This window comes from Aetokthonos hydrillicola CCALA 1050 (assembly GCF_017591665.1).
Taxonomy (GTDB): Bacteria; Cyanobacteriota; Cyanobacteriia; order Cyanobacteriales; family Nostocaceae; genus Aetokthonos; species Aetokthonos hydrillicola.
Window position 1 is genome coordinate 1 of record NZ_JAAKGC010000062.1, and the last position, 44,988, is coordinate 44,988.

At 40.1% G+C, this 44,988-nt stretch carries 40 protein-coding genes; 22 read left to right on the forward strand and 18 right to left on the reverse strand.

Annotated elements, in window-relative coordinates; translation table 11 throughout:
- Nucleotides 1-58: 58 nt before the first annotated feature.
- From G4P69_RS24970 to G4P69_RS24985, 4 genes are all read right to left on the reverse strand, one after another.
- The gene (locus tag G4P69_RS24970) at nucleotides 59-688 is read right to left on the reverse strand and encodes a hypothetical protein (protein ID WP_208340121.1); all 630 of its coding nucleotides are present in this window, start codon (nucleotides 686-688) and stop codon (nucleotides 59-61) included.
- A gap of 19 nt (nucleotides 689-707) precedes the next feature.
- Nucleotides 708-1,004: a hypothetical protein gene (locus G4P69_RS24975; RefSeq protein WP_208340110.1), complete on the reverse strand. Its 297-nt coding sequence runs from the start codon at nucleotides 1,002-1,004 to the stop codon at nucleotides 708-710.
- A gap of 77 nt (nucleotides 1,005-1,081) precedes the next feature.
- On the reverse strand, nucleotides 1,082-1,285 hold the full coding sequence (locus G4P69_RS24980; RefSeq protein WP_208340111.1) for a hypothetical protein: 204 nt from the start codon (nucleotides 1,283-1,285) through the stop codon (nucleotides 1,082-1,084).
- A 231-nt stretch (nucleotides 1,286-1,516) separates the two neighbouring features.
- Nucleotides 1,517-2,467 (reverse strand): NAD-dependent epimerase/dehydratase family protein, encoded by a 951-nt coding sequence (locus G4P69_RS24985; protein ID WP_208340112.1) that lies wholly within the window; start codon nucleotides 2,465-2,467, stop codon nucleotides 1,517-1,519.
- A gap of 358 nt (nucleotides 2,468-2,825) precedes the next feature.
- Here G4P69_RS24985 and purD point away from each other — a divergent pair, with 358 nt between their 5' ends.
- A complete protein-coding gene (gene purD, locus G4P69_RS24990) occupies nucleotides 2,826-4,115 on the forward strand; it encodes a phosphoribosylamine--glycine ligase (protein ID WP_208351987.1) in 1,290 nt (429 codons plus the stop codon).
- Nucleotides 4,116-4,217: 102 nt separating this feature from the next.
- Nucleotides 4,218-6,116, forward strand: a complete 1,899-nt coding sequence (nblS, locus tag G4P69_RS24995) for a two-component system sensor histidine kinase NblS (protein WP_208341125.1) — start codon at nucleotides 4,218-4,220, stop codon at nucleotides 6,114-6,116.
- A 116-nt stretch (nucleotides 6,117-6,232) separates the two neighbouring features.
- Here nblS and G4P69_RS25000 read toward each other — a convergent pair whose 3' ends face one another.
- Nucleotides 6,233-6,604 carry a zinc ribbon domain-containing protein gene (locus G4P69_RS25000; RefSeq protein WP_208341126.1) on the reverse strand — a complete coding sequence of 124 codons (372 nt, stop codon included), beginning with the start codon at nucleotides 6,602-6,604 and terminating at the stop codon, nucleotides 6,233-6,235.
- Nucleotides 6,605-6,866: 262 nt separating this feature from the next.
- Here G4P69_RS25000 and G4P69_RS25005 point away from each other — a divergent pair, with 262 nt between their 5' ends.
- Entirely contained in the window at nucleotides 6,867-7,721 is an 855-nt protein-coding gene (locus G4P69_RS25005) for an Rpn family recombination-promoting nuclease/putative transposase (RefSeq protein WP_208341127.1), read from the forward strand.
- Nucleotides 7,722-7,815: 94 nt separating this feature from the next.
- A complete protein-coding gene (locus G4P69_RS25010; RefSeq protein WP_208341128.1) occupies nucleotides 7,816-8,079 on the forward strand; it encodes a DUF4351 domain-containing protein in 264 nt (87 codons plus the stop codon).
- A 116-nt stretch (nucleotides 8,080-8,195) separates the two neighbouring features.
- Here the strand turns inward: G4P69_RS25010 and G4P69_RS25015 are convergent, their stop codons facing one another.
- From G4P69_RS25015 to G4P69_RS25030, 4 genes are all read right to left on the reverse strand, one after another.
- Complete coding sequence (locus G4P69_RS25015) at nucleotides 8,196-8,594, reverse strand: type II toxin-antitoxin system VapC family toxin (RefSeq protein ID WP_208341129.1); 399 nt, start codon at nucleotides 8,592-8,594, stop codon at nucleotides 8,196-8,198.
- A 6-nt stretch (nucleotides 8,595-8,600) separates the two neighbouring features.
- A complete protein-coding gene (locus G4P69_RS25020) occupies nucleotides 8,601-8,834 on the reverse strand; it encodes a hypothetical protein (protein WP_208341130.1) in 234 nt (77 codons plus the stop codon).
- 161 nt (nucleotides 8,835-8,995) lie between these two features.
- Nucleotides 8,996-12,535, reverse strand: coding sequence for a HEAT repeat domain-containing protein (locus tag G4P69_RS25025; protein WP_208341131.1), 3,540 nt, complete (start codon nucleotides 12,533-12,535; stop codon nucleotides 8,996-8,998).
- A 164-nt stretch (nucleotides 12,536-12,699) separates the two neighbouring features.
- Nucleotides 12,700-13,008, reverse strand: coding sequence for a TIGR03792 family protein (locus tag G4P69_RS25030; protein WP_208341132.1), 309 nt, complete (start codon nucleotides 13,006-13,008; stop codon nucleotides 12,700-12,702).
- A gap of 129 nt (nucleotides 13,009-13,137) precedes the next feature.
- Between G4P69_RS25030 and G4P69_RS25035 the strand changes: the two genes are divergently transcribed.
- The gene (locus tag G4P69_RS25035) at nucleotides 13,138-13,461 is read left to right on the forward strand and encodes a phasin family protein (protein WP_208341133.1); all 324 of its coding nucleotides are present in this window, start codon (nucleotides 13,138-13,140) and stop codon (nucleotides 13,459-13,461) included.
- Between the two features lie 96 nt (nucleotides 13,462-13,557).
- The gene (locus G4P69_RS25040; RefSeq protein ID WP_208341134.1) at nucleotides 13,558-14,082 is read left to right on the forward strand and encodes an FKBP-type peptidyl-prolyl cis-trans isomerase; all 525 of its coding nucleotides are present in this window, start codon (nucleotides 13,558-13,560) and stop codon (nucleotides 14,080-14,082) included.
- A gap of 57 nt (nucleotides 14,083-14,139) precedes the next feature.
- On the opposite strand, the gene dnaB is transcribed toward G4P69_RS25040, so the two are convergent.
- Both dnaB and rplI read right to left on the reverse strand, forming a co-directional pair.
- On the reverse strand, nucleotides 14,140-16,563 hold the full coding sequence (gene dnaB / locus G4P69_RS25045) for a replicative DNA helicase (RefSeq protein ID WP_208341135.1): 2,424 nt from the start codon (nucleotides 16,561-16,563) through the stop codon (nucleotides 14,140-14,142).
- A gap of 249 nt (nucleotides 16,564-16,812) precedes the next feature.
- Nucleotides 16,813-17,271, reverse strand: a complete 459-nt coding sequence (gene rplI, locus G4P69_RS25050) for a 50S ribosomal protein L9 (protein WP_208341136.1) — start codon at nucleotides 17,269-17,271, stop codon at nucleotides 16,813-16,815.
- A 259-nt stretch (nucleotides 17,272-17,530) separates the two neighbouring features.
- Here rplI and G4P69_RS25055 point away from each other — a divergent pair, with 259 nt between their 5' ends.
- Nucleotides 17,531-18,148, forward strand: coding sequence for a Uma2 family endonuclease (locus G4P69_RS25055; protein WP_208341137.1), 618 nt, complete (start codon nucleotides 17,531-17,533; stop codon nucleotides 18,146-18,148).
- Between the two features lie 79 nt (nucleotides 18,149-18,227).
- Here G4P69_RS25055 and gloB read toward each other — a convergent pair whose 3' ends face one another.
- The gene (gloB, locus tag G4P69_RS25060) at nucleotides 18,228-19,001 is read right to left on the reverse strand and encodes a hydroxyacylglutathione hydrolase (protein ID WP_208341138.1); all 774 of its coding nucleotides are present in this window, start codon (nucleotides 18,999-19,001) and stop codon (nucleotides 18,228-18,230) included.
- A 165-nt stretch (nucleotides 19,002-19,166) separates the two neighbouring features.
- On the opposite strand from gloB, the gene G4P69_RS25065 reads away from it, so the two are divergent.
- From G4P69_RS25065 to G4P69_RS25085, 5 genes are all read left to right on the forward strand, one after another.
- Nucleotides 19,167-19,799, forward strand: a complete 633-nt coding sequence (locus tag G4P69_RS25065) for a Uma2 family endonuclease (protein ID WP_208341139.1) — start codon at nucleotides 19,167-19,169, stop codon at nucleotides 19,797-19,799.
- Nucleotides 19,800-20,097: 298 nt separating this feature from the next.
- A complete protein-coding gene (locus tag G4P69_RS25070) occupies nucleotides 20,098-21,090 on the forward strand; it encodes a hypothetical protein (RefSeq protein ID WP_208341140.1) in 993 nt (330 codons plus the stop codon).
- A 17-nt stretch (nucleotides 21,091-21,107) separates the two neighbouring features.
- The gene (locus G4P69_RS25075) at nucleotides 21,108-22,148 is read left to right on the forward strand and encodes a glycosyltransferase family 2 protein (protein ID WP_208341141.1); all 1,041 of its coding nucleotides are present in this window, start codon (nucleotides 21,108-21,110) and stop codon (nucleotides 22,146-22,148) included.
- 78 nt (nucleotides 22,149-22,226) lie between these two features.
- The gene (locus tag G4P69_RS25080; protein WP_208341142.1) at nucleotides 22,227-23,384 is read left to right on the forward strand and encodes a glycosyltransferase family 4 protein; all 1,158 of its coding nucleotides are present in this window, start codon (nucleotides 22,227-22,229) and stop codon (nucleotides 23,382-23,384) included.
- A 121-nt stretch (nucleotides 23,385-23,505) separates the two neighbouring features.
- The gene (locus tag G4P69_RS25085; protein ID WP_208341143.1) at nucleotides 23,506-25,692 is read left to right on the forward strand and encodes an ABC transporter ATP-binding protein; all 2,187 of its coding nucleotides are present in this window, start codon (nucleotides 23,506-23,508) and stop codon (nucleotides 25,690-25,692) included.
- A 41-nt stretch (nucleotides 25,693-25,733) separates the two neighbouring features.
- Here G4P69_RS25085 and G4P69_RS25090 read toward each other — a convergent pair whose 3' ends face one another.
- Nucleotides 25,734-26,483, reverse strand: coding sequence for an FkbM family methyltransferase (locus tag G4P69_RS25090; protein WP_208341144.1), 750 nt, complete (start codon nucleotides 26,481-26,483; stop codon nucleotides 25,734-25,736).
- Nucleotides 26,484-26,908: 425 nt separating this feature from the next.
- On the opposite strand from G4P69_RS25090, the gene G4P69_RS25095 reads away from it, so the two are divergent.
- From G4P69_RS25095 to G4P69_RS25110, 4 genes are all read left to right on the forward strand, one after another.
- Nucleotides 26,909-28,111 (forward strand): glycosyltransferase, encoded by a 1,203-nt coding sequence (locus tag G4P69_RS25095; protein ID WP_208341145.1) that lies wholly within the window; start codon nucleotides 26,909-26,911, stop codon nucleotides 28,109-28,111.
- A gap of 6 nt (nucleotides 28,112-28,117) precedes the next feature.
- Entirely contained in the window at nucleotides 28,118-29,074 is a 957-nt protein-coding gene (locus G4P69_RS25100) for a glycosyltransferase family 10 domain-containing protein (protein WP_208341146.1), read from the forward strand.
- Between the two features lie 15 nt (nucleotides 29,075-29,089).
- A complete protein-coding gene (locus G4P69_RS25105) occupies nucleotides 29,090-30,118 on the forward strand; it encodes an Npun_R2821/Npun_R2822 family protein (protein WP_208341147.1) in 1,029 nt (342 codons plus the stop codon).
- Between the two features lie 90 nt (nucleotides 30,119-30,208).
- Entirely contained in the window at nucleotides 30,209-31,141 is a 933-nt protein-coding gene (locus G4P69_RS25110) for an Npun_R2821/Npun_R2822 family protein (RefSeq protein ID WP_208341148.1), read from the forward strand.
- 81 nt (nucleotides 31,142-31,222) lie between these two features.
- Here the strand turns inward: G4P69_RS25110 and G4P69_RS25115 are convergent, their stop codons facing one another.
- Genes G4P69_RS25115 through G4P69_RS25135 form a run of 5 tightly spaced genes read right to left on the reverse strand, consistent with a single transcriptional unit; the run spans nucleotide 31,223 to nucleotide 37,048 of the window.
- Nucleotides 31,223-31,696, reverse strand: a complete 474-nt coding sequence (locus G4P69_RS25115; protein WP_208341149.1) for a GNAT family N-acetyltransferase — start codon at nucleotides 31,694-31,696, stop codon at nucleotides 31,223-31,225.
- A 53-nt stretch (nucleotides 31,697-31,749) separates the two neighbouring features.
- Nucleotides 31,750-33,336: a phytoene desaturase family protein gene (locus G4P69_RS25120; RefSeq protein ID WP_208341150.1), complete on the reverse strand. Its 1,587-nt coding sequence runs from the start codon at nucleotides 33,334-33,336 to the stop codon at nucleotides 31,750-31,752.
- Nucleotides 33,337-33,383: 47 nt separating this feature from the next.
- Nucleotides 33,384-34,697: an aminotransferase class I/II-fold pyridoxal phosphate-dependent enzyme gene (locus G4P69_RS25125; protein ID WP_208341151.1), complete on the reverse strand. Its 1,314-nt coding sequence runs from the start codon at nucleotides 34,695-34,697 to the stop codon at nucleotides 33,384-33,386.
- A gap of 39 nt (nucleotides 34,698-34,736) precedes the next feature.
- Nucleotides 34,737-36,050 carry a DUF3326 domain-containing protein gene (locus G4P69_RS25130; RefSeq protein WP_208341152.1) on the reverse strand — a complete coding sequence of 438 codons (1,314 nt, stop codon included), beginning with the start codon at nucleotides 36,048-36,050 and terminating at the stop codon, nucleotides 34,737-34,739.
- 14 nt (nucleotides 36,051-36,064) lie between these two features.
- On the reverse strand, nucleotides 36,065-37,048 hold the full coding sequence (locus G4P69_RS25135) for a DMT family transporter (RefSeq protein WP_208341153.1): 984 nt from the start codon (nucleotides 37,046-37,048) through the stop codon (nucleotides 36,065-36,067).
- 633 nt (nucleotides 37,049-37,681) lie between these two features.
- On the opposite strand from G4P69_RS25135, the gene G4P69_RS25140 reads away from it, so the two are divergent.
- The 6 genes from G4P69_RS25140 to G4P69_RS25165 all read left to right on the forward strand — a co-directional run bounded on the left by G4P69_RS25140 (nucleotide 37,682) and on the right by G4P69_RS25165 (nucleotide 44,861).
- Complete coding sequence (locus G4P69_RS25140; RefSeq protein ID WP_243902315.1) at nucleotides 37,682-38,158, forward strand: MEKHLA domain-containing protein; 477 nt, start codon at nucleotides 37,682-37,684, stop codon at nucleotides 38,156-38,158.
- 449 nt (nucleotides 38,159-38,607) lie between these two features.
- Nucleotides 38,608-39,801, forward strand: coding sequence for a mechanosensitive ion channel family protein (locus G4P69_RS25145; protein ID WP_310834271.1), 1,194 nt, complete (start codon nucleotides 38,608-38,610; stop codon nucleotides 39,799-39,801).
- A gap of 139 nt (nucleotides 39,802-39,940) precedes the next feature.
- Entirely contained in the window at nucleotides 39,941-41,077 is a 1,137-nt protein-coding gene (locus tag G4P69_RS25150) for a mechanosensitive ion channel family protein (protein ID WP_208341154.1), read from the forward strand.
- A 274-nt stretch (nucleotides 41,078-41,351) separates the two neighbouring features.
- Entirely contained in the window at nucleotides 41,352-42,107 is a 756-nt protein-coding gene (locus tag G4P69_RS25155; protein WP_208341155.1) for an RNA methyltransferase, read from the forward strand.
- Nucleotides 42,108-42,324: 217 nt separating this feature from the next.
- Nucleotides 42,325-43,956 (forward strand): serine hydrolase, encoded by a 1,632-nt coding sequence (locus G4P69_RS25160; RefSeq protein WP_208341156.1) that lies wholly within the window; start codon nucleotides 42,325-42,327, stop codon nucleotides 43,954-43,956.
- The gene (locus tag G4P69_RS25165) at nucleotides 43,953-44,861 is read left to right on the forward strand and encodes a carbohydrate ABC transporter permease (RefSeq protein WP_310834272.1); all 909 of its coding nucleotides are present in this window, start codon (nucleotides 43,953-43,955) and stop codon (nucleotides 44,859-44,861) included. Before G4P69_RS25160 ends, G4P69_RS25165 begins: the two co-directional genes overlap by 4 nt.
- The last annotated feature ends 127 nt before the right edge of the window (nucleotides 44,862-44,988 follow it).

A 44,988-nucleotide genomic window follows, 5' to 3' on the forward strand; every position in this document is an offset into this window, starting at 1 on the left:
ACATACTCGAAACACACGAAACAGTCGAAATAAGCGTTCAACTGCACATGATATCAAACTAGTCGACTGTGTTGTTATCCACGAGTTTAAAAGAATTCAAAATAATAGTCAAAATACCTAAAATCTTATCAACAGGAGGTAAAGGATACTCTACCAAATCTATAAAAACTTCCTTCTTTTTAAGAGAGAGAAATCTCCATAAAGTACCCGTAGTTACTACTCCATAAATCGCATTTATATTACTTGATTCATTAAATATCTGTGCAGCAACCATTTCAGCAATACATTGACCCAATCCTGTTTTTAAATCACCTTTCTTTGCTTCCACTATTACTAAGACAGGTTCCTCAATTTCTGATTGTACTGGACTACCTCCTACTAAAAAATCACAAACTCCATTTAAACCAAGACTTGGATCTACATCAAAACTTTCTCCTGAAAATAAACTAATTTTTCTTTGAAAGTTTCTGCGCAGTTCTACTAATATAGGGCTGATTAATAATTCTGAACGTGCTTTTTCAGTGCCTGTAGCGATCGCTAAAGGTAAATTCTCAGTTAAAATCTCTGATAGCAGATGACTTGGTTGAATAGGCGGAGCTTCTTGCAAAAAGAATAGCCCTTGTTCGATTATTTCTAAATTAAAAGCTTTTGTTGCTTTGTTAACTGTTGTAAAATCACTATAAGCCATAGATTTTTTCAACAAAAGTTCAGGAGGAGTACACCAGAGTTGAGTAATGCGATCGCGCTTTCGTGTCCCACGAATCTCTTTCTGACTGTAAGTTTCTATTAATTTCTTCTACACTTCTACCAACAGGACGCTGCTCGTGGATTTCTTCAAGAAGGTGCAAAATCGATTGCCCTTTTAGAGTAGATTTTTGCTCTGGTAGCAGGACAATCACCTCAATGGTTTGTCCCACAGAAGTTAATGTAGCATGCGCAGGCAGATTAATTTCAATCTTGTTGCCCGGTAAAATTTTTGTCTCAATCCGTAACGCTGATTGCATCAGATCTTCTCCTGTTTTAATTGCCCTACATCTGTCAATCATGACGCATATTTTTCTTGGGTGTCGTCCGCTAACCCCTATTTTTGACTAGGACAAGGAGAAGCCGTTGGTTGAGATGATGGGGTAGCATGGTTTGCATTAGCCACAAAATAGATTTGACCATCAGGTGTTTGTACTATCCCTTGTGCTTCCACGATTGAAGGAATAATCTCGTTTTTATTTTTCTTCCTTATTAAAAGCTTCCCATCCCATCCGCACAAGTGAAAATACTGGATTCCCACAGATCCACCTGAAGAAAAGCCAGTATTTTCACTGTACTCATTTAGAGTAATCGTTTGAGACTATAAATCAGACTATTTTCCTCTTCGCGTGGTATTTTCTAAAAAAGTACCACGCTTTCACAATCATCTCTACTACGCTGACTATTCTAAAGTTGTGAAAACTACGATCACCATAGTAGTATTACTGAACTTTGAATTTTAATTGGTTTTTGTACTTTAGGAACGAAAAGCTCAGCTGTATAATGACTTAACCCAGTACCATTCTTGAGTTAAACCTTCCTTGAGAGAAATTTGCGGCGCATAACCTAAAATCTCTCGTGCTTTGGATACATCGGCAGCAGTGTGTCGAGCATCTCCCATAGCTTTGTCAATATAGTTCCTTTTTATTGGTTGCCCAACAATTTCTTCCATTGTATCCAAAACTTGTGTTAAAACTGTCCTGCTGCCGCCACCTATATTGAAGATTTCGCCTACAGCTTGTGGTGTCCTAGCTGCTGCTAAATTCCCTGCTACTACGTCACTAACAAACGTAAAGTCCCTCGTTTGCAGACCATCACCATAGATTGGAATCCCTTCATCTTGTAAAACCGATTTAAAAAACTTATGAAATGCCATATCTGGTCGCTGTCTTGGACCATAAACGCTAAAATAGCGCAACGACACAAAAGGCACTCCAAAGTTTTTGTAATACAACAAACACAACTGTTCGGCTGCGAGTTTGGTGATGCCATAAGGAGAAACAGGCTTGGGACAAATATTTTCATGAGTTGGTAAGGTTTCAGCGTCACCGTATACGCTCGATGTAGAGGCAAATACGAACCTTTTGAGGTGTTTAGCTTCCTTTGCTGCTTCCAGCACAACTTGTGTAGCGTTAATATTATGTTCTGTGTAAGCGTGGAAACCTTTTCCCCAACTGGCGCGCACTCCTGCTTGTGCTGCCTGATGGTAAACGACTTCAACTGAAGTGAGTAGTTTATGCCAATCTAAAAACCGAACATCCCCTTCAATGAGTTCAAAGTTTGGTAATGGGTGCAGGTGTGCTATGTTCTTGCGCTTTAAAATGGGATCGTAATAATCGGTGAAGTCATCAATTCCGATAACTTGGTTTCCCTCCTTCAACAACGTTTCTACAAGATGAGAACCAATAAACCCTGCGGCTCCGGTAACGATAATTTTACTCATGATTTCTAATTTTTTTATTATTTTAAGCTCAAAACTCAAAGGTTAATCTTTACAATCGGGTATCCGCTAATACTTTACAATTACTTTTTAACAATAATTTTCTTAACTAAAAAGAATGGAAAATACCGATCAATAAAAAAACAATTATAATATTCGGGTGCTTATACTGAACAAATAAAATGTATTTTATACTTTTCAACAACTAGAAATCTTAAACCAGACACTCCTTCCGAAACCCTATTCTTACTGCTCCCCCTGCTCCCTCTGCCCATTGCCCCATGCCCCATGCCCCATGCCCATTGCCCCATCCCCCAAAAAATATGCTATTCTCGCTTCGCAATGACTCATGAGCAAACAAGTGAAAGTTTTAGTTGTAGGTAATGGTGGGCGAGAACACGCCTTAGTGTGGAAATTATTGGAATCAAAACAAATTGCGCAAGTCGTGTGTGTACCTGGAAATGGAGGTACAGCAAGCATGGACAAGTGCGACAATTTACGGTTGACAATTGATGATTTTAATGGTATTGCCGAATTTGCTCAAGCAGAGGGTGTAAATCTTGTGGTAGTGGGACCAGAAGTACCATTGGCAAAAGGAATCACAGACTATCTCCAAAGCAAAAATATCATGGTTTTTGGTCCCACCAAAGCAGGAGCCCAAATTGAGGCAAGTAAAGCATGGTCAAAAGCCTTGATGCAAGAAGCGGGAATTCCTACAGCGCAAGCGGCGGTGTTTAATGACGCGTCTTCAGCAAAATCTTATGTGAAAGCTCAGGGATCACCAATTGTTGTTAAGGCTGATGGTTTGGCGGCTGGGAAGGGTGTAACGGTTGCTGAAACGGTGGCTGAGGCGCACGCAGCAATTGATGCTATTTTTGAAGGTCAATTTGGCAGCGCAGGGAAGTTTGTTGTTATTGAAGAATATTTGACTGGTCAAGAGGTTTCTGTTTTAGCTTTGTGCGACGGGTTAACAGTTCGTTCTTTGTTACCAGCTCAGGATCATAAGCGGATTGGTGAGGGCGATACGGGGGAAAATACTGGTGGAATGGGCGCTTATGCTCCAGCACCCATTGCTACACCTGCTATTATGGAGAGAGTTCAAAAAGAAGTTTTGGAAAGAGCGATCGCCACTTTAAAAGCAAAAGGTATTGACTACCGGGGTATACTCTACGCTGGGTTAATGATTAGCCCATCAGGAGATTTCAAAGTTTTGGAATTTAACTGTCGCTTCGGAGATCCCGAAACACAAGTCATTCTACCTTTGTTAGAAACACCTCTAGAAGAGTTAATGTTGGCTTGTGTAGAGCAGCGTTTAGGAGAAATGCCACCCATTGCTTGGAAAAGGGGAGTAGCGGCTACTGTTGTGGCTGCTGCTGGGGGTTATCCAAGAGAATATGAGAAAGGAAAGGTGATCACTGGAATTAAGCAGGCAGAAGCCTTGGGGGCTATTGTATTTCAGGCGGGAACCAAGTTGAACCAAGAAAAAGTCGTAACAGATGGGGGTCGAGTATTAAGCGTGACTGGGGTTGGAGAAAATTTTGAAGAAGCGAAAGCGAGTGCCTATGCTGGGATAAGATGTATTCAATTTGAGGGAATGTATTATCGTCGAGATATCGGTCATCGGGTGAGGCATGTGGGACATGGTTCGTGATTCTTTTTCACAACCAAGAGTTAACAATTTGGTACACTAGATACTTTCACTTAAAGTTGTATTTAAGGCGAACGACCACCGCTACGGCAACTTTTTACTAAAATGCTGGCTCTTTTAAAAACAATTCGAGAAGTAATCGCAAACTGGTGGTCGGAGTTTACCCTCCAGACCAAACTTTTGGCTGTCGCAACTTTAGTGGTATCGTTGGTGATGAGTGGATTGACATTCTGGGCAGTCAATACAATCCAACAGGATGCACGTCTAAATGACACCCGCTTTGGTCGTGATCTAGGATTATTGCTTGCCGGTAATGTTGCTCCCTTAATTGCTGACCAAAATCTCAAAGAAGTTGCTCAGTTTTCTCAGCGCTTTTATAGCAGCACATCAAGCGTGCGCTATATGCTTTATGCCGATGAAAAGGGGAATATTTTTTACGGTATTCCTTTTTGGGAGCCAGAGGTGGAAACCTCCCTCACCATAGAGCGGAGGATAGAACTACCAGATGATTATGCTGCTGATGCAGACAAGCCAATGGTACGACAACACCGAACCCCTGATGGAGAAGTCACTGATGTATTTGTTCCTTTAACTAGTAATAACAAATACCTGGGGGTTTTGGCGATCGGCATTAATCCCAACCCAACAGCCGTCATTTCTACAAATTTCACCCGTGACGTTACTATTGCCGTATTTATCACAATTTGGGTAATGGTGATTTTGGCAGGGGTGATTAACGCTTTGACCATTACCAAACCAATTAAAGAATTGCTGGTTGGCGTCAAGCAAATTGCTGCAGGAAATTTTAAGCAGCGAATTGACTTACCCCTAGGAGGTGAACTAGGAGAGTTAATTCTCAACTTTAATGAAATGGCAGAGCGCTTGGAGCGTTACGAAGAACAAAATATTGAAGAACTAACAGCAGAAAAAGCCAAGTTAGAAACTCTTGTTTCTACCATTGCTGATGGTGCAGTGCTTATAGATAATAACATGCAGGTGATTTTGGTCAATCCAACAGCGCGGCGAATTTTCGGCTGGGAGGGGGTTGATTTAAATGGGAATGTTTTGCATCTATTACCACCAACAGTGCAAATGGAAATCACCCGTTCTTTGTACGAAATGGCTGCGGGAGAAAGTGAAAGCGCTGAATTTCGTATTCACCTGAATCAACCCACTAAACGAACTATTCGCATTCTGTTGACGACTGTTCTCAATCAGCAACGAGAGAGCATTAAAGGGGTTGCGCTCACGGTGCAGGATATCACTCGTGAAGTAGAACTGAACGAGGCTAAAAGCCAATTTATCAGTAATGTTTCCCACGAACTACGTACTCCGCTATTTAATATAAAATCTTTTATCGAAACTTTACATGAGTACGGTGAAGATCTCGGTAGCGAGAAGAGACAGGAATTTCTCGCTACTGTGAATCATGAAACTGATAGGCTTACGCGTTTAGTTAACGACGTGTTGGATTTGTCAAAATTGGAATCTGGTCGCAATTATAATTTTGATGGTGTGGATTTAGCACAGGCGATCGATCAAACGTTGCGGACTTATCAACTGAATGCTAGAGATAAAGGGATTGAACTTATTCGAGATGTTAGTCGAGATTTGCCGCTTGTTGTAGGTCATTATGATTTATTGCTGCAAGTATTGGGTAATTTAGTGGGTAATGCCCTTAAATTTACACAAGCGGGAGGAAAAGTTGCACTGCGCGCCTACCAGTTAGAAGCGAAGGCTAAGGAAGGCAATAATCGCCCACCTCAAGTACGAGTTGAAATATCCGATACTGGAATTGGCATTGCTCCCGAAGATCAACAAGCCATTTTTGATCGCTTCTTTCGGGTAGAAAACCGAGTCCACACTCTCGAAGGTACAGGCTTAGGACTATCGATAGTGAGAAATATCATTGAAAAACATCATAGTCAAGTTCATCTCGTGAGTGAAGTCAGTGTTGGTACAACTTTTTGGTTTGACTTGACTGTGTTTGATCAGGAATGTTAACAGTTATCAGTGAACAGTAAACAGTTATCAACGAAAAAGGTCTATGGTGCGGTGTTAATAGATAACTGCTGCTCTTTCTGATAACTGATAACTGATAACTGTTGACTGACACCCTACTATGTTGTTGACAAAGCTATAAGTAAACAAACTAATAATAAAGCCAATAATAACAGTAAAGTTTGATTGCGTCTGATCCAGTTTTGTAGAGTTGAACTAAAGCTAGTGGCGTAACGCCGTTGTTCATACTCTAACTTGCTCTGTTCGATATTTTGGTAGAGGGTACACTCTTTAGCGTAGGGACGTTGCGGAAAGTTGCAGGTATCATCAAGGTGGTAGGTGCAACTGTCGCAGAGATACTCATCTCCTTTAGCACGATGTAGGGGGATACCAGGATGTCCGAACGCCTTCAACTCTGTACGACAATACGGACAGGTTACAGCCTGAGCGTTAACGAGTTGATGGCAGCGGGGGCAGGTTGCAGTGTCCAAAGCTTGAAATGAAATAAGTCACTTTTCTTATTTTAACTGTCCGATAAACTATTCACAGATTTCTTTGCTTAACTCTTAAGAAAGAGATTTTATAGCCTTTGTAAGTATGATTTCAAAAAATATAACGAGATGTTATGCAAAAAAAGTACATATGATCTATTCTGATGTTGTGGCAAAAAAATGGCTTTGAGATCCTGCACTATAAAACTCCGCAGTCTCTATGCCTATACGAAAGTAAAAGTGAAATTACTGAAAATACTTCATGCGTCGAGACTCAATATTTTACAAACTGTTTCAACAATCGCCTTCACTACTGTTTGAACTCTTGACAGAGCGTCCAGAAAATGCTAATGATTACCGATTTGATTGCGTAGCTGTCAAAGAACCGAAATTTGAGATTGACGGGGTATTTCTACCACCAGAAAACGAAGGAGCAGGAGTAGTCTATTTCTGCGAGGTTCAATTTCAGAAAGATCAACAGCTTTATGAAAGGGTATTTGCTGAGTCCTCATTATATTTCTATCGGAACCGGGCAAGATTTAGCGATTGGCAAGCAGTAATAATTTACCCAACGCGCAGTATCGAACAAAGCGATATTCATCCTCATCGAAGCTTACTCAATGGAGATCAACTGCATCGGGTCTATTTGGATGAATTGGGGGATATTCGCCAATTGCCTTTATGGGTGGCACTGATGGTGCTAACTACTGTAGAAGAAAGCAAAGCACCAGAAGAAGCAAGGTATTTGTTAAGCAGAACCCGTCAAGAAGTACCATCCAGCTCCAGTCGAGGCATAATAGAGATATTGACGGCAATCATGGTGTACAAATTTCAAGGATTGAGCCGAGCAGAGGTAGAGTCTATGCTAGGGATAACATTACAGGAAACACGAGTTTACCGAGAGATTAAGGAAGAAGGAAGAGAAGAAGGACGACAGTTAGAGGCAGCTCAACTAATTATTAGACAGATAAGTAAGCGGATTGGGCAAAAACTTTCCGAGGAAATGCAAGAGCAAATTTCTGGTTTACCATTGTCTGTGCTCGAAGACTTGAGCGAAGCACTGTTAGATTTTACTACCTTGGCTGATTTACAGGCTTGGCTGGAGGATAAGCATTAAGATTTATGTAGTGTCAAATGCGCTTTGGCAAGGAGACTAAATATTTCTTTGTTCTCACATCTTTACACAATTGAGTCCAGCAGATGTATAGTTTATGGTAGACATAACACAGATAACACTACAACAAACGCGAATTTACCAGGAGATTAAGGAAGAAGGATTTCAAGAAGGACGACAGTTAGAGGCAGCTAAACTAATTATTAGACAAATGAATAAGCTGATTGATCAACAACTTTCTGAGGAAATGCAACAGCGAATTTCTGGGTTACCGTTGTCTGTGCTCGAAGACTTGAGCGATGCACTCTTAGATTTTACGACTTTAGCTGATTTGCAGGCTTGGCTGGAGGATAAGCATTAAGATTTATGTAGTGTCAAACGCCCTTTAGCAAGGGGGCTAAATATTTCCGTATGCTGACATTCCTCTTGACTAAACCGCATTAAGCGATAGGTTTAGCTCTGGAGACTAAAAAAAAATTACCAAATAATAGTTACTAATCCCGATGCAGTAATATTTTGGTCGCAAGTTAATAATGCGACCTTGTCTCCTCGACTTTCTATAAAAAGTGCGGTTGCAACGATTTGTCTATCATGCATTTCTGTAATTTGAGACAAAGTAATAGTTCTTGCTATTACACTCGTGTCTAATGGATAGATAACCGCACGAGGGTCTGTTGTTATTACTTTAAGTAAGGTATCAGCAGAAGGGATTGATGTTCGTCCCCGTTCAACAATCCAAACAGCCTCAGATAGTGCGGTAGCAGGTATTATTAATTCACTGGTGGGTGCGGAAAGAATATTTTTTGCATCACTTCCTAATTTGAGATTACCTTCTAAAAACCAGATAAGTGCGTGGGTATCAACAACATACTTCATAAGGTTCTATGACCAATCTAAGCAGTCATCAATATCACCATGAAATTCTACAGTTTTCAAATCTTCCTCTGTTGATTGATTATTATCAGCGAACATGCCAAAATACATTTTTTTAGGAGTTACTTCCGGCGATTTTGCTTCTAAAAACGTGACAATTACCGGGCTTTCCACAATACCTGACGGCACTTCTGATAGCATTACTTTACCCTCCTTGTAAACACCTTCGACTGTCTTCAACATGACAATTAACCTCGCATTTCTCGATTTGCTGTAATGATATGGGAATACTATATATATTATCGTTTTGATAAATTAAATGGTTAGACGAAATTAAATTCCTGGGTTGAGAACTCTACACCCTTGACTTTGTATCAAACATCCACATAAATCTTTAATTCGAGTTACATTCCCCCGTACTTTTCTAATTTTGCCAAATTTTTCTTAGCAAACACCCGCACTTGTTCATCTGGATCATTCTCTGCTTTGTCGCGTAATAGTGGTAAAGTTTGGGGATAGTGAGAATAATGCTTGATAATTGCCTTAAGTGCTACCCGCCGAGGATTATCTTGCCTGTATTCCTCACACCTAAACGGATCTTTGATAGCGCAGTTGTAGAAGATATCAAACGTTGCAGGGTCATCTTTGAAACCCTGTGCTAATTCTTGCACTGCTGCATATCGCACAAACCTGTCGTCATCGTCAGTAGCGCGAGATTTCAAGATAGTGAGGGTGTCGGGGTCATTTTTGAAGCTCCGTGCTAATTCTTGCACTGCTGCTCTTCGCACAACCCAGTCATCATCGTCAGTAGCGCGAGATTTCAAGATAGTGAGGGTGTCGGGGTCATTTTTGAACCCCCGTGCTAATTCTTGTACTGCTGCTGTTCGCACATCTGAGTCATCATCATCGGTGGTGCGAGATTTCAACCACCTGAGGGTGTCGGGGTCATTTTTGAAGCTCCGTGCTAATTCTTGCACTGCTGTACTTCGCACATCCCAGTTATCATCGTTGGTGGCACGAGATTTCAAGATAGTGAGGGTGTCGGGGTCATTTTTGAAGCTCCGTGCTAATTCTTGCACTGCTGCACTTCGCACAACCCAGTTATCATCGTCGGTGACGCGAGATTTCAACCACCTGAGGGTGTCGGGGTCATTTTTGAACCCCCGTGCTAATTCTTGCACTGCTGCATATCGCACACCAGGGTGAGTATCATCGGTAGTGCGAGATTTCAAGATAGTGAGCGTGTCGGGATCATCTTTGAAGCCTCGTGCTAATTCTTGCACTGCTGCTGTTCGCACATTCCGGTCATTATCGTCCGTAGCGCAAAATTTCAAGATGGTGACGGTGTCAGGGTCATCTTTGAAGCCCTGTGCTAATTCCCGCACTGCTGCGTATCGTACATCGCGGTTATATTCGTTGGTAGCATGAGATTTCAAAAAGGTGAGGGTGTCGGGGTCATCTTTGAAGCGCCGTGCTAATTCCTGCACTGCCACATATCGTACATCACGGTTATCATCGTTGGTAACGCGAGATTTCACAAAGGTGAGGGTGTCAGGGTCATCTTTGAAGCCCCGTGCTAATTCTTGCACTGCTGCATATCGCACATCCCAGTTATCATCGTCGGTAGCGAGAGATTTCAACCAACTGAGGGTATCGGGAGATTCTTGCCAACTTGTTGCAACTGCTGCAACGGCTTGGGTGCGAATTTCTTGAACTAACTTGGTTTCTTCGTCATCACGGTAAGGTTCGTAATAGTACCAAAGGTCATATTTAGTTAATTCTTTTAACCGGTTCAGTAATTTACTTGCTATTGACCCAATTACCGAACGGTTTCTCACTTCTGTAAGACACTTAGCTGCCAGAAAGATATTGCTAAATTTTTTCTCTTCCCCATTCTGCGCCATTAAGTTATCCAAAATTTCACCAACAAACTTGGCATCAATCATTCCTGCAATTAGGTGCAAAACCTCGTGCCAAGTTTCATCTTGCCAATGTTTGCCAAAAACTTCGCTTTTAAGGTAATCTAATGTAATTTTTTGTTCTTTCTCAAACTGCCAAACAAATTCCCAAGCACAGAAATATTCCAAGAACGTTCTATGTACGAAAGCATAGTAATCTGCACCTAAGAAACATAACATAAAATTGCGAGTTCGCATCTGATGAATCATCACTTTTGCTACGCTTCTTGGTTTCTCAAATTCTAAATCCTTTAGAGAATTGGTAAGAGTATTTTCTAAATCCACTGCACTGATCAAATTACCTGCTAAACCTTTTTCACTGGTTTGCATTTTGTAAGCGACTTGACGCAAAATCGCTTGTTTGTCTTTGTAATCAATAGTTTTTGGATCTAGTCGTTCATCTTCTATTAAAGCTCGTTCTACATCCCATTGATGGAGTAATACCCGCGACGCTTGGTTGTAAAGTTCTGGTCGATCTCTTGGCAATTCTTGGTGACGATTCAGAATCGCCATCATTGTTAATAGTAAAGGATTTCCTGCTAGTTCTACAATCGCTTTTGATGTTTCAATTGCTTTTTTTAAAAGTTCTTTTTTTCTATTTTTATCAGCTTGGGTTTGAAAAGTTAACTCATGCCAACGGTTAATAAAATCTTGAATTTGCTCTGGTTCTAAATCCTGTAGCATAAAGTGACGAAACTCAGCATCTCGTAATCGTTGCGGTTTATAACCAAATACACGAGAAGTCACGATGGTTTGTACGTTAGGGTACTCGTTAGTAAAGCGATGAATATCTGTGATGATATCTTCTCGCTTTGCTGGATCGAATACTTCATCTAAACCATCAAACATCACCAAAGCTTTACCATTTCTAAGCTTTTCATGCAGTTTATTCTGATTGAGGTGATGTACTACACCACTGCATTTATGGAAAAATTCCAGAAAATTATTGCACTCATTATTATCCCGTCTCCGCATGTAAGTGCGTAACTCAATCAACAAAGGGATTGGTAGAGAGATAACATTATTTAGTGGAGTTTCTGCCCAATTTAACGCCAGGTATTGCAATAAAGTGGACTTTCCGGAACCCGGATCACCTAAAATTACTATATATTTACAACGGACTTGGTCATTTACAATATCTAATACTGAACGTATTGGCTGTTCACGATAAGTTTGTCTGTAGCGCTCTAATTGTTCTAGTTCTATTTCTGCTTCTAGTTGGTTACTTTCTCGCAGTCTTCTTTGATGCTCTTTTGGTATTTCGTGAATTTGTGGTAATAATTCGTGGACTTCTCGCACATTTTGTGCTATAAACATTCGCCATAACTTCAATTCGTTATAGGCATAACCACTCGTATCTAAACTATCTAATTTAAGATTGCCGTATCGTTCTTTAATCGCTTGCTGATACTGTTCTAAGTCAAATTCTGGAATAATTCCTGCGGTTTCTCTGGTGTTGAGTGCAATATCGTCAAGGTTTTGGGAGTCACGTATATCTCGTAGCTTAGGTGATTCCTCAATAATTGCTTTAACCTTTTTAACATAGCGCTTGTCAAGCTGCTTCCAGTTAAATCCATCTGGTAGAGATAATAAGTCAAGTTCATACCATCTCTCTTCTAATTGCTTTGTGTTTAGATCTTGGCACTCAGGTTTAAAGGTGTTCGCGAGTATTTCTTTAACCCTCTTATCATTAAGAAATACTTTTAATGGCTGGATATACTCTTTGACCTTTTGATCTGGAAAATCAGCATCTTGTAATTCCTGCTCTACTAGGGACAAAAATTCTTTAAGTGCTTTGCCAAAAGCAATGTCAATTTCTTCTTTTTTTAGCCGCTGTAAACCCTGATGACCAATACCTTTAAACACATCCTTAAAGATATCTTTTAATACGTCTTTTCCTAAATCTTCGGCAAACTTTGCCATAACGGGCTGGAATAAAAACCCTACAGCACTACTGACTCCCCAAGCAGCTAAAAAGTCTACCATACTACATACGCCTGCCCAGCTTTTGACTACGATGAGTATAACAAAAGCTGTAGTACAGCAATGCAAAAGTAAACAAGATAAATGCGATCTGCGCTCCGCGCAGCAGCGAAGCTATCGCCAGGAGGGAGCGTAAAGGGCGATAGCTTCCCTGACTACAATAAACCCTACGAGCGAAGATATTTCCTGACTTGATACTTAGCTGAGAGCACAATTGGGTAAGCTTTCCCCATTGCTTGGGTAAACCGTTGTTCTATCGCTTGTCTTTCTAGTTTAGGTATGGCTTGCCACTGTTCCTCTGTTGCCCAGCGATTTATTAAAATGACTTCTGTATCATCATCAGGATTGATCCAGACTTCTTTCCCTAAGAATCCAGGATACTTGGCAAGGGCTGTTGTCCAAATTTCAGCATCTTTTTGGATATATTCTTCTCGTTGTTTGGGCGGGACTTTCACCTTCAGGAGTTCGATAACCACACCTTCTCCCTCTGCACGTTTGTCAGAATAGAGCTGTAATCTAGAATATTAACCCTTTCTAATATAAGTTGATTGACTAGATTTCAAAGCAAGGGTGGCTTGATTTAAAAAAGGTGATAGGAAAAATATATGGATAACAACAACTGGATGAAACAGTTATTAATGCTAGGTATCGGGACAACATCCTTAGTAGCAGATAAAATGCGGGAAGTCAGTGACGAATTAGTTAAGGATGGTAAGCTGAATCCTGAGCAAGCCAAGGCGGTGATGGACGATTTTGTTCAACAGATAAAGTCAGAGCAAGGAAACTGGGATGCACAAATGCAACGCCAACTGCGGAATATGATGCAGGAATTGGGTGTTCCTCGCCAGTCTGAAGTGGATGAACTACGTGGTAGAATTGACCGCTTAGAACGTCAGGTGCGCGATCTAGAAAATAAGCTTTGGCGCTAAAATCAGTGAACAGTAAACAGTTATCAGTGATCAAGGTGTATCGTGGGGTGATAACTGATAACTGATAACTGATAACTGAATAAAGGAGAACTGAATTTGAAAGCGATTTTACTAAGCATGGGTTTCATGCTACTGTGTGTTGTGGTTTTGGTAGTAGCACAAATCAGTGGTGGTAAACAAGAGTCCGCCGTTGCTAATGTGTTCACCGAAACTAGACCAGAGTCTATAACTGTAACGGAAAACAATACCCTAATTGCGAGCAAAAAAATGTCTAATGAGAATGTCGTTACTACGCCTTCTGGATTAAAGTATGTTGACATTAAGGAGGGCACTGGTGAGACTCCTCAATCTGGACAAACGGTTGAGGTTCACTACACCGGTACTCTAGAAAATGGGAAAAAGTTTGATAGTTCACGCGATCGCGGTACCCCCTTCCAATTCACTCTCGGCGCTGGACAAGTGATCAAAGGCTGGGACGAAGGACTAAGCACCATGAAAGTTGGTGGTCAACGTAAGTTAATCATTCCACCAGAGTTAGGCTACGGCGCTCGTGGTGCTGGCGGTGTGATTCCACCCAACGCCACATTGATTTTTGATGTAGAACTGTTGAAAGCTAGTTAATTTATTGGGGCATGGGGCATAGGGCATAGCGCATGGGGAGCAGCCCATGCCCTAACTCTATTTAGCTAAATTTTTAAACTTTGTAAATTGTGGATCGAACAAAAGTTTAACAACACCAGTGGGACCATTACGGTGTTTAGCGATGATGACTTCAGCAATTCCTCTATCAGGGGTATCGGTGTTATAGTACTCATCCCGGTAGAGCATGATCACTAGATCCGCATCTTGTTCTATACTTCCACTTTCTCTCAAGTCAGAGAGCATTGGACGTTTATTTGTACGGGACTCAACTCCTCGACTTAACTGAGATAAAGCAATTATCGGGACGGATAATTCACGCGCTAACCCTTTTATACTTCGAGTAATTCTTGATAGTTCTTGCACACGGTTATCACCTGCCCCTTCCATCAATTGCAAGTAATCTATAATAATTAATCCAAGTTCTGAACCTATCTCGGCTTGCAAACGCCTTGCTTGACTACGCATTTCTGTTACTGTAATATTAGGCGTATCGTCGATAAAAACTGGCATTTCTGAGAGCATACCAATAGCACGACTTAAAGGCTCCCATTGATTTTGGCTGATGCGTCCACTCCGCAAATAACCACTTTCAATTCCTGCTTCGCTTGCTAATAGCCTCTGCACTAATTGTTCTTTTGACATTTCTAAACTAAAAATGGCAACTGGTAATTTATACAGAGACGCTATATTATGAGCAAGATTTAAACAAAACGCTGTGTTGTGAACACATATATCATTCGCTACAAAATTATGTGTCACTGGAATTGTTAAGTCATAAACTTGTTTATATCCTATTGGCTCAATAGATACGATTTCATCCCAATAAATATCACTAAGTGGGTACTGGGTACTGGGTACTGGGTACTGGGTACTGGGGATTGGGTACTGGGTACTGGGGATTGGGGATTGGGTACTGGGTACTGGAAAAGAATTTTGTCCTTGTTCGGAGTAATTACTCCCTAATCCCAATCCCCAATCGTCAATCCTGTGCGCAGCTGGTTGAAGTGGTACGTTTTTTAAAGCTGTTGGTAAATCTATAACTCGTTCCACAGTTGAAGTAGAATTCTTACCTTTAATATCATCGCATCGAGCAACGACAGAAATTAAGTCGCGATTTGTTTGATATGTATTTTGAAATATTGCTTCTTGTTTATCAAAAATCCCAATTTCTGAGAACAATATTTGAATTGAGTGGGTATCTGTAATATCTAGTTGCCAAACTTCCCTGTGTGTATGCTTAAGAGCAGCTATAATGCCAAATCGTAGTAATAAATGTTGTAACTGTCGGGCTAGTTTTTCGCTAACTGAGTAAGACCCTAGTTGTACTTTACCACTGGTCAGCACTTTTACCCATTTATCTGAGCCAAATAGGCGATTGAGGAATAAACAAACTTGCGATCGCTCTAGTTCAAATATCTGCTTAGGAACAACTTTCTCCCCAGTCAAGCAACTATCCGCTAGGAATTTAACTTCACTCTCGGGGATTGTTTTGTTCCCAAATACATCTATTTTGCGCGGTACAGCAATTTTATCACCGACTTTTAGTTCTTCTAACCGTTGCCAGCCTTTAACAGTTAAATATGGATGAGTGATTGTTGTTTCTACAGATCGTCCCAAAGCAGTTGTGACACGCACAACAAATTTTACTCCATCGTCCACAAATGCAGATGGTTGAGTCATGGAAAATTTCCAATCATCCGTTAATGTTAGTAACTCTGCTTGACGACGATGAAAAATTTCTTCAATGGTACAAATAGAACCATCAGCTAAAACAATTTCTGTATCGTAAGCTACACATTTTCCCATAGATGGACGACCAGCAACAATCACTAAATCAGATCGTTGAAAACCGCTCGTCATAGCATCTAGATCATAAAACCCGCAGGGGATACCTGGTAAGGCGATACCTTGATGGCGAGTTTCAATGTCCTGGAAAGTATTAATCAAGGTATCGGAAATGTGTACTAAACCTGCTTGCGGACGTTCCTGAGTAACACCAAAAACTTTTTGTTCTGCTTGGTCGAGGACAAGCGGTAACTCGGTTTCTGTCTGATAACCTAGTTGTACAATATCATTACCTGCTTTAATTAACCGACGCCGCAGGTATTTTTCCATCACTAATCCTGCTAAAGCGTCAATGTTGATCGCTGAAACTGTGCGATCTACTAGAGACGCTAATTTATTTCTCCCACCAATGCGCGCAAGTTGATCTTGATCCGCAAGCCAACTTGTCAGAGAAAGTAAGTCTGTGGGTTTACCTTGCCCGTGGAGACGCAACGCTGCTTGATAAATCTCTTTGTGCGCGCTAATGTAAAAAGCCTCTGGAACTAAGCGATCGCTGACTCTGCTAATCGCCTCTGGATCTAGTAAAATTCCTCCCAATATAGCTTCTTCGGCTTCAATATTCTGAGGAGGTAGCTGATCGCTACTATTGCTGTGAAAGTTTAGTTCTTCAGTCATAAATAATTTATATTAGATTTTAGAGCTTATTTCCCTTATAGTCCAAAATCTTCCCCCCCAATACAAAAAAAGACGCTGCACCGCAACGTCTTTAGTGGGCATAGGGCATGGGGCATGGGGCATGGGGCATTGGGCATTGGGTGTTAAGATCTGAGGATATACTCACTTAGGAGTGTCATTTCTTCTCCTGTGCTCCCCTGCTCCCCTGCTCCCTGCTCCCTGCTCCCTGCTCCCTGCTCCCTGCTCCCTCTAACTAGGCACAACTTGGATATTGACTTTAGCAGTCACATCAGAGAAGAGCTTGATTTCTGCTGTGTATGTACCGAGCTTACCTATATCAGGTATAGTGATGCCACGACGATCCACTTCTAGTCCAGTAGCTTGCTGAATTGCATCTGCGACATCTTGAGCGGTGACAGTACCAAAAATAGCATCAGCTTCACCAGCCTGCTTAGCAATTGTAAGAGTTTCGACTTTCTCCAAAGCAGCTTTTTGTTCTTGAGCTTGTTGCTGGAGTTCTAATTGGCGTTGTCGTTCTAGTTCACGACGACGTTCAACTTGCTTAAGAATACCAGCAGTGGCGTGAGTTGCCAATTTTTTGGGGAGCAAATAATTACGAGCATAACCTGGAGCTACATCTACCAAGTCGCCAGATCTTCCCAACTTGTAGACATCTTGATTTAAAACTAACTGTACACGTTTCGGCATTGTTCTTTGTTTTTCTGTGTTTACTGTAAAACTTCACCCTTCTTGGGTAAGGGCAGGATAATTTACATTCGATAGCAAAAAGCTTACAAATCGTAGCGAAAAGCAGGGAGAGATTGCAACCACTACCCAGCTTCATGATCTGCCAAAGGTTCTATTATACCTATTTAGTCTGTTAAACGTAAATCTTCGCCGGAAGAAATCTGGGCTAATCAGTCCCCAAGCTCGAAATGTTAAAGTTAAAACAAGCGGAGGTTTTGATATGGCTCAAGCTTTACCCAAACTATACACTTTTGAAGAATTTATTGAATGGCTACCGGAAAACACGGGGAAGCGTTACGAATTACACGACGGAATAATTGTTGAAATGCCTCAGCCTAGTGGAAAACATGAAAAAGTTATAGGATTTTTAGCAGGGGAAATTACCGTTGAATATAAGCGCTTGAAGTTGCCATACTTTATTCCCAAAACCGCATTAGTAAAACCACCGAGAAAATCATCGGGTTATTCCCCAGATGTCGTTTTAATCAACGATGCTAATTTACACAACGAGGAATTGTGGGAAAAAGAATCTACTGTGACTCAAAGTCAGTCCATTCCTTTGATTATCGAAGTCGTGAGTACAAACTGGGAAGACGATTATTACACTAAATTAGGGAATTACGAAGCAATGAAGATTCCTGAATACTGGATCGTCGATTATGCAGCTTTGGGAGCGAGAAAATTTATTGGTAATCCCAAACAACCAACCATTTCTATTTATCATCTAGTTGATGGGGAATATCAAGTCGCTCAATTTAGAAACTCAGAACTCATTAGATCGACTACTTTTCCAGATTTGAAACTGACTGCTAATCAGATTTTCAATGGTGCTTTATAGAAACAGCAAGGCTGAGCAGGGATTGACTTTCCCACACTTACCCAATGGGGGTGAAATGTGGGGTTTTTGACCGATTCAGCTAAAATTTATCTTTCATCCCTCTTAATCGTGCAAAGGTTTGCACTGGTTCGTGACTGTTTGTAACAGATTGCAATGTTGGTTGATCCCAACGTAAAAAGGGATTTGTAAGCTTTTCTTCGCCTAGCAAAGAGGGAACTGTTGCTTCAGAACGACTGCGGGATGCTTTGACTTGATCATATCGGCTCAGGAGATCTGTATTACCACCATCGACGGTGAGAGCAAATTGTAGGTTTTTCTGAGTGTATTCGTGAGCGCACCAGACGCGTGTATTATCAGGTAGCGATCGCAGTATGCTCAAAGAATTTACCATTTGCTGTGGTGTCCCTTCAAATAAGCGACCACAACCACCAGCAAATAGGGTGTCACCACAGAATAAATCGCCTGTTTCACCAGACTGTATTGGAGGAAAGTAGTAGGCGATGTGAGCGCGGGTATGTCCAGGGATGAAGAAAACTTCGGCGATTTGATCTCCAAAGTGGACGCGATCGCCATGTTGCAAAAACACCTTTTGTCCTGGTATTCTCCCTTTATCCTCCGCTCCACCATAGACTGTTAGTTGAGGGAAGTGTTGTATTAGCTGATTATTACCCCCTACATGATCGTGATGATGGTGCGTGTTGAAAATTGCGACCAATTCTGCTTTTAATTCTTTCAGCTTTTTTAAAACTGGTTCTGCTTCTGCTGGATCAACAACAGCGGCGGTATTTTGCTTTACATCGTGTAGCAGAAATATATAATTATCTGATAGTGCTTCCAGACGAATTACTTGCATTTGCTGTTCTTCCTCAGACGTTAAACACTCATTGCTTATCGTTACACAAATGCTATAGCGATTGGCTTTAGCCTCACTGCTATAATAGGGAGCTAGGTTAAATTCTCTTCCTCCTAGGAACTTGAAAAAAGGGAATCTAACGAAATACTTAAGGAAGCTTCTGCCATGTTTGCCCTTGTTTCTACAGAAAGGCTCGTATTACCTCCTGGATCTGTAGTGCGCTTGCTTGCTAGCTGGCAGGACTATCAAAATCTTTGTCAGCAGCGTGGCGATCGCTCAATTCCACGTATAAAATATCGCCCTGGAGAAGTTTTGCTGATGTCGCCTTTGCCTATACATGGTCGAGACGCTAACTTAATATCAGATATTGTTAAAACCCTGTTAGATCATGATCGCCGTGAGTATGATGCGTTCACACCAGTGACAATGGAACTACCAGACCAAAGTGGGATTGAGCCAGATTATTGTTTCTATATCGACAATTGGCAAGCCATTTCTGGCAAAAAACGTATTGACTGGCGACAAGATCCTCCACCCGATTTAGTCATCGAAATTGATGTCACTAGCTACTCTGATGAACGAGATTACCTTCCCTATCGCGTTCCTGAGATTTGGCTATTCAAGAAGCAGCAATTACTGATTTATCAGTTACAAGGAGCAGATTACCAACTCTGCACTCACAGTCGCTATTTCCCAGAATTTGATTTGCAAAGCATAATCGCCCGTTGTGTTCAAATTACCTATGAACGCAACAGCAGCGCCGCTATCCGCGATCTCAAACAGCAATTAGGAAAATGACAATCAAGGTGTAATCTGCTACAATAGCTGCAAAATTTAGGGTAAAGCCAGCGAAACAAATTTGTGAGCATGTAAAATAAGAAACAATTTATCAGTAGAATTTCTCTGGGTAAATCAGTACGTGTTGGGTTAAATAAATAAAAGGGGAAGGTGGGGTTTCCCCCGGGGAGCAGGGGAAGCAGTAAATCCAATGCCCTATGCCCCATGCCCCATGCCCCATGCCCTATGCCCCCTTGCCCTGAGCGAAGCCGAAGGGATGCCCCATGCCCTATGCCCCATGCCCATTTATCAATTTTATATGTACAATCAACTACGACAAACAATTAAGGATTTTGTTAACAACGTTCGTTATCCAAAACGCATACTAGTTGTGCGACAATCAGACCATCAATCAACATACAATGACTATTTTCTTTATTGGATTAGTCAAAAAGTCCCAGAAGCAGCACAGTTATTTGAACTTCATTATTTACCTTGTAAGATTACTAACTGGGAGCGTTACGCCCTATTTCTTCCTTGGCTTCAAGACCCCCTTAAAGAAAGATTTCCGCATATTTACGATTATGTAAAGCAATTAGAAACACAATGCGAAGAACACAACATAAGTATCGTAAACCGCGTTGATCTGCTTTCAAACTCAATTAAATCAGTTGCATCAAAGCTAATTCGCAGTGCAGGAATTCGTACTGCTGAAATAGTATCAATCACCAATGTAGAAGCTTTCAAAGAAAACCTAGGAGGATTATCAACTCCCTTTTTTATTCGTGAAGATTGGGTACATGGTAGTAAAACCTTTTTCATCCAAAAACCTGAAGATTTACACAATGTACCATTTGACAAATTTATTGCCCCAATCGCTGTAGAATTTATTGATACTAAATCAGAAGATGGCTTGTATCGTAAGTACCGCTACTTCGCTGTGGGAGATGAAGGTATTCCAGGTCCTTTGATGCTTTCTCCGTCTTGGGAAGTACGCGACAACAAACACCGTGTCTTTAAAATAGCAGAGGAAATTGCCTATTTTACTGGTGAAGACCCCAATCATAACATATTGCAAAAGGCACGTAAAGCGTTAGGCTTTGATTTTATGGCTTTTGATTACAGCTATGATTCTCAAGGAAACATAGTGGTATGGGAACCGAATCCTTTCCCTGTTATCTGGGGTTCAACGGATAATCTACCTGAGATGAAATATCAACTTCCAGCAATGGATCGGGTATACATAAGCCTTTTAAAATATTACCTGCAATGTGCTAACATCTCTATCAAAATTCCTACTCCTGCCAGTTAATGAAAAAGATTTAATCAATGACTCCACTCGTCTCCATTGTTGTTACTTGTTTTAATCAAGCAAGCTACCTAGAGCGCTCCGTAAAAAGCGTACTATCGCAAACGTTTACTGACCTAGAATGCATTATCGTAGACGATGGCTCTAGCGATAATACGGAAGAGGTAGCTAAGCGATTGATGAATTTAGATTCACGAGTTAGTTACTTTCATAAACCGAATGGCGGAGTCTCGTCGGCTCGTAATTACGGCTTTCCAAAGGCGCGAGGTGAGTGGATTCAATTTTTAGATGGAGATGACTGGATTCACGAAGATAAAATTAGGTTTCAATTAAGTCATGTCAGTGAATCGCGTCAGGAAAATACAGCATTCTACACTGACTATGAACGAGTATTTATAGATAGGGAAGGAAACATCACTCAAAGGCAGGAAAATATTGTTGGTTCTTTAACAACAGAGGAATTGATTCAGCGATTACTAATCCCTGACTTCTTGGCTGACTCTCCATTTCCTTTGCTCCAGCAGTGTCTACTTATGCACAGAAGCATTTTTCAGAAAAAAATGTTTGATGAAAAGTTAAAAGCTTTGCAGGATAGGGACTTTTGCATAGATTTACTTGTTGCTGGCGTGAATTTTATTTACACACCTATGGTAGGAGCATATTATACGAAACATCAGACTAATAGAACTAACAGTTGGTCTTACATGAAAAATTATTATATTCTCTTCTATGAAACTGTATGCGGTAAACACCAAGAGTTAATTCCTTTATCTCAAGTTGGTATTGATTTCTTGGTGAAAGAAGCCATCAGAGAAAAAGAAGAAGATAATTTCACCCGGCTTATAAAAATGATCAAGCCACCTTTATATTTCTTAAATAACAAAATAAAAATTTATCACACATCTTTACTTAAATTAATTTATATTACAAGATTAGTTATTCCTAGTTTTTTACTTTATGAAAAATACCGAGGACCACGCTCTAAAAAAGTGATAGCTTTTTTGTCTAAATTGACATCGAGGGTAGCTAATGGGGAGCCGGTAGCAGTGGAGAAGAAATGACACTTTCAAGCGAGTAGATCTCAGTCCTGAATACCCAATGCCCAATGCCCCATGCCCAATGCCCCATGCCCCATGCCCATGAAATCAAAAGTCTCATTAGTTGTTAGTGATTTATCTGGAGGAGGAGCAATTCGCGCATTTTTACTTGGTCAAGTTTTGAAAAAGCTGGATTATGAAGTAGAAATTGCCGGGTTTTTGTTTGGTAAGGAACTGTTTGCTATTCCACCTGAACAAATACCCATAGTTTCTTTCCCTGGGAAAAATTACCCTGAATTTTTTAAATATGGACAGAAACTTCTCGAAGAATTGCATGGAGATATTATTTATGCAGTTAAACCAAAGTTTACAAGTTTTGGCCTGTCTCTATTGAAAAAATTCATTAATCGCCGTCCTTTACTTTTGGATATGGATGATTGGGAACTTAGCTGGTATGGAGGCTTTGAGTGGAAATACCGTCCGACTCCTAAGCAGCTTTATCGAGATATTTTTAAACAGAATGGTGCATTAAAATTTCCTGATCATCCACTTTATCTGCAATTGATGGAACGCTTTGTCAAGCAAGCAGATGCGCTGACTATTGACACTCAATTCCTCCAAGAACGTTTTGGGGGAGTTTATTTACCTAATGGTAAAGATACTTCCTTATTTGACCCTGATAAGTATAACCCAGTAGCTAGCCGTAAGACTTATGGTCTTTCTGAGTATCGAATTCTGATGTTTCCAGGTGCACCACGACCTCATAAAGGGGTTGAAGATGTACTATTAGCTTTAGATAAGTTGAATCAGTCGGATTTACGACTTGTGATTGTAGGTGGTAACCCATACGATAACTATGATGAGCAACTGATGAAAAAATGGGGACGTTGGATTATTAAGTTACCAAAGTTTCCTGTAGATGTAATGCCTGAAGTTGTCGCAGCGGCTCACATTGTAGTTGTTCCCCAGAGAGATACGGTAATTGCTCATGCTCAATTTCCTTTAAAGTTGACAGATGGCATGGCAATGGCTAAACCTGTAATATCAACGCGAGTAGGTGATATTCCAGAAATATTGGCGGAAACGGGTTATTTAGTTAACCCCGCTTCTCCTGAGCAAATAGCAGAAAAAATTCAATTGATCTTTGAAAATCTAGATTCAGCAAATGAACGAGGTAAACAAGCAAGATTAAGATGTATAGAAAAATATAGTACAGATACTATGGCTTCTACTCTGGCTGAGGTGATGGGGAAGTTATGAGGGAGCAACCCCTGCGGGGAAGTCAAAAGTCAAAAGTCAAAAGTCAAAAGTCAGTGAGCGGGGGAGAGGGGAAACAATGTGGATTAAGTACTTAATTAGTAAATTGTGGTGAAAATTGCCGATGTCAACAAGCAAACTACTACTGAGATTTGCTAAACCCTATCCAGGTTGGATTCTGCTAACGATATTGTTGGGGTTTTCTGGATCTTTATTTAACGGTGTCGGCACAGCACTGATTGTACCAGTGATTCTCAAAATTGTGGGACAGGAGGTGAATTTAACCAATGCGCCACCTGTTCTCAAAGTGATTATGACTCCCTTTGATAGTATTCCAGAAAGTTACCGCATCTGGGTAATGACAGGAGCAATTATAGCCACAATCATTTTAAAAAATTTCGCCACCTATGCCAGTACATTAGCATCGAGTTCTTTAACACGAATGCTAACGTCGGACATGCGAGAAGCAGGGATACTAGTTTTACTACAAGTAGATATAGATTATTACTCTAAAACAAGAGTTGGTGATTTAATCAATAGCTTGGGTGGAGAAATTGCTCGCGCTGCTAGTGCGATAGGTAATGTTATCAAAACAGTTATTGTTGCAATTACCATCTTAGTTTTTATTGCTTTGTTGCTGTCGATTTCTTGGCAATTAACTCTGGCTTCTACAGTTTTACTGTCTTTCGTCACGCTGGTTAATCAGTTTGCTATTTCTCGCTCAAAAGATTTTGGTCATCAACTCTCGGAGATGTCAAAAGCTTATTCAATTGCTGTGCTGGAAGCATTAAGTGGAATTCGTTTGGTAAAAGCAACTGGAAATGAAGACAGAGAATATGAACGGATTAAACAGTTAATTCGGGCTCGTGAAAGAGCAGATTTTGAGTCTCAGATTTATAGTGAAGCGATCGCGCCCTTAAGCGAAGTCACAGGTATCACCGCTTTACTGTTGATTGTCCTTTTAAGTCGCACGTTATTTGCAAACCAGTTAAATTCTCTCTCCACTGTCCTACTGACATATTTGTTGGTACTACTACGACTTATCCCATTTATTTCTCAGATGAATATTCTTCGTAGTAGCTTTGCTAATACCAGTTCTAGCGTAGCTCTCATAACTGACTTCCTCAGCAGAGACAATAAGCCGTTAATGAAGCAGGGTGACGTCTATTTTAAAGAATTACACAAAGGTGTACATTTTAACCATATATCCTTTGCCTACCCTAGTCATGAGAAGTTAGTCCTCAAGGATGTAGATTTGTTTTTACCTCGTGGTACTACGCTTGCTTTAGTGGGTAGTTCTGGCGCAGGTAAATCCACAATAGCAGATCTTTTACCCAGATTCTATGATCCGATTTCGGGTTGTATTACCATCGACGGGGTTGATCTGCGTGAGTTTAGTATCAAGTCGCTACGACAAGCGATGGGGATTGTCAGTCAAGAGACTTTTCTATTTAACGATTCGGTGCGAAACAATATCGCTTATGGACGACCAGAAGCAACTGAAGAGGATATTATCATAGCAGCAAAGCGGGCAAATGCTTATGAGTTTATTAGCAAATTGTCCCAAGGATTTGATACTCTGATTGGCGATCGCGGTGTTATGTTGTCTGGTGGACAAAGACAAAGATTAGCGATCGCGCGCGCATTACTACAAGATCCAGAAATTCTGATTCTTGATGAAGCAACCAGTGCGTTAGATACTGTTTCCGAACGATTAGTACAAGCTGCGATTGATGACCTTAGTCGCGATCGTACCACATTGGTGATTGCTCATCGTCTTTCCACCGTGCAAAAAGCTCACCAAATTGCGGTGTTAGAACAAGGACATGTCGTAGAAGTAGGAACCCACGCAGAACTTTTACAAAAAGGTGGTTACTACTCACGTCTATACTCAATGCAATTTGCAGAACAAGCCGAAGCTGCTACCAAAGCTCATCACAACTTACTCCGCCTTTCTCTGCAAATGCGGACACGACTTAATTCCATAATTGGTTCTTTACGCTTATTACTTGATCCAACAATAGACAACCTCGAAGAAAGGCGAGAATTAATTGCGGAATCCCACAAATCTACCGTAAGACTTTTCAATAGTATTGATGTTTTTGAGGATAATGCTACAAAAGAAACATCCTCTCAAATCTGTGATGATTTGCGGACATATATCGAACCCACCCTTACTTCTCTGTCTTCGCTAGTCGATAATTCGATAGACACACCCACAAAGCAAAATGAGTTGGCTCAGATGGCTTATGATTCTGCAATTAAAACAATGGGTGTTCTAAGCGAGTTTGAAAATAGCCTCAAGGATTAGATATAACGAACCGCATTTTCGGGAGAAGATGCTACAGGTTTTTAATCTTCTCTGAAAAAGATACCGTTACATTGTAACATTCTTCCTGTACGATAATCCGTAAATCCTGGATATATGTTGTACAGCTTAAATCCTATTGTTTTCATGTTGTTCAACATTTCCTCAAACAATGTCTCACCTTGATATAGAGGAACCAAAGACATTTCTAATTGTATTCCTTTAATCTTTGGTAGAATTTCTACTGCCCCAGATAATACCTTATCTTCAAAGCCTTGGACATCGATTTTCAGAAAAGTTGCTTGAGCTTTTTTTACATACTGTTCAGCTATATCTGACAGTCTATAAATCTTCACTTTTTCCAAACCCACGTAAATAGAATTTGGTGAAGCATCTAGATGTGACTGTAGCATAGGTAATATAGAACTGCTTTGAGGGTTCTTAGAAAGATTGATTTCAATTTCTCCGTTAAAATCACCTATTGCACATCTTTCTGCTACTATCCAATCAGGATATAGTTTACTAGCTGCTACTAATTCAGAATAGGCAGAGGATAATGGTTCAAAAGATACTATTGTGCCATCATATCCTGTTCGAAAGAAATCAATAGCAAATTGTCCAGTATTAGCCCCAATATCTAAGACTAAATCTATAGAATTCAATGTGAACAACTTCAAAAAGCTAGAATTCTCACTATCAAAGTCTATTGCTTTTGCTCTTTCTTCAGGTGTAGGGTAATACCTAACAATATCTATTCCAAATTTGCGAGTAAAATTTCTGAGGGCTTTCTTCATAGTTTAAATTTATAGTCTTTAAAAGAAAAAGCAAATGTATTTCCGGTATAAACTTTATCATCTTTTTCGTCAAGTTATTATCTTGTCAATCAAGAAGTTTTGTGAAACAATCTGGGGTAAGTAAGGGACTAGTAGAGTCAATTTATAACTCTCGGGGAGAAAGTCAAGCTAAAACCTTCAAAATTTGACCTTGCGTCGATGGTACGTCAGGTGTAAAGTGCTGCTATTTCCTCGAAATTCAGCAATGAGGAAGACAGAACGGCAATATCAGTGTTGTAATTTATATAAACGGTAAAATAAGAGACACCGTATCAGTGAAATTTCTCTAGGGGAATCAGTACATGTTAGGTTAAATTGATCGAATATAGGAATCCTAAATTATTGCGTCAAGGGTTAGATATAACAAACCTTACAAAAAATACAAGATGAAAGATAAATATATTTATTATACAGACAGAATAACATTACAACCTGATACAGCTCACGAAATTCATGATGTGCTTTGCGCTAATGCAGCAGCTAATTTAGGTTACTCGTCGGTGTTGGTTTATCCAGATAAGGGAAATAACGCGCTAAATCCTGTAAGATGGTTTTTTCCTTTTCAACCAAGACAGCCAGATGCTGAGTTTAAAGAATTTTATAATGCCCAGAAAAAATTAAAAGTTGCTCCTTTACCTATGCCTTGGCCTATTGATAGAATCCAAGGTAAGTTAACTAATTCTAGTACAATAGCAACCAAGTATTATTTACCTCTTCATCTCCGGCGTCATACAAAAGTTGTCCATACCAGAGATTGGAATTTTGTTAAAGCATCCATCAAACATCAAATTCCAGTTATCTACGAACGTCACTACTTTCAAGAACTATTATTTGAACCAGAGATTGTTAACAGTCCATTTTTTCAAATTGCTATCACCCAATCTGAACCAGTCCGACAAAGCCTGATAAAGTGCGGAATGCCATCAGAAAAAGTTGTTTGGATTTATAACGGATTTGAGCAATCCTTTTTAGTCAGACAACCGGAAGCTGCTCAACAATGGCGGAAAGAATTGCTCACAGAGAAATATAAACACTTGATTGTTTATTCAGGTGCTTTGTATCCTTTTAAAGGAATCGATCTGTTGATTGATGTTGCTAAGCAATTGCCAGAAATTTTGTTTGCAGTCACAGGTGGTAAGGATTCACAAGTACAAGCCTATCAGCAGCTAGCTAAAGATAATCAGGTGGAAAATATTAAATTTTTAGGCTGGATACTACCACGAGAAAGATTAGTTAGTTTGCTACAAGCAGCAGATATTTTGGCTCACCCTCACCTTTCGGGTACCGCAGCAGATATCACAAATCCAGTCAAGTTTTTTCAATACATGGCTGCGGGAGCTCCAATAGCAGTCACAGAGATTCCACCTTTAATGGTTTTTAAAGACTCTCCTTTAATTGCTGGGTGGTGTGAACCAGATAATCCTTATAAATTCGCTGAATGTATCGAGTATGTCTTGAAAACATATCCCAGAAAAACAGAAGGTTATACGGAAAGTATAAATTTCGCCCGTCAGTTTTCTTGGGAAGAGCGAACGAAGAAAATTATTAGTTATCTAGATGTATCTTTCCGTCCACCAATAGTGAATTAGGAATTTATGAGCAGAAAAATAGTAGGAATGGTGTCTGGGTATTCTGGGTTGAATTATATTGATTGGCTATGGCAACAAACTCCCCATCCTTTTGGGAAGTGGGCAAATATCCAAGTATTAGCACAAGCACAAAAGCCAGATTTCCTTTTATTCTATCAGTTTAACTTTCCGCAACCTATCCGCTATAACTCCTGGCGCGATCGCTTTCGTCGGAGAAAGCAGCAACCTTTAGAATTAGATATTAACTCTCTTTTGCGTGGCGTTTCTAAAGAGAGGGTGATTTATTTGCTACGCGAACCACCGTTGGATGAAATAGTTGAAAGTACTAAGCGAAATTACCAGGAAGCTGAAAAATATTGCGGTTACGTTTCTGGACCAGATGATTTTGCACCTACTCCTGATTATATGCCAGCTATATGGTATCATTCTAACTCATTTCGCGATTTTAATGAAATGCCACCTCCAGAAAAGGTGGAAATGTGCAGTTGGATTACCTCTGGAATTAATCGCACTGCTAGCCATCGTGAGCGTTTGGCGTTTTTGCGATCGCTACAAGACAGCGGTGTTAAGTTTGATTTGTATGGACGCGATTTACCTGAATGGGCGCAGAAATTTGGAGAAATTAGCCATAAATGGTACGGGATGGCTCCGTATTATTACAACTTAGCAGTTGAAAATTACGCTGGTAACAGTTGGTACGTGAGCGAAAAGCTATGGGATTCTTTGCTCGCTTGGTGTTTACCAATTTACTATGGAGGCTCGGCTGCTGATAAATTATTACCACCAGGTAGCTTTTTGCGGATTCCAAGCTTGGACGAAAAAGGAATTGCGTATATAAAAGAAGTGATTGCTACTCCTGATGCTTGGTATCAAGCCAAGGATGCGATCAAAGAAGCAAGACAAATTATTCTCCACAAACTCAACCTACTCAACTGGCTTTCTGAATACGTTACCAAATTCTAGTTCTCAATTTTTATCATGGATGGAATTTGTACCCTAGCCAATGACCGCGTTTACGACCAACTGATTGCTTTACTCAATAGTATAGAGGCAATTCAGGGTGCACAAACACCTGTCTGTGTTTATCCCTATAACGATAATGTAGACAAAATTGCTGCTGAAATCGCCAAACGTCCAAACGTCCAGCTATACAACGATCAAGATTCCATACAGCGATGGGATCAGTTTTTTCGAGATGTCTGGGATACCCATCCCACCGCTCAGAAAAAATGGCAAGAAATTGGGAGCCAGAAATACCACCGCTTCGGTGCTCATCGACGCTTTTGCGCTTTTGATGCTCCTTTTGATCGTTTCGTGTACATGGACGCTGATACTTTACTTCAGCAACCACTCACACCAATCTTCCATCGGTTAAATGACTACGACTGGGTTACTTATGACTTTCAGTACAAAGATTTAGCTCACGTTTATGATGTATCTTCGCCTAAATTATTAGAATTATTTACCCCAGAGCAAATCAAGTCCAAAATATTTTGTTCTGGCTTCTACGCAGCTAAAAAGGGGTTATTTAATCAAGAAAAAAGAGATTGGCTACTTAGCAAACTGCGGGAGGGAGAAGCAGAGGTTTTATATACGATGTCTGCTGATCAACCAATTTTAAACTATATGGTCATTAAAGGAGATATCAAAAGTTGTAATTTAGCTTTGGAATTACCAGAGAATGAGATTACAGGCTGCTGTGTGACTTCATCTCATTTTGAGGAACAAGCTCACATCTTGTATGATAGGGACAAGCGTTTAACTTATATACATTATATCGGTTTAACAAGCGATTTATTTACTAAAGTTTGCGCAGGAAATAATATAGATTTTCCTTATCGAGAGATTTTCTTATATTACCGCTATCTGCATGAACCACAACAGCGACCTCATTTTACAACTAAGGGGAAAGCTTATAACGCTCCGCCGAATTTAGCTACACGGATTTTAAGAAAGTTAGGATTAGCACCGCTCTGCGGAAGTCAAAAGTCAAAAGTCAAAAGTTAATATGACCGAATCAATTAACACGCCCACTATACGCCTTAAACACTGATAACTGATAACTGTTTACTGATAACTGAATAACTGGAGGGGAAAATGAGTCGCGGAATTTATATTATTGCTAACGATAAAGTGACAGATCATGCGATCGCGCTACTTAACAGTATTCGATTGCACGATTCAGAAACGCCAATCGTGATGATACCATATGATGACAATTATCACAACATTGCCAACACCCTTGCGGAACATTACGGAGTACAACTCTACGAAGACTTAGATTTTATCGACCGTTTAGCCAATAAGTTACATGAAGTTTTTGGGAGTAAATTTTTTGCTCGTCCTAATCAGTTTCGTAAGCAAGCTTGTTGGTTTGGACCATTTGAAGAGTTTTTGTATATAGATACTGATATAGTTGTTTTTGAAAAAATCATTGACAATCTTAAATATCTAGATCACGTAGATTTCATTTGTTGCGATTATCAACATCTAGGAGGAATCAAAAACGTCTTCACTCCCAAAGTCATAGAAGAAGAAGTCTTTACAGAAGACGAAGTGAGGGATATTTTCAACGGTGGTTTTTGGGGATCGAAGAAAAATTTAGTCTCAGAACAGGATTTGTATGAAGTTTTTGCTGAGTGTGCAGCACATCCAGAGTACTTCGACTTTTCTGAAAAAACCTCTGACCAGCCAATTATCAATTATATGCTCCTGAAACGGATTAAGCGCCGCTTCAACATTGTCCGCAGGAAAGGACAAGCACCAGGAAATTGGGGAGGAACTCCTCATTTTCAGAAACAGGGAAATCTACTGATAGATTCCTCTGTGAATCAACCCTTGCAATATCTCCACTGGGCAGGTATTAGGATTGAACCTGGTTGTCCTTACTGGGATATTTGGGAATATTATCGCAATCTTAATCCTGATATACCTAAAGCTATTTTCCCAGAACCAGTGAAAAAAAGTCAATGGCAGCAAACAATGGATAACTTGAAGAATCAGTTGCGACAAATCAAAGCTAAGCTGTAGCTAGAGTAGTTAACTGTGGACTGAGTATGGGTAAGCTAGTGATTCCAAATTTTTAGGATAAGCAAATGGGGCAAATCATCGTTACCCATCTAGCACTTTACGAAATACGATTTTATCATCACCCTCGGTATAAAAATCGCGAATGCGTGCTTCCTCTTCATAGCCACATTTTTGGTAGAATGCTCGCGTGCGCTCAAAACTCGGCAAACCTGAGGTTTCCACCAGTAGCATACGTCCACCGCGCATTTTCAAAGTCTCTTCAACGTAGCGAAGCAGTTTTCCACCGCGTCCTTGTCCCTGATGGTTAGGGTGAATGGCGATAAATAGAAGGTTCCAAGTTTGATCAGTCATCCTTTCTGGCTCGCAGTAAGCAACCCCCACCGCTCCATCTTTGTCATCTTCATCGGTAATCCAAAAGCGTTCGCCGTCGCTATCACCGCTGAAGTAATCGCTCAGCATTTCACTCAGTTGAGCGAGTTCGCTTGTTTGAAAACCGATCTCTTTGGCTATAGCTAGTAGTGAGATTATATCATCGGGTCTGGTTGATCGAATCATAATGATCTGCAATTGTACTTATAACATATAAAGCTAAGCTGTAGCTATAGTAGTTAGCTGTTTCCGATAATCTTCATCGCTGCATTATGACCTGGAATCCCGCTAACACATCCTCCGCGCTTTGCTCCAGAACCGCACAGAAAAATGTGATCAAAGCCAATCTCCACACCCCATATTCCCCGTTCTTCCTCTGATTCTACAAAAGGCCATGATAAAGACTGATGGAAAACATGACCAGTGGGAATCCCTATTTTGCGTTCCACATCTACCGGAGTTGCAACCTCAACACAAAGTTGACCATTCTCATCGCGAGCTATACATTCTTCTATAGGGTCTAATAAATATTGATTTACCCCATTAAGATAATTGTCCAGTACTCTCTGTTTCGCTGTTTCATTGTCGTTAACAAATAGGCTATAGGGCATTTCTAAACCAAATAAAGTTAGAGTCTGGTAGCCTTTTGATATTAGGGATGGTGAGAGAATAGAATCATCCGTTAAACTATGACAATAAAACTCGCCGGGAGGTTGTTGTGGTATAACTCCTTTACAAGCCATATTGTAGCTATCAATGATGTTTTGATAACCCTCGTTGACGTGGAATGTTCCAGTAAATGCTTCCACAGGATCCAGATCTGCCTTGAGACGAGGTAATTTGCTTAAAACCATATTGATTTTGACAAAAGAGCCTTCATCTGTGGGATCGTTAGGAGGATTATACCCAGTCAACAGTTGGGAAAGTTTTTTCGGAGCAAGATTGACCAAGACATAGCTTCCACTTACACAGCTTTGTTGATTATTGTGTTGAAATTGGACGATTGCTTGCCCTTGTTCTGGCTCTATTTTCGTGACTTTAGCACAGTTGAGGATCTCCACACCATTTTTTGTACATTGAGCAATAAGTTCCTCTGTTAGCTTCCCCATACCACCAACTGGAACACACCAATCACCTGTGCCATTGGCAATGATATGATAGAGAAATGTCCGATTCTGCTTTAATGACAAGTCATGGGGATGGGTCAAAGTACCAATAGTTCCATCTGTGAACACCAAACCCCGCACCAAATCGCTTTGAAAGAATTCTTCAATAACAACTCCCAAGGGTTGCTCTATAAATAACTGCCAAGCTAGTTTTTCTTCTTCTGTCTGAAAGCGATTTTTAATCTCCTCTTTAGTCTGCATTGGTTGAAGCAAAGAATCCCAAAGATGCTTTCCTAAAGACTTTTGCAGGTGATAAAATTTGAGATAGCTATGGTATTCGTCTAAACTTCCGGTCAGTTGCTCAAAGGATTGTTTCGTGACGGCTTCAGATTCGTGATTAATCAGCAAACCCTGATGTATCCCATTCTTCTCGAATGGAGTGAAGGAGGCTGGATTTCTGTGTCGAAATTGAAAATCTAAGTCTAGATCCGAGATAATTTTTTGTGGAAGCATTCCAACTAGATAGGCATAAACTGAGAGTTTTGCTTCAACACCAGGAAATACTTGTTCAGAAACAACTGTTCCTCCTACTTTATCTTGTTGTTCTAGCACCAAAACAGAGCGCCCAGCTTTGGCGAGATAACAAGCTGCAATCAGTCCATTGTGTCCACCACCAACTATCACAACATCGTAATTTTTTTTTGTATTTAAAGATAGCATTATTTCCCCCTAAAGATATTAATGAAAGGAGTCAGGAGTTCTTTTATTTAAGAAATTATGTCAACAATAGTAGTGGATGGCAAAATTTTCAGATGCCAATTAGTGATTTCTTCCCCTGGTATTAACACAGGAATACCAGGTGGAACTTTCTTAATACAGCAACCACTTATTTTACCTAATGCTTGTTCAAGAGTTAACTTTTGTTTTCGACTAAAAAAAGCTTCTTTGGGTAATACTTTTATTTGAGGTTGACGGCAAAAATAACTTTCTGGAAAAATATTTCTTGGTTCTTTTTCCCTCAGAATTGACACAACTTTAGCAAAAGTTTCTCGAATATATTGAAAATCTTGTTGATTGTGATGGAAAGAAAAAATCAATAACAATCCCTCTTCACTATAAAATTCCCCATCAATCCCGTGTGCGTACAACAGTTCTGCTAATTGCTCCCCTGTAGTGCGATCGCTTGTTAAATAGATTTTCAGAGGATCGCTCACTTGAGGGTCGTAAGTTAAAATCTTGCCATAACCATCCAGTTGAACTCGTAAGCTCGCGCATTCCTTAATGGCTTGTCTAAATAAAGCTTGACCTGATTCTGAATACCCCTTGTTAATCGCATCTTCAATACTCAACATTAACAGATTATTGCGGGTAGTAGGTTCAAATAAAGCTAAAACCCCCATAACTTCTTCAACACTAAATCGAGAAGAGGAGGGTAAATGCAATAAGGCAGTTTGTACTAAACTCCCCGTATACTTGTGCATACTATGGGTAACGATATCTGCACCAAGAGCGATCGCCGATTGCCATTGTTCGCCAAGAAAGGGAAAATGACTGCCGTGTGCTTCATCTACCACTAAAGCAATATCATGTCGGCGACAATAATCAGCAACCTTAGCTAGTTCGATTGTTACCCCCTCATAACTCGGATGAGTGAGTAACAAAGTCGATACAGAACTGGTTGCTAATGCAGCAATTACTTCACTGGTTGTTGGCATGAGGGATTTTGAAGCAATAAAATATGGCTCCAAACCTGCCAAGATGATACCGTTAATTGTGGAGATATGGCTATTGAGAGCGATCGCCACTCGTTTATACTGAGTACCTAATAACGCACAAGCTGTTAATACTGCTTGAGTCCCTCCGCCAGTTAGCCAAAAACTATGTTTAGTCCCATACAAACGAGAAAAATGTTGTTCTATATTGTTTGTACGAGGACGAGTAAGAAAAGGCACATCATATTCATAAATTTCTTGACTCAGGCTATTTTGAGCAATTCCTTGATGGGCAGGGGTATAAAGATTCACCCGTATATCCTGATTATGAGATGCAATTAGCTGATAAGCAGAGGTTGGTTGAGTCATAAGATTTAAGTGATGCTCCATCCCATACCCATACAAAGTTTAGATAAAAATAGGCTTAATTTCTGGCATTGGGCGAGTTGTGCTCTCTGGCATAATACCATGACGCAGGGCTAACAGTAGTCCTGTAGCTTCCATGTAGCTATTGGCACGATATATCTTTCTACCCTGAGTCTCATCAATTTTTAGTCTTTCTGGAGTGATATTATACTTTGTGCTATTATCTTTGATTAAGATGATAGGAATACCTTGATCTAAAGAAGCCAAGAAAGGAATATTCCCTACGGTTGTTTCTGGCATGACTACTGCCGAAATATTTTCCACTGATATTCTGGTTTCACCTGCTGCTACAGGAGTATCAAATTTTACTGGACGGGGAGAATTGATTAACCCATTCAAAGGTGAACAAACATAAGCACTAGAAATTAATTCTGCTCCATCTCTAGGATCTACCAATTTACCAAATCCTGTATGTTCCCACTCCAATAATAAGGGTGCATGGGCAGCAGTAAATGGATAGAAATTAGTGGTCATGTGAGTCATAATTGCTTCTGCACCACCCCAAGGATTGGGAATGACATCTCCTTTATAGTATTGCTGTCGAATCTCATCCTCAACCATCAAGGTTGTCATCAGCACGACTGCACCAGCTGTGCTAGTTTCAACAATATCTAAAGCCCGTATCAGTTCGTCAATGCCTTGAAATTCCCCAGAAGCATTTCCGTATTCGGAATAGGTACATCGGGTTTCAATGTGCGCACCTGTAACGATAACAGGATCAATATTAATCCCTCTCACGGCGCGCATTCCATTGAGAGCGTTGAGGACATTGTTTAAAAATCTTTCATCTTTAGGCTTTTCTATAATTGCAGCTACGTTTTTCTGTTTTTCTGGAATCAGTCCAATATTGCCTAGTAAGAGATGACAGATTAAATTGCCTTCTAAATAAAGAACGTTATCGTGAGCATAATAAAGGTCAGATGCCGTAACTGCATTAGGATTAGTAATTAAGTAGTCACAAGCTGTGGCTAATAGATTAGTACTGGGGGTAGCATCTCCAGCAAATCCACCAATTTCCGCTCGAACTCCTGTGGGAATGATACTAACAGCTACAAAGGGTTTTGCCGATACAGCTTGGCGAATATTGATCTCTAATAAAGAAGACCATACTGGTTGTTTTTGAGTTTGAACAAAGCTACATTCAAATGTCAGCGTGTTTTCCTCAACTGCTGTTAATATAAGTCTAATGGGAATACCTGGTAGCGGTAATTCTGCTATTTTGCGAGCAATTTCGCGCCATGTCCGCTTAGCAGGTATGCATTCTATTGCGAAATCTTTGGTAAATACTTGTGACATCTAGTTTTGTAGGTTTAAATGTTGCTGATATTTGACTCTTTAAATTCATTCATTTGGTCGTTGCTTTCTTGTTCACTGGTTATAGCAAGGTAAAGACCTAGCATAATGATGGCAAAATCCAGCAAGTTTAACCAACTCAAAGCCTCTGCAAATATAATCCAAGCTAAAAAGGCACTCACCACTGGATCTAAAAGATTAATCATTGCTACAAGGCTAGAAGGCAAGTATTTGAGGCTGTATGCAAGCAACCCATTGGCGAAAATAAGAGTTAAGGCTAATGCAATAACACTCAGCCACCCATGCCAAGATTGGGGAAACCATTCATCGTGGGTAGTGAATAGAATTAACAAATAGAAACCGGTACCAATCCGACAAACCCATGTCAAGATTGTTGTCACTGATAGTTGTGTCCGAAGTTTTTCAACTGCTAGAAGATAAGCACCCCACAATAGCGCTGACAACAAAGCAAGTAAGTCACCTTGAAGTTTAATAGAGGCAACTTGCAGGTCATTTAAGCCAAGGGCAATTGTTCCTACCATTGCGATCGCAAGACCAATGAGGAATTTATAATCAAACCGTTGATTGAAGAGTAAGTATCCTACTAAGACGGTAAACAATGGTGTCAAGCTATGTATCAATGCTGAATTTGCCACACTGGTCTGAGTTAAAGACCAAGCCCAAAGAATCTGAGTACCGCACAAAAATGCTGCTGTTACTGTTAGTAGCAGGATTTGTTTGGTGTTGAATGACTGCTTGATGATAGGTTGTTTTCCCAACCAACGCTGACGCAAAAGCGAAAGCTCTTGCCACACTCCAAAAATGACAGCCGCTATCCAACAACGATTGAACATTGTAGCAGTAGGGCTGATTTCATTTTCACTCCATCGAATTAAGATGGCCATAATCCCAAAAATCCATATAGCAAGGAAAGCAGCAATTATTGCTTCTGTTGCCTTGCTATCAGATTGCTCTTTTGTGATTTCAATCTGGTCGATCATCTAAATAGCCATCATGAACTCCGTACACCAGAATACACGAAAATAAGGTTCTGCATCTAGTTTGCGCATTTAATAATACCACAATGGCAAGAGGAATTGCTGAAATAAGTGAAAGTTCTAGAACTAGAACCAGATCTAAACAATCCCAAATAGTGGCTATTACCGATGAATTTTGAGCAAACTTATTTCAGTATTTTATTAGTAGCTTTTTGTTTAAATAAATACTTTTAAATAAGTAATGCATCTCCGGCAAGATTAGGTAAGGCAATTATGGGACACTCAAACGAGTATATCTCGTATATTCATTCGTCAAACTGGTACGCGAAAAGCACAAAGTGTCAGTCATTAACTGCAAATCACTGCATCCTATTCCCTTGGCTTAGAAGCCGTCATTGTCACCACCTAACTTATAAAAACCTCACTCGTGAAATTCCTCTAAGAGATACTGTCCCACTCTCGAAAACTGCTCATGCAATTATTCATTGGGATGTTTTGTGGAAAATTAAACAAGTTCGCTTTATCGTAAATATAGTTTTGAGAGTGCTAATGATTTTGTGGGTTGGATTTTGGTTTGTTTTTAAGTAGTCAGGTTTTGAGCTAAACTTGTCTTCTGAAGTTCCTATAAGTACCACTATGCAACTCCCCTGGCAACAAGAGCCAGTGATTTATCACACCCAACACCTACTATCTAGTTTTCACTCTTGGACTGGAAATTTTTTGTTAGATACTAATGGCTCAGCACTGGAAGTCGCACAAGCATTATTTGAAGCACCGTTTGTTTTAGTTTCTCACGGTACAGAAACAGACCCTATTTTTAATTATGGTAATCGGAAAGCTCTAGAACTATGGGAGCTTTCTTGGGAAGAATTTACCCAAATGCCCTCGAGAAAAACTGCTGAGCAGGTGGTACAGGCGGAGCGCGATCGCCTTTTAGAAGAAACAGCAATCAAAGGTTTTAGTTCTTATTCTGGTATCCGTATTTCTAGCACTGGTAAGCGCTTCTTTATTGAAGATGGTATTCTCTGGAACGTCATAGATGAGCAAAAACAGCATTGTGGTCAAGCTGCTGTGTTCTCCAAGATTAATTTCCTCTCCGACTTAAAAGTTTAAGTGAGTTACCTACGAATGTAAATATATTCCCTTACTCAAACTGTTGTATAAAATTGATCTACATCTTTTTGAAAGTGACACAAGAGTGCTAATTGTTCAAAAGCGATGGGTTCAGGGTTTCGTTGACCGCAGCGAGATCTGCCACTCCCAGTCTACAATTACTCAGGTTCTGAATTCCCCAAAAAGATCGTAAGAATAGAATTCAAAAATCACAACTCAGAATAAAAAAAGTAAAAACTTAAAAAAAAATAACAATTGCAATCAGAGAAACGCTTCGATATATGATGTTTTTTAATGATTAATCCCAAAATCTTGTGAAGCTGTATAAAATCAAACAAGGCTAAAAAGGTTGCATCGCAAAAGTTTTAGCCTTAGTATTTTATGTAACTTCATACAAAATTCCTATAACTTCTGTACATCTGTGCACAAGTTATGAGAATCTTATATCAATGGCGATACCCAGCCCATCGTCTGTGAGCAGTTACGGCAAGTTATTTGTCTTCGATATTTATAATGGAGTTGCTTGTATTTTGGATATTACTCTCTTTATTGAAACAGTTCGAGAGCATCTGCTGCCTATAGTAATAGTTACCAGCGGGATAGGGTTGATTGCTGGGCTTTTTATATTACTATTTGTTTTGTTTTTTTTATTAACAAAAATGAATGAATTTTTAAGAACTCGCATTTTGTCGGTTCAAGGAAGAGCAATATATGACAAAGTGGTTCCCGAATATCAAAATTTGTTAACCAGAACTTTTTTCTTAGTATTGGTTGACCTGATTTTATTACTAATTCCCAAACCAACTTGGCTTAACTATCTAGAATTGGGTTTATCGCTGATAGTGGCAATTACGGTAGGTTGGTTGAGTTCTCGCTTGTTTCAAAAAGCATATCAGGTTTACTTACAAGAATCTGTCCTAAATCGTAAAATTAACGGAGAGTTATTAGTAGTCGGTAATATCATAGCCGATGCAGTGATTTTTTTGGTGATTTTCTTTATTTTTGCTCAAACTCATCGAATTAATGTTTTAGGTTTAACAGCAAGTTTGGGAATTGGAGGAATAGCGATCGCATTCGCAGCGCAGCAAACTTTATCCCAAATACTAGGTGGGGTTGTACTCTATATAGATAGACCATTCGTGATAGATGACTATATCGGTTTACCAGATGGTACATTTGGTCGAGTTGAATCGATTGGATTACGTTCCACTAAGATTCGCAATTCTGGTAAAGGAACAGTCACCATAGTGCCGAACAATTCCTTGACTAACCTGAGTATCGAGAACTTTACAGGAGCAAAAAAAATTGTATCTTTAGTGTATTTAACACTATATAGAGAAGTACTTGAAGATGAAAAAGCGTTGATTCGACAAGTGATATTAGAAAGTACCAAAGAAATTTTTGGCATTGACACTCGCAATACAGATGTGACATTTAAAGATATTGTTCAAGATGGTAAAGGGAGAATAACTCAAGCACAGATTAACTTTTTCATTCTAGGTTCTGGAGAAATGTCAATGGATATGCGTCGTCAGCTGGTGTTGATGGCGAAAGAAAATATCACTTTGCGATTAAAAGAGTATGGTATTGCTTTCGATCTGGAAGAAAGACCAGTTGATGTTGATGCACCAATTACAATTTAGTAAGGAATTCAAGAGTCAGAATTATTCAAAAATTGGTAAAGTATTGAATCAGCGTATTAGGATACGCTAAATAAACAATCTTTATAATTTCTGACTCCTGAATTATTGCATAATTTATTAACTTAGCTCTTAAGAAGAAATGGGGACACTACTAACAACAAACTCATGGTATTCGCTTGATGAAGCAACCCAAAAGCTTCTGATTGCAATAGGAATAAAACTAGGAATTTTCCTAGTTTTTGTCTTCTTATCAGTGATTTTTGGGAAATCAATCCCCCGCTTTCTCAAGCTACTGATTCGCCGAATATCACCTCAACCGATTTTCCAGATTTATCAAAATATATTTGATCCAGTAGAAAAAAAACTGGGGCTTTTGGCGACGTTAATTCTCCTGTCTTTATGTCTGAACTTTATTCAAGAATACACAGGATTTTACAGATTCTTCAAATTCTTCTCGGATTTATCCATCGCGATTAGTATAGCAACACTAATGTCAGGGATATTTAAAAACTTCTTGCGTTATTATGGCATCAACATGATTCGCAAATTTGGTTTCGAAGTAGATGAGTTACTGCTAGTATTTGAAACGATTGCCAACGTCATCATTGGTTTTTTTGTCGCTGTAGCATTTGCACAAAGCCAGAACGTCAACTTGATTGGGTTAGTTGCAGGTTTGGGTATTGGCGGTATAGCAGTAGCGTTTGCATCTCAAAAAACTCTTGAACAAATTTTTGGGACAATTGTCATTTACTTAGACCGTCCTTACACGCCAGGAGAATATATTCGCGTTAATTTAAGTTCTCAAGGAATATTGTTTGCACGTGTAGAAGCGATTGGTTTACGTTCCACAAAGTTGCGCACATTGGCTAAAAGTACCCTTGTCGTTGTGCCAAATTCAACGATGGCAAGTGCAGATATTGAAAATATTACAAGAGGGAAAAAGGTGATGGTATTGCTTTACCTTGATTTTCCTCGAGCATTAGAAAAAACGGAGCAAGCATTGTTAGAAAAGGTGGTCAAAGAAAGTACTAATACATTGTTTGGTATCGATCCGAACAGCACAAAAATTAGTATATTTCCTTATGAGGATGGTCAAAACAAATATCGAGCAAGAGTCAGTTTCTTCATTCTGGGTTCAAGCGAAAATTCATTGGAGTTCCGTAAGCAATTGTTGGAGTTAGCTAATGATTCTATATCCAAGAAGCTAGAAAGCTATGGTATAGAATTTATCATCCAAGAGCCAACTCTCTACCTGGAATCTCCTGTCCCTATCTAAAGCTTTATCGTGACGTGAGTCTTCAGAATGATGATTGGTTAAAAACCGCCTCCCTTGTCGACGAGACAGGGGTTAAAACTTTTTGTTTAAAACACCATCCCTTTATGGGTGGTGTTTTCTGATTCCTGACTCCTGAATTCTTGATAAACGATGGCGCAGAGGAAGGAATTGCTGTACAATTAGTTGCTGCCGGAATTCTCTCAACAGAGTGTTTTGGGTTTTAGATGCCTTCAACAACGAAAACTGCTGTTTCTTGACACCAAGGGAGTCAGAAATGGGATTGAACCAAGTGAGAATAGTATTGGTGGAACCACAAGGAGCACTTAATGTGGGTTCTATTGCAAGGGTGATGAAAAATTTTGGGTTCAATCATTTAGTCCTTGTTAATCCCCTATGCAACCCACTTTCTGAGGAAGCAAAACAGATGGCAGTTCATGCCCAAGATGTTTTAGAATCTGCTGTGATAGTAGACACCTTACCAGCAGCATTGGACGGATGTACACGAGCGATCGCCACAACTGCTCGTGTGCGTAATCCCGAAACATCTCTTGAAAATCCCCGCACTGCACTACCTTGGCTCATAGAAGAACCAACACAGCCAGCCGCACTTATCTTTGGTAGGGAAGACAGAGGATTAAGCAACGAAGAATTATATTATGCTCAAAAATTTGTCTGTATTCCTACTAATTCGAGCTATTTATCGTTAAATTTGGCTACTGCTGTAGGAATATGCTGTTATGAACTAGCGCAGAGTATTGATATTAACTTGACAGATATTGCAGATAAAGAAATCTCAATATCTGAGTATGAACAAGCACCTATAGAGGTCGTAGAATCATATTATCAGCAGTTAGAATTATTACTGCTTAAAATTGGTTATCTTTATCCCCACACAGCAACTACGAGAATGGAAAAATTTCGGCAAATCTATAATCGAGCACAGTTACAGACTAGGGAAGTCGCCATGTTACGAGGAATTTTACGGCAGATAGAATGGGCTATTGAAAATTTGAACAGTGAAAATTTGTGACTCATTGCTTATGATAGACTCAGCCATCCTGCCAAAATCCATAACATGCCTTAAACTCAATACAAAACTACTTAATAAATGGGCATGGGGCATGGGGCATGGGGCATTGCGATGAATAGGTCGGTAATTAAAGATATTATTACAGGTGTGGGATAAATACAAAACTACTCCGGCATCAAAAAGTAAATAAATTCGGTTAAGTTATATACTTTATTTTATGCAAACGAGAACTACCACAACAGGTTTTTGGCAGCGTCAACCTTTAGACCGTCGCCAGCCTCCTGGGCAAAAAAACCAAAACTTGGGTCAGAATAAAGGGAAATCTACCAAAGTTGTTAAAGCTAAAAAAAAATCGCCAGTAGTCGTACCAGTTGTAAAACCAATATCCACTGGTAAAGGAAAAATACCCCCCTTCAATCCCAACGCTATGAAGGGAAAAACACCACCCTTCAACCCCAACCCTGGCTCCAAGAAACTACGCACCCGCAAGCAAGTGGTGTCGAAAAAAAGCAATCGCTCCCGAAAAACGCAATTAAAGCCCTTCGCAAAAACGATGTTGTATGCTATGCGGTTGTTAATTGTCGGAGTTGGGATTGGGGCAATTGTAGGTACAGTTTTATCAGTATTCGACCCAGCCTCTCGTATTACTAGACCAGAATCGCAATCTAACACAACTGTTGAGCAAGCACAACCACAAAATACCCCAAGTAATAACTCTAACGGCAGTGGTTTATCCCTGTCTCAAGAAAATGGTGACTTAAAAGCAGCTTTCCAAAAGCTAGCAGCTAACGAACCAAATTTGACACCAGGAATTTTGTGGGTAGATTTGGAGAATGGTTCTTATGTCGATGTCAACGCCTCGTCTAGTTTTCCCGCCGCCAGCACAATTAAGCTTCCCATTCTTGTCGCTCTTTTCCAAGATGTGGATGCAGGAAAAATTAATCTAGATGAGACAATGACTCTGCAAAAGCAGATGATTGCTGGTGGTTCTGGAGATTTACAGTACAAACGTGTAGGGACTAAGTTTACAATCCTAGAACTCGCCACTAAGATGATTACAGTTAGCGACAATACCGCCGCTAATATGCTGATGTCACGTCTAGGTGGAATTGAAGAATTGAATCAGCGTATTCAAAGTTGGGGATTAACAGCCACAGCTATTCACAATCAGCTTCCTGATTTACAAGGGACAAATACAACTAGCCCTAAAGATTTGGCAAGTTTGATTGGAATGGTGACGAAAGGAAATCTCGTGAGTCAGTCATCGCGCGATCGCACCTTAGATATTATGCGTCGCACTGTGAGAAATAATCTCCTACCAGCAGGATTGGGTTCAGGCGTAACGGTTGCCCACAAAACAGGTGATATTGGCACAATGCTAGCAGATACGGGTTTGGTTGAGCTACCAAACGGCAAACGCTATATTATCTCTGTAATGGTACAACGCCCGAATAATGATAACCGCGCAGAAAGATTGATTAGCTCAATTTCTCGTGCTGCTTACCAACAGATAAACCCAAATGGTACTACAGCCAACGGGACAGGCAACACTCCACCTGCAAATAATTATCAACCTCCTGCGGCGAATCCATCTGTACGCAACACCGTACCCCCAACTACTTATCAGCCTCCTGCTCTAAATCCCTCTGTACGCAACACTGTACCTACAATGCCTACGACAACTTATCGTGCGCCTGTAATCACGGCACCTCCATATTACGGTACAGGAAGCACCCTACCTTCAACAGGTTATCAGCCCCCTGTTATGACTCCTCCTCAATACTACCCCATGCCAGGTTATCAACCTCCAATCACCACCCAGCAATATTACTACCCATACCAAAGGTGATCAAGCAGCGACTAACTCCTTACTTGTTTTTGTTACCAGCCCTCACGATTTTAGTATTAACCGTATTTTCGCCCGCGCTACAAGCATTCTACTTAAGCTTTACGCGTTACGAATACGATCTGACTCAGCTACCACAATGGACAGGTTTTACTAACTTCCAGCGTCTGTGGAATGACCCTGTTTTTTGGAAAACTTTAGGCAACACGTTATTGTATCTTATATGTGTAGTACCAATTTTGGTAATTGCTCCCTTAGCATTAGCAATTTTGGTAAATCAGAAATTGCGCGGGATGTACTGGTTTAGGGCTGCTTATTATGCGCCGGTGGTGATTTCTGTAGTAGTTGCAGGAATTGCTTGGAGATGGCTATATGCAGAAAATGGTTTACTCAATCAGTTACTAAAGGGTATTATCCCCGCAGGAATTCCCTGGTTAACGGATCCTCATTTTGCACTGTTTAGTGTCATGGCTGTCACAGTGTGGAAAGGGTTGGGGTACTATATGGTGATTTATCTAGCTGGATTACAATCCATTCCTGCTGATGTATATGAAGCTGCAACAATTGACGGATCAGACGGTATTATTAAACACTGGGATATAACTTTACCTTTAATGAAACCGTACTTAGCTTTAGTGGCAGTTATTTCGGCTATTTCTGCGACTAAAGTTTTTGAAGAAGTATATATTATGACCCAAGGTGGTCCACGAAATAGTTCAAAAACAATTGTTTACTATTTATATGAGCAAGCGTTTAGTAACTTGGAAATTAGCTACGCTTGTACAATCGGTCTGGTACTATTTTTAATCATTTTGGGATTATCTATTTTAAGATTATTGCTCAATCGCAGTGCAGAGTTCAGAGGGAACAGGGAACAGGGAACGGGGAACAGTGTACCCACGGCTTAAGCCGTGGGATTGAAACAAGGACGCCGTATTTAAGAGCGCTGCGCGTCTCGAAATACATCTTTATTTGCAAGTGGGCTTTAAACCCACAAAGTCACGTTTTTTTTCTTTCCCTGTTCCCTGTTAAGAG

Excerpts from the sequence above, each read along its gene's own strand:
- G4P69_RS24970 (WP_208340121.1), bottom strand. The coding sequence starts at position 688 with ATGGCTTATAGTGATTTTACAACAGTTAACAAAGCAACAAAAGCTTTT.
- G4P69_RS24975 (WP_208340110.1), bottom strand. The coding sequence starts at position 1,004 with ATGCAATCAGCGTTACGGATTGAGACAAAAATTTTACCGGGCAACAAG.
- G4P69_RS24985 (WP_208340112.1), bottom strand. The coding sequence starts at position 2,467 with ATGAGTAAAATTATCGTTACCGGAGCCGCAGGGTTTATTGGTTCTCAT.
- nblS (WP_208341125.1), top strand. The coding sequence starts at position 4,218 with ATGCTGGCTCTTTTAAAAACAATTCGAGAAGTAATCGCAAACTGGTGG.
- G4P69_RS25005 (WP_208341127.1), top strand. The coding sequence starts at position 6,867 with ATGCGTCGAGACTCAATATTTTACAAACTGTTTCAACAATCGCCTTCA.
- G4P69_RS25010 (WP_208341128.1), top strand. The coding sequence starts at position 7,816 with ATGGTAGACATAACACAGATAACACTACAACAAACGCGAATTTACCAG.
- G4P69_RS25015 (WP_208341129.1), bottom strand. The coding sequence starts at position 8,594 with ATGAAGTATGTTGTTGATACCCACGCACTTATCTGGTTTTTAGAAGGT.
- G4P69_RS25020 (WP_208341130.1), bottom strand. The coding sequence starts at position 8,834 with ATGTTGAAGACAGTCGAAGGTGTTTACAAGGAGGGTAAAGTAATGCTA.
- G4P69_RS25025 (WP_208341131.1), bottom strand. The coding sequence starts at position 12,535 with ATGGTAGACTTTTTAGCTGCTTGGGGAGTCAGTAGTGCTGTAGGGTTT.
- G4P69_RS25035 (WP_208341133.1), top strand. The coding sequence starts at position 13,138 with ATGGATAACAACAACTGGATGAAACAGTTATTAATGCTAGGTATCGGG.
- dnaB (WP_208341135.1), bottom strand. The coding sequence starts at position 16,563 with ATGACTGAAGAACTAAACTTTCACAGCAATAGTAGCGATCAGCTACCT.
- rplI (WP_208341136.1), bottom strand. The coding sequence starts at position 17,271 with ATGCCGAAACGTGTACAGTTAGTTTTAAATCAAGATGTCTACAAGTTG.
- G4P69_RS25055 (WP_208341137.1), top strand. The coding sequence starts at position 17,531 with ATGGCTCAAGCTTTACCCAAACTATACACTTTTGAAGAATTTATTGAA.
- gloB (WP_208341138.1), bottom strand. The coding sequence starts at position 19,001 with ATGCAAGTAATTCGTCTGGAAGCACTATCAGATAATTATATATTTCTG.
- G4P69_RS25065 (WP_208341139.1), top strand. The coding sequence starts at position 19,167 with ATGTTTGCCCTTGTTTCTACAGAAAGGCTCGTATTACCTCCTGGATCT.
- G4P69_RS25070 (WP_208341140.1), top strand. The coding sequence starts at position 20,098 with ATGTACAATCAACTACGACAAACAATTAAGGATTTTGTTAACAACGTT.
- G4P69_RS25075 (WP_208341141.1), top strand. The coding sequence starts at position 21,108 with ATGACTCCACTCGTCTCCATTGTTGTTACTTGTTTTAATCAAGCAAGC.
- G4P69_RS25080 (WP_208341142.1), top strand. The coding sequence starts at position 22,227 with ATGAAATCAAAAGTCTCATTAGTTGTTAGTGATTTATCTGGAGGAGGA.
- G4P69_RS25085 (WP_208341143.1), top strand. The coding sequence starts at position 23,506 with ATGTCAACAAGCAAACTACTACTGAGATTTGCTAAACCCTATCCAGGT.
- G4P69_RS25090 (WP_208341144.1), bottom strand. The coding sequence starts at position 26,483 with ATGAAGAAAGCCCTCAGAAATTTTACTCGCAAATTTGGAATAGATATT.
- G4P69_RS25095 (WP_208341145.1), top strand. The coding sequence starts at position 26,909 with ATGAAAGATAAATATATTTATTATACAGACAGAATAACATTACAACCT.
- G4P69_RS25100 (WP_208341146.1), top strand. The coding sequence starts at position 28,118 with ATGAGCAGAAAAATAGTAGGAATGGTGTCTGGGTATTCTGGGTTGAAT.
- G4P69_RS25105 (WP_208341147.1), top strand. The coding sequence starts at position 29,090 with ATGGATGGAATTTGTACCCTAGCCAATGACCGCGTTTACGACCAACTG.
- G4P69_RS25110 (WP_208341148.1), top strand. The coding sequence starts at position 30,209 with ATGAGTCGCGGAATTTATATTATTGCTAACGATAAAGTGACAGATCAT.
- G4P69_RS25115 (WP_208341149.1), bottom strand. The coding sequence starts at position 31,696 with ATGATTCGATCAACCAGACCCGATGATATAATCTCACTACTAGCTATA.
- G4P69_RS25120 (WP_208341150.1), bottom strand. The coding sequence starts at position 33,336 with ATGCTATCTTTAAATACAAAAAAAAATTACGATGTTGTGATAGTTGGT.
- G4P69_RS25125 (WP_208341151.1), bottom strand. The coding sequence starts at position 34,697 with ATGACTCAACCAACCTCTGCTTATCAGCTAATTGCATCTCATAATCAG.
- G4P69_RS25130 (WP_208341152.1), bottom strand. The coding sequence starts at position 36,050 with ATGTCACAAGTATTTACCAAAGATTTCGCAATAGAATGCATACCTGCT.
- G4P69_RS25135 (WP_208341153.1), bottom strand. The coding sequence starts at position 37,048 with ATGATCGACCAGATTGAAATCACAAAAGAGCAATCTGATAGCAAGGCA.
- G4P69_RS25140 (WP_243902315.1), top strand. The coding sequence starts at position 37,682 with ATGCAACTCCCCTGGCAACAAGAGCCAGTGATTTATCACACCCAACAC.
- G4P69_RS25145 (WP_310834271.1), top strand. The coding sequence starts at position 38,608 with ATGGCGATACCCAGCCCATCGTCTGTGAGCAGTTACGGCAAGTTATTT.
- G4P69_RS25150 (WP_208341154.1), top strand. The coding sequence starts at position 39,941 with ATGGGGACACTACTAACAACAAACTCATGGTATTCGCTTGATGAAGCA.
- G4P69_RS25155 (WP_208341155.1), top strand. The coding sequence starts at position 41,352 with ATGGGATTGAACCAAGTGAGAATAGTATTGGTGGAACCACAAGGAGCA.
- G4P69_RS25160 (WP_208341156.1), top strand. The coding sequence starts at position 42,325 with ATGCAAACGAGAACTACCACAACAGGTTTTTGGCAGCGTCAACCTTTA.